Origin of the sequence: Sphingomonas pituitosa NBRC 102491 (genome assembly GCF_001598435.1) — a bacterium.
Taxonomy (GTDB): domain Bacteria; phylum Pseudomonadota; class Alphaproteobacteria; order Sphingomonadales; family Sphingomonadaceae; genus Sphingomonas; species Sphingomonas pituitosa.
Map to the genome: position 1 here is coordinate 283,447 of NZ_BCYY01000002.1, position 57,096 is coordinate 340,542.

Annotated in this window: 47 protein-coding genes and 1 tRNA gene (2 of these 48 cut by a window edge); 23 read left to right on the forward strand and 25 right to left on the reverse strand. The window is 68.2% G+C overall.

Translation table 11 applies throughout. The features are described 5' to 3' along the window. On the forward strand, positions 1-693 hold the end of the coding sequence (locus SPI01S_RS03850) for a L,D-transpeptidase family protein (RefSeq protein ID WP_174539068.1). The gene continues 969 nt to the left of window position 1, outside the view; the window shows 693 of its 1,662 coding nt (coding positions 970-1,662); the start codon falls outside the window, past its left edge; its stop codon occupies positions 691-693. 23 nt (positions 694-716) lie between these two features. Next, on the forward strand, positions 717-1,040 hold the full coding sequence (locus SPI01S_RS03855) for a hypothetical protein (RefSeq protein WP_066718386.1): 324 nt from the start codon (positions 717-719) through the stop codon (positions 1,038-1,040). A gap of 25 nt (positions 1,041-1,065) precedes the next feature. Here the strand turns inward: SPI01S_RS03855 and SPI01S_RS03860 are convergent, their stop codons facing one another. Further along, positions 1,066-1,452, reverse strand: a complete 387-nt coding sequence (locus SPI01S_RS03860; protein WP_066718388.1) for a hypothetical protein — start codon at positions 1,450-1,452, stop codon at positions 1,066-1,068. A gap of 309 nt (positions 1,453-1,761) precedes the next feature. On the opposite strand from SPI01S_RS03860, the gene SPI01S_RS03865 reads away from it, so the two are divergent. Together SPI01S_RS03865 and SPI01S_RS03870 are read left to right on the forward strand one after the other, a co-directional pair. Further along, positions 1,762-3,252, forward strand: a complete 1,491-nt coding sequence (locus SPI01S_RS03865) for a DUF885 family protein (protein ID WP_066718392.1) — start codon at positions 1,762-1,764, stop codon at positions 3,250-3,252. A 93-nt stretch (positions 3,253-3,345) separates the two neighbouring features. After that, the gene (locus SPI01S_RS03870; RefSeq protein ID WP_066718396.1) at positions 3,346-3,624 is read left to right on the forward strand and encodes a hypothetical protein; all 279 of its coding nucleotides are present in this window, start codon (positions 3,346-3,348) and stop codon (positions 3,622-3,624) included. A 4-nt stretch (positions 3,625-3,628) separates the two neighbouring features. Here SPI01S_RS03870 and SPI01S_RS03875 read toward each other — a convergent pair whose 3' ends face one another. The 5 genes from SPI01S_RS03875 to SPI01S_RS03895 are packed head-to-tail and all read right to left on the reverse strand — an operon-like array spanning position 3,629 to position 8,993. Beyond that, positions 3,629-5,056 (reverse strand): sensor histidine kinase, encoded by a 1,428-nt coding sequence (locus SPI01S_RS03875; RefSeq protein ID WP_066718946.1) that lies wholly within the window; start codon positions 5,054-5,056, stop codon positions 3,629-3,631. Further along, complete coding sequence (locus SPI01S_RS03880; RefSeq protein WP_084253240.1) at positions 5,053-6,129, reverse strand: DUF2336 domain-containing protein; 1,077 nt, start codon at positions 6,127-6,129, stop codon at positions 5,053-5,055. The genes SPI01S_RS03875 and SPI01S_RS03880 overlap by 4 nt, the downstream gene beginning before the upstream one ends. A gap of 23 nt (positions 6,130-6,152) precedes the next feature. Next, positions 6,153-7,349, reverse strand: a complete 1,197-nt coding sequence (locus SPI01S_RS03885; RefSeq protein ID WP_245653457.1) for a hypothetical protein — start codon at positions 7,347-7,349, stop codon at positions 6,153-6,155. Between the two features lie 8 nt (positions 7,350-7,357). Next, positions 7,358-8,554 carry an exo-beta-N-acetylmuramidase NamZ family protein gene (locus tag SPI01S_RS03890; protein ID WP_066718402.1) on the reverse strand — a complete coding sequence of 399 codons (1,197 nt, stop codon included), beginning with the start codon at positions 8,552-8,554 and terminating at the stop codon, positions 7,358-7,360. 1 nt (position 8,555) lies between these two features. After that, the gene (locus tag SPI01S_RS03895) at positions 8,556-8,993 is read right to left on the reverse strand and encodes a DOMON-like domain-containing protein (protein ID WP_245653458.1); all 438 of its coding nucleotides are present in this window, start codon (positions 8,991-8,993) and stop codon (positions 8,556-8,558) included. 195 nt (positions 8,994-9,188) lie between these two features. Here SPI01S_RS03895 and SPI01S_RS03900 point away from each other — a divergent pair, with 195 nt between their 5' ends. The 3 genes from SPI01S_RS03900 to SPI01S_RS03910 all read left to right on the forward strand — a co-directional run bounded on the left by SPI01S_RS03900 (position 9,189) and on the right by SPI01S_RS03910 (position 11,586). Then, a complete protein-coding gene (locus SPI01S_RS03900; RefSeq protein ID WP_066718405.1) occupies positions 9,189-9,905 on the forward strand; it encodes an MgtC/SapB family protein in 717 nt (238 codons plus the stop codon). Between the two features lie 49 nt (positions 9,906-9,954). Next, positions 9,955-11,181, forward strand: coding sequence for a tyrosine--tRNA ligase (gene tyrS, locus SPI01S_RS03905; protein WP_066718408.1), 1,227 nt, complete (start codon positions 9,955-9,957; stop codon positions 11,179-11,181). 84 nt (positions 11,182-11,265) lie between these two features. Then, positions 11,266-11,586: a PilZ domain-containing protein gene (locus tag SPI01S_RS03910; protein ID WP_066718956.1), complete on the forward strand. Its 321-nt coding sequence runs from the start codon at positions 11,266-11,268 to the stop codon at positions 11,584-11,586. Here SPI01S_RS03910 and recG read toward each other — a convergent pair whose 3' ends face one another. Together recG and SPI01S_RS03920 are read right to left on the reverse strand one after the other, a co-directional pair. Then, positions 11,587-13,650, reverse strand: coding sequence for an ATP-dependent DNA helicase RecG (recG, locus tag SPI01S_RS03915; RefSeq protein ID WP_066718409.1), 2,064 nt, complete (start codon positions 13,648-13,650; stop codon positions 11,587-11,589). Between the two features lie 71 nt (positions 13,651-13,721). Further along, a complete protein-coding gene (locus tag SPI01S_RS03920) occupies positions 13,722-13,964 on the reverse strand; it encodes a hypothetical protein (RefSeq protein ID WP_066718414.1) in 243 nt (80 codons plus the stop codon). A 191-nt stretch (positions 13,965-14,155) separates the two neighbouring features. Here SPI01S_RS03920 and SPI01S_RS03925 point away from each other — a divergent pair, with 191 nt between their 5' ends. Together SPI01S_RS03925 and mfd are read left to right on the forward strand one after the other, a co-directional pair. Next, entirely contained in the window at positions 14,156-14,422 is a 267-nt protein-coding gene (locus SPI01S_RS03925; RefSeq protein ID WP_066718416.1) for an FAD assembly factor SdhE, read from the forward strand. Between the two features lie 172 nt (positions 14,423-14,594). Beyond that, the gene (gene mfd, locus SPI01S_RS03930; protein ID WP_066718421.1) at positions 14,595-18,068 is read left to right on the forward strand and encodes a transcription-repair coupling factor; all 3,474 of its coding nucleotides are present in this window, start codon (positions 14,595-14,597) and stop codon (positions 18,066-18,068) included. A 21-nt stretch (positions 18,069-18,089) separates the two neighbouring features. Here the strand turns inward: mfd and SPI01S_RS03935 are convergent, their stop codons facing one another. Next, a complete protein-coding gene (locus SPI01S_RS03935; RefSeq protein WP_084253241.1) occupies positions 18,090-18,497 on the reverse strand; it encodes a YybH family protein in 408 nt (135 codons plus the stop codon). A gap of 278 nt (positions 18,498-18,775) precedes the next feature. Between SPI01S_RS03935 and SPI01S_RS03940 the strand changes: the two genes are divergently transcribed. Further along, positions 18,776-20,242, forward strand: a complete 1,467-nt coding sequence (locus SPI01S_RS03940) for a methyl-accepting chemotaxis protein (RefSeq protein ID WP_066718424.1) — start codon at positions 18,776-18,778, stop codon at positions 20,240-20,242. Positions 20,243-20,257: 15 nt separating this feature from the next. On the opposite strand, the gene SPI01S_RS03945 is transcribed toward SPI01S_RS03940, so the two are convergent. Beyond that, the gene (locus SPI01S_RS03945) at positions 20,258-22,243 is read right to left on the reverse strand and encodes a putative bifunctional diguanylate cyclase/phosphodiesterase (RefSeq protein ID WP_066718429.1); all 1,986 of its coding nucleotides are present in this window, start codon (positions 22,241-22,243) and stop codon (positions 20,258-20,260) included. 79 nt (positions 22,244-22,322) lie between these two features. Here SPI01S_RS03945 and moaA point away from each other — a divergent pair, with 79 nt between their 5' ends. The 3 genes from moaA (at position 22,323) to SPI01S_RS03960 (ending at position 24,271) form a co-directional block, all read left to right on the forward strand. Next, positions 22,323-23,339 carry a GTP 3',8-cyclase MoaA gene (moaA, locus tag SPI01S_RS03950; protein ID WP_066718432.1) on the forward strand — a complete coding sequence of 339 codons (1,017 nt, stop codon included), beginning with the start codon at positions 22,323-22,325 and terminating at the stop codon, positions 23,337-23,339. Beyond that, a complete protein-coding gene (locus SPI01S_RS03955; protein ID WP_066718435.1) occupies positions 23,336-24,112 on the forward strand; it encodes an NAD kinase in 777 nt (258 codons plus the stop codon). Before moaA ends, SPI01S_RS03955 begins: the two co-directional genes overlap by 4 nt. 84 nt (positions 24,113-24,196) lie before the next feature. Then, positions 24,197-24,271: transfer RNA gene (locus tag SPI01S_RS03960), tRNA-Asn, on the forward strand. Here SPI01S_RS03960 and SPI01S_RS03965 read toward each other — a convergent pair. Next, positions 24,257-24,460, reverse strand: coding sequence for a KTSC domain-containing protein (locus SPI01S_RS03965; RefSeq protein ID WP_245653459.1), 204 nt, complete (start codon positions 24,458-24,460; stop codon positions 24,257-24,259). The two genes, SPI01S_RS03960 and SPI01S_RS03965, sit on opposite strands and share 15 nt — an antisense overlap. An 83-nt stretch (positions 24,461-24,543) precedes the next feature. Here SPI01S_RS03965 and SPI01S_RS03970 point away from each other — a divergent pair, with 83 nt between their 5' ends. The 3 genes from SPI01S_RS03970 (at position 24,544) to SPI01S_RS03980 (ending at position 26,807) form a co-directional block, all read left to right on the forward strand. Next, positions 24,544-25,560 carry an adenosine deaminase gene (locus SPI01S_RS03970; RefSeq protein ID WP_066718439.1) on the forward strand — a complete coding sequence of 339 codons (1,017 nt, stop codon included), beginning with the start codon at positions 24,544-24,546 and terminating at the stop codon, positions 25,558-25,560. Then, positions 25,560-26,075, forward strand: coding sequence for a phosphoribosyltransferase (locus SPI01S_RS03975; RefSeq protein WP_066718443.1), 516 nt, complete (start codon positions 25,560-25,562; stop codon positions 26,073-26,075). Before SPI01S_RS03970 ends, SPI01S_RS03975 begins: the two co-directional genes overlap by 1 nt. Before the next feature lie 132 nt (positions 26,076-26,207). Further along, positions 26,208-26,807 (forward strand): CC0125/CC1285 family lipoprotein, encoded by a 600-nt coding sequence (locus SPI01S_RS03980; protein WP_066718445.1) that lies wholly within the window; start codon positions 26,208-26,210, stop codon positions 26,805-26,807. A 238-nt stretch (positions 26,808-27,045) separates the two neighbouring features. Here SPI01S_RS03980 and secA read toward each other — a convergent pair whose 3' ends face one another. The 3 genes from secA to SPI01S_RS21665 all read right to left on the reverse strand — a co-directional run bounded on the left by secA (position 27,046) and on the right by SPI01S_RS21665 (position 31,111). Then, on the reverse strand, positions 27,046-29,790 hold the full coding sequence (secA, locus tag SPI01S_RS03985) for a preprotein translocase subunit SecA (protein WP_066718447.1): 2,745 nt from the start codon (positions 29,788-29,790) through the stop codon (positions 27,046-27,048). A 125-nt stretch (positions 29,791-29,915) separates the two neighbouring features. Beyond that, positions 29,916-30,176, reverse strand: coding sequence for a hypothetical protein (locus SPI01S_RS03990; protein ID WP_066718450.1), 261 nt, complete (start codon positions 30,174-30,176; stop codon positions 29,916-29,918). 113 nt (positions 30,177-30,289) lie between these two features. Then, the gene (locus tag SPI01S_RS21665; protein WP_169804449.1) at positions 30,290-31,111 is read right to left on the reverse strand and encodes an energy transducer TonB; all 822 of its coding nucleotides are present in this window, start codon (positions 31,109-31,111) and stop codon (positions 30,290-30,292) included. Between the two features lie 69 nt (positions 31,112-31,180). Here SPI01S_RS21665 and argJ point away from each other — a divergent pair, with 69 nt between their 5' ends. Then, positions 31,181-32,407, forward strand: coding sequence for a bifunctional glutamate N-acetyltransferase/amino-acid acetyltransferase ArgJ (argJ, locus tag SPI01S_RS03995; protein ID WP_066718459.1), 1,227 nt, complete (start codon positions 31,181-31,183; stop codon positions 32,405-32,407). Positions 32,408-32,411: 4 nt separating this feature from the next. After that, the gene (locus SPI01S_RS04000) at positions 32,412-33,206 is read left to right on the forward strand and encodes an inositol monophosphatase family protein (protein ID WP_066718461.1); all 795 of its coding nucleotides are present in this window, start codon (positions 32,412-32,414) and stop codon (positions 33,204-33,206) included. A gap of 52 nt (positions 33,207-33,258) precedes the next feature. On the opposite strand, the gene trxA is transcribed toward SPI01S_RS04000, so the two are convergent. The 7 genes from trxA to SPI01S_RS04035 form a co-directional block, all read right to left on the reverse strand. Next, a complete protein-coding gene (trxA, locus tag SPI01S_RS04005; protein ID WP_066718465.1) occupies positions 33,259-33,579 on the reverse strand; it encodes a thioredoxin TrxA in 321 nt (106 codons plus the stop codon). Between the two features lie 84 nt (positions 33,580-33,663). Then, positions 33,664-37,065 carry a double-strand break repair helicase AddA gene (addA, locus tag SPI01S_RS04010; RefSeq protein WP_066718468.1) on the reverse strand — a complete coding sequence of 1,134 codons (3,402 nt, stop codon included), beginning with the start codon at positions 37,063-37,065 and terminating at the stop codon, positions 33,664-33,666. 4 nt (positions 37,066-37,069) lie between these two features. Continuing rightward, positions 37,070-40,009, reverse strand: a complete 2,940-nt coding sequence (gene addB / locus SPI01S_RS04015; RefSeq protein ID WP_066718471.1) for a double-strand break repair protein AddB — start codon at positions 40,007-40,009, stop codon at positions 37,070-37,072. A gap of 79 nt (positions 40,010-40,088) precedes the next feature. Then, on the reverse strand, positions 40,089-40,787 hold the full coding sequence (locus SPI01S_RS04020; RefSeq protein WP_245653479.1) for a nucleotidyltransferase family protein: 699 nt from the start codon (positions 40,785-40,787) through the stop codon (positions 40,089-40,091). A 50-nt stretch (positions 40,788-40,837) separates the two neighbouring features. Continuing rightward, the gene (locus SPI01S_RS04025) at positions 40,838-41,809 is read right to left on the reverse strand and encodes an aminoglycoside phosphotransferase family protein (RefSeq protein WP_174539070.1); all 972 of its coding nucleotides are present in this window, start codon (positions 41,807-41,809) and stop codon (positions 40,838-40,840) included. Beyond that, positions 41,806-42,264 (reverse strand): tRNA (adenosine(37)-N6)-threonylcarbamoyltransferase complex ATPase subunit type 1 TsaE, encoded by a 459-nt coding sequence (gene tsaE / locus SPI01S_RS04030; RefSeq protein ID WP_066718480.1) that lies wholly within the window; start codon positions 42,262-42,264, stop codon positions 41,806-41,808. The genes SPI01S_RS04025 and tsaE overlap by 4 nt, the downstream gene beginning before the upstream one ends. 175 nt (positions 42,265-42,439) lie before the next feature. After that, positions 42,440-44,779 (reverse strand): PAS domain-containing sensor histidine kinase, encoded by a 2,340-nt coding sequence (locus SPI01S_RS04035; RefSeq protein ID WP_066718483.1) that lies wholly within the window; start codon positions 44,777-44,779, stop codon positions 42,440-42,442. 381 nt (positions 44,780-45,160) lie between these two features. Here SPI01S_RS04035 and SPI01S_RS04040 point away from each other — a divergent pair, with 381 nt between their 5' ends. Then, a complete protein-coding gene (locus tag SPI01S_RS04040) occupies positions 45,161-48,019 on the forward strand; it encodes a TonB-dependent receptor plug domain-containing protein (RefSeq protein WP_066718485.1) in 2,859 nt (952 codons plus the stop codon). 171 nt (positions 48,020-48,190) lie between these two features. On the opposite strand, the gene ahcY is transcribed toward SPI01S_RS04040, so the two are convergent. Both ahcY and SPI01S_RS04050 read right to left on the reverse strand, forming a co-directional pair. Further along, positions 48,191-49,651, reverse strand: a complete 1,461-nt coding sequence (gene ahcY, locus SPI01S_RS04045; protein WP_373278298.1) for an adenosylhomocysteinase — start codon at positions 49,649-49,651, stop codon at positions 48,191-48,193. Between the two features lie 76 nt (positions 49,652-49,727). After that, complete coding sequence (locus SPI01S_RS04050; RefSeq protein ID WP_066718959.1) at positions 49,728-50,288, reverse strand: YqgE/AlgH family protein; 561 nt, start codon at positions 50,286-50,288, stop codon at positions 49,728-49,730. Between the two features lie 114 nt (positions 50,289-50,402). Here SPI01S_RS04050 and SPI01S_RS04055 point away from each other — a divergent pair, with 114 nt between their 5' ends. Together SPI01S_RS04055 and SPI01S_RS04060 are read left to right on the forward strand one after the other, a co-directional pair. Then, the gene (locus tag SPI01S_RS04055; protein ID WP_066718487.1) at positions 50,403-50,885 is read left to right on the forward strand and encodes a peroxiredoxin; all 483 of its coding nucleotides are present in this window, start codon (positions 50,403-50,405) and stop codon (positions 50,883-50,885) included. Between the two features lie 79 nt (positions 50,886-50,964). After that, positions 50,965-52,401, forward strand: coding sequence for an AMP nucleosidase (locus tag SPI01S_RS04060; RefSeq protein ID WP_066718491.1), 1,437 nt, complete (start codon positions 50,965-50,967; stop codon positions 52,399-52,401). A 33-nt stretch (positions 52,402-52,434) separates the two neighbouring features. Here SPI01S_RS04060 and SPI01S_RS04065 read toward each other — a convergent pair whose 3' ends face one another. Together SPI01S_RS04065 and SPI01S_RS04070 are read right to left on the reverse strand one after the other, a co-directional pair. After that, positions 52,435-52,956: a GNAT family N-acetyltransferase gene (locus SPI01S_RS04065; RefSeq protein WP_306305015.1), complete on the reverse strand. Its 522-nt coding sequence runs from the start codon at positions 52,954-52,956 to the stop codon at positions 52,435-52,437. Positions 52,957-53,042: 86 nt separating this feature from the next. Beyond that, positions 53,043-54,269: a GGDEF domain-containing protein gene (locus SPI01S_RS04070; RefSeq protein WP_066718493.1), complete on the reverse strand. Its 1,227-nt coding sequence runs from the start codon at positions 54,267-54,269 to the stop codon at positions 53,043-53,045. A gap of 222 nt (positions 54,270-54,491) precedes the next feature. Here SPI01S_RS04070 and rimO point away from each other — a divergent pair, with 222 nt between their 5' ends. Beyond that, positions 54,492-55,823 carry a 30S ribosomal protein S12 methylthiotransferase RimO gene (rimO, locus tag SPI01S_RS04075; RefSeq protein WP_066718494.1) on the forward strand — a complete coding sequence of 444 codons (1,332 nt, stop codon included), beginning with the start codon at positions 54,492-54,494 and terminating at the stop codon, positions 55,821-55,823. A 60-nt stretch (positions 55,824-55,883) separates the two neighbouring features. After that, positions 55,884-57,096: the 5' portion of a serine hydrolase domain-containing protein gene (locus tag SPI01S_RS04080; RefSeq protein WP_066718495.1), read on the forward strand. The gene runs 188 nt beyond the window's last position; only the first 1,213 of its 1,401 coding nucleotides appear in the window; it begins with the start codon at positions 55,884-55,886; its stop codon lies beyond the right edge, outside the window.

Below are 57,096 nucleotides of genomic sequence, written 5' to 3' on the forward strand. Positions count from 1 at the left end.
TGGCTGCCGCAGCAGCTGCCGGCCAAGCGCATCCAGGTGAACATCGCGGCGGCGGTGATGACCGTGTTCGAGGGCGACAGCCCGATCGCCTCGATGAAGGCCGTGACCGGCCGGCCAGGCAACGAGACGCCGATGCTGCAGTCGCGCATCCACTCGATCGTGCTCAATCCGCCGTGGAACGTGCCGAGCGGCATCGCGGCAAAGGAGCTGTGGCCCAAGGGCGAGGCCTATCTGAAGGCGCATGGCTACCGGGTGATCGGCACCGGGCCGGATCGCCGCCTGCAGCAGGAATCGGGGCCGCGCAGCGCGCTCGGCCGCTACAAGTTCGACTTCGACAATCCCTATGCCGTGTATCTGCACGACACGCCGGTGCAGTCGGGCTTCAACAGCTACAGCCGGCTCGACAGCCATGGCTGCGTGCGCCTGGAAAAGCCGGGTCCGCTCGCCGAACTGCTGCTGAAGAACAATCCCGAGTGGCAGCCCGAGGCGATCGCCGCCCAGCTGGAAGGCACCAAGACGGTACGGGTGCGCCTCGCCGATGCGGACCAGGTCGCGGTCTATCTGCTGTACTGGACCGCTTTCGCGAGCGCCGATGGCACGATGAACTTCCGCGACGATCCCTATAGCTGGGACAAGCTGCTGGCCGAGAAGATCGAATCGCGCGCGGCCGTCAGCGCCGGCACCGCCTCCTGAACCCGAACGCCAAGGAACCACCCATGAAGCTGCGCACTCTCGCAATCCTGGCCGGCGCCGGCCTCACCCTCGCCGCTTGCGGCAGCAAGGACGAAGGCCCTACCGCACCCGACGCCAACGTCACGGAAATCACCGTACCCGAAACGCCGACCGACGTGAACGTCTCCACCCAGGAGCCGGCGGCGGTCGAGCCCGCCAACGCCGCACCGGCGCCGGTGGCCACGCCGAGCGAGAAGCCGACGCCGTTCAGCGACCGCGAGCAGACCGAATCGGATGCCGCCGCGACCGGCATGACGTCGCGGATCGATCGCAACGCCGACAGCGAAAATCAGGAAAAGAAGCAGTAAACGAGAATATCGGGCGGGCCGCGCGTCAGCGCGCGCGCCCCTCGTTCAGGGCCGCACGGCCGTGGCTCACCCGGGCGAGCAGCAGCTCGAGATGGTCGAGCGAATAGCCCGACGCGTGGAAGGCGGCGATTTCCTGCTTCGGCAGCGCATAGCCCTTGTGCCAGGCCAGCACCGCCATGCGGCGGAGCGCTTCCAGCTTCGAGTCGGCGAGACGCGGGCTCGCCCGATCCCCACCGAAGAACAGCGCGAAGAAACGCGACCAGCGGCTCGGGGCTTCCAGCGAGGACAAGCGGTCGCGCTGCGCAATGGCAACGACCTGCCATTCCAAGGCGGTAAGCGTCGCAGATGCTTCCAGGGCACCGCTCGTCGCGAGGGGCTGGCCGTTGAAGCCGGTAAGATCGAGATACGCCATCGCCTGCACTCCCTGTACATGCGGATGCAGGCCACCCCCGGCGCGCTCGTCAAAAGCGCTGCCTTGGCCGTTCCGCCAATTCATTCCACCTTGCCCGCGCTCGGCTGCTCCGGGTTGCCCCTTCGTCCCGCCGCTGGACCACCGGTATATGCCGGTTCCCTGAACCCACGCTGTCCCTGCGCGTGGATCGTTTCGGTATGGTGCTCCATGTACGCCCGCGCGCCGTAACGTCAAGACGAAATCGTACTGCGGAGTACTGCTATTTTCGAAGGCTCGAACCGGCCGCGGGTTTGTCGCATAAAGCCAGCGATGATCGTGCTTTCCCGCCGCTTGCTGCTCGCCGGCACCGTCGCCACGCTGGCCCTTCCCGCACGTGCATCGCGCGCGCTCGGCCCCGACGGACAAGGGCTGCGCGCGGTGCTGGACCGCGCGGCCGCCAATCCCGCCGCAGCCCTGACCGCGCTTTCGGCATGGGACCCTGCGAGCCTGCCGCCTGGGCCACGCCTCGACCTGCGCGCCGCCCGATCGGGGCTGGCGATCGATCTCGAACTCGCCCGCCGCTTCCCGTTCGGAAGGCCGGGCCGCAGCCCCTATCGCGTCACTCCCGGCAGCGGCGCCTGGCTCCGCGCCGATGCGTCGGAGCAGGCGATCTCGAGCGAGACGCAGGCGCTGCTTGCCGATCGGGCATTGGGCGTTCGCCTGCCGCGGGGGCTGGCCGAACGCACCGCGACTGCCGTCGAGGCGGCGCAGCGCGCGGCGGCAGGGCCGCGCGCGGCTGCACTCGGCGAGCAGCTTGCGGTACTGCGGCGGCTCGCCCTCGATGCGCCCGCGCCGGGAATCGCCGCCCTGCCCGACGGCGATCGCTATTATGCGCTGCTGCTGCGCCGGACGAGCGGCGACGACGTGGATGCCGAGTCGCTGCGCCGCCGGCTGGTGCGCGAACACGCGGCGGTGCTTGCCCGGGCGGATCGCCTGTTCGTGCAGATCGGGCAGCGGGGCGGCAGCATCGGCGAGCGCTACCAAGTGCTGTGGCGCGATCCGCGCTGGCGCTACGCCGACGACGGCGCAGGCCGGGACCGGGCCGTGGCCGACATGAACCGCGCGCTCGCGACCGCAAGCGCATGGCTGCCCCGCTGGTTCGGGCCGCTGCCGCCGCAGGTTCGCGCCGTCCGCGCCGCCCGGATGCCGGCCGCGGAGGAGGCGGCCGGCAAGCAGGGCTATCGCATCCTGCCCGCGGGGGACCAGCCCGGTCGCTATGTCGTCGATCTCCGCGAGATCGGCCGGCGGCCTGCCTGGACATTGCCGGCCGTGGTCCATCATGAGCTGCTACCCGGCCATATGGTGCAGATGCCGCTGGAAGCGCTGGCCGCCCCGCATCCGCTACGGCTGGACTATGCCCAGTCCTTCGTCGAGGGCTGGGCGATCTATGCGGAGGGCCTCGCCGCGGCTGCCGGGCTGTATCGGGGCGACCCGCATGGCGCGCTCGGCTATTGCCATTGGCGGCTGTTCCGCCTGTGCCGCGCGCTCGCGGACCTGGGTATCCATCTCCACCGATGGACCACCGATCAGGCGCTTGCCTTTTGGCGCGAAAATCTGGGCGAACCCGCCTATTTCGCACCCTTTGCTTCCGATCTCGATCGCATCGTGCTGGAACCTGCGACGCGGGCGGCCGAGGCGGCAAGCTGGCTGGCGATCGAGGACCTCGCCCGCGGCCGCGCCTCCCGCCCCTTCCACCACGCGCTCCTCGTGAACGGCCGGATGCGCACCGACATGCTGCGTGCGAGCATCAGCACCGCATGATGCCAAGATGAACCCCGGCCTACGATCCGGTTCAGGCTCCGGATGCTTCGACTCGGTTAGTCCTGCGGCATCGAAACGACAGAGGATTGTCCGATGAAACTGGTTCAATGGATCGCCGCCGCTGGCTTCGTCGTCACGGGACTGGCGGGTGCCACTGCCGCCCAGGCGCAGGACTGGCGCTACCGCGACCATCACGAGCGCCGCTGGGATCGCCATGATCGCCATGACCGCTGGGAGCGTCACCGCGGCTGGGACCGCGGCCGTCATCATGGCCGGGACGGTTATGGCTATGGATATGGCTATCGCAGCCGGACCGTGTGCTGGGACGAATGGCGCCATGGCCGCCGCATCGAGGTCTGCCGCCGCCGCTAACGGCTTACGGAGCGCCCGCAGGAGGAGGCGGGCGCTCCGGTTCGCCGTGCAGCGGGAGCATCAGCACGAAGCGCGCGCCCATCCCGGGCGCGCTGTCGACGATCAGATCTCCGCCCATCGCCCGCGACAGGCGGCGCGCGATGTAGAGCCCCAGCCCGCTGCCGCCCGGCTCCGCCGGCTCAACCCGGGCGAACTTCTCGAAGATGCGCGACTGATCGGTCGCGGCGATGCCCTTGCCCTGATCGGCGACGATGACACAGCCCATCCCGCCTTCGCTTTCGAGGCGGATCCACACCACCGCATCCTTCGGGCTGTAGCGCACGGCGTTGCCGATCAGGTTCACCAGCACCTGCAGCGCGCGGCGGAATTCCCCGCGCACCCGGAGCACCTCGTCGGCCGCCGGCCGGTCGAGACGGACCCCTGCCTCGCCCGCCCGCACCGACAACAGGCTTGCCGCGCGCCGCGCGACGTCGGCGAGATCGATCGTCTCGCGCACGGTCGTGAAATCATCGCCTTCGATCGCCTGGAGGTCGACCAGATCCTCGACCAGACCCAGCAGGTGCCGGCCCGCGCTGGCGATGTCGCCGGCATAGCCTGCATAATCGCCCCGGATCGGGCCCTCCATCTGCGCGCTGATCGCATCGGCGTTGGCGATGATGCGGGCCAGCGGCCCCCGCAGCGCCCGCTCCAGCCGCATTCCAAAGGTGCGCGGGAAGCCGCCGCCGGGGTGGGACGCGGGCGCGATCGGCGGCCTGTCCGGCAACTCGGCGTCGAGCATCCGGGCCGCCCCGATAAAGCCAGCGAAACGGCCCAGCGGATCGCTGCGCGGCGTTGCATCCAGCCGCACCATCCGTCCGGTGCCGCGCAGCTCGGCACGCTGTCCGTCGAACCGCGCGCGGGCGGACAGCGCCGAGAGGATCGGCAACTGGCCGCCTTCATCCTGGGCGAGCGCGAAGAGGCGCGTCAGCGGCTGCCCCAGCATCTCGCGGACGTCGAAGCCATGGCCCACGCCGGCCTCCGGCGACAGGAAGGTCAGGCGCAGCGCACCGTCGGTCTCCCATAGCCAGTCGCCCGTGGCCCTGAGGAAATCGCCGTCGCGCTCGGGATCGGCAGCAGGGCGCCAGGCGGGCCGCGCGCGCCAACCGCTTACCTCCAGGCGCACACCGCCCCGGTCCGGACCGGCGCGCACCCACAGGTCGAGCTCCTCCTCGCCGTCGGCAGCCACCACGCCGCGCGAAATGGCAATGCCCAGCCGGTGCGCCAGCTGGGCGATCGCCGCGACGCCGGGCAGCGCAAGCGGTGCGCCGATGCCGCCCCCGGCCCGATCGTTCAGCGCACGCAGCCGCGGCTCGGCATCGATCAGCCGACCGGCGGCGTCCAGCCGCGCGACCGCCAGCGGCACCACCGGATCGAGCGACTTGATGGCGGTCATGGCGCGCATGCCCCGCGCAGGGCGGCACGCAGCGCGCGATATTCGGGGGGAAGCCGCAGCAGGACGAGCAGGTCGCGTGCCGCCTGCATGTCGACCGTCGCCAGCGTGTCGACCGCGTCGGCCAGCGCGCCGAGCTCCCGCGCGGGATCGGCGTTGCACAGGGCAAAGCAGAGCTCCGCGATGCTCTCGCGCGGCAGCTCCAGGGCATGCAGCACCAGCAGCAGGCGTTCGGCGCCCCGGTCCAGCAGCAGTGCCCGCGCTTCGGCGAATTCGATGTCCGCCGCGCGCGCCAGCAGGGCCAGGAACAGCGGCAGGTGGCGATCGCGCAGCGCCTGCAGCAACACGCGCGCCCACTCGCGCGGCGCGGGATCGATCGCGGCGGCGAGGCGCGCCGCTGCCGCCTCCACCTGGTCCTCGGCGCAGCGCTCGGCAAGCGCGCATTCCGCGCGGACCGCTGCGCAAAGCGCCGCGTCCAATGCCACGCCGGCCAGGGGTCCCGCTTGCTCGCGCATGGCGGCTGCAACCCACCAAAGCAGGCGGCGATGCAAGATGAACGGCAGCCGCCATCGTCCCGCTTCAGGACTCCGCGCCCGGCTTTCCGCGAGCAGCAGCCCGCGCGCCGCCTCGGAGAGCGCCGGCGCGGGGTGTTCGGCGAGGCGGTTGAGCAGGCTCGGCCTCGCAGGATCTTCCGGCGCATGGTGCGGAAGGCCGGCGGCGAGCTGGTCCAGCCGCACCGCCGCCAGCAGTTCCCCTGCGAGTGCGGGATCGACGGGCATGCCGGCGGCGTGGAGCAGCGGCAGCGTCGTGTGCAGGCCCGGGAAACCCTCCGGCGCCACCGCGCGCCGCAGGCTGGTCTCGATGGTCCCGACGATCTGTTCGAGCCGCGACCGCACCCCCGCACGCGTGCGCTCGTCCAGCCGCAACGTCTCTGGAACGGCGATGTCGCGCGCGGTGGCTTCCTGCAGCGCGCGGTCGTGCGTCTCCGCCGCCGCCGCGCGTGCCAGCAGATCCGGTGCGCCGATGACAAGGCCACCGCGCGGTTCGGGAGCGCCTTGCGCCATGTCCAAGGACATAGCGGCGCAAGCTTAATCGGAGGCTAAGACTTGTCGCGCAGGCTCTCGATCGCTGCCGTCAGCGTGGCGAGCGCGTACAGCGATACCGCGGCCAGGCCGATCGTGGCGTGTCCCAGCAGCGCGAACGGCGTGAGCACCAGCATCTGCGCGGCGGCATTCGCCCACCAGCGTCGGCGCTGCACCGGCACCCGCTCGGCAAGCAATTGCAGCACCACGCCGCTCGCCGCGAGCAGCAGCGAAGCGGGATTGCCGATCACCCGGAATTCGTGCCAGCCGGTCGCCGCCAGCAGCAGCACGAACAGCCCGAGGATAGCGAATTCGATCTGCCGCGCCCGCGGTTCCTCGCCCCGCAGGGCGGCATGCGAAGCGGCCGTGGCGAAGCCGAGCGTGGCGACAAGGGCGACCAGCGTACCGATCCCGCCCCAGCCCGCCAGCACCGTCAGCAGCGCCGCCACCGCTACCACGCCACCAAGGGCCAGCGGCGCCCAGTCGGGGATGTTACGCGCCATCATCTGCGGAAGGACGAAGCGAGACGCGCGGCTGAACACCCAGCGGTCCGCCCAGAGCGTCCGGCGGTCGCTCAGTGCGGCGAGCACCGCATCGTTGCGTGCCGCGAGTCCGTCGCCGCTGCGCTCCACCGCATGCCCCGCACGTGCCCAGCCGGGCGCCAGCGGCACCTGCAGCGCACCCGACTGCGCCGCCACGCGCAGCAGCGCCGACTGGAAGTCATAATCTTCGGGCATGGTGGCGATATGGGCGAGGTGCCGCGTCTCGATCCGCGCGATGCCTGCCCAGCAATGGCGCATGTCCAGCCGCTCGATCGCGGCGGGCGATTCCGAGTCGTCGGTCACGAGCAGCGCGGCATGGGGTTCGGCCGCCATCCGCTCCATGACCGGGTCGATCGTCACCAGACCGTCTGCCAGCACCAGCACGTCGGCGTCGCGCAGCACCTTTTCGGCGGCTTCCTCGGCCGAACGGACGATGTCGACTTTAAGCCGGCCGCGCCCCGCCCGCTCGATGGCGGCGAGGAACTGCGGCGTGACCTTGCCCACCGCCACCAGCACCTGCTCCGCGCCGATGCCGGCGAGCAGGCGGATCTGATATTCGAGCAGGGTCATGCCGCCGAACGGCAAGCTGGCGACCAGCGTGCCGGGGCGGTCCTGCGCCTCCTCCACCGCGAAGATCAGGCCGCAGAGCGCGCGCTCGGGTGCCACCATCATGCCCTCCATCAGTAGAGCAGATGCGGCCGGCGCGCCGCGATCCAGGCCGCTTCGTCGGGCAGGGTCAACGCGTCGAGGTCGGCGGGCGTGGCGGCCGGATCGTCGACCCATGTGCGCAGGCCAGGGCCGCCGTTGATCACGTCGATCGCCAGCTTGTCGAACACATATTCGTACGGGAAGTCGCGCCAGAGATCATAATGCGGGTACAGCGTACGGATCGCCTTGAACGCCAGCGCCTGTACTCGCCAGGGGCGGAACGCGGCATGGTCATAGGCCGGTCCTTCGGCATGCAGGAACACGCCCGCGCAGAGCTGGCCGACATGCTTGTGGAAGGTCGGTTGGAACCACATGTCGCGCAGGGTGCAGCCGGCGAGCCACGCCGGGGCAAGGCGCTGCATCTCCGCGATCACCGCCCGCGCGTCGATATCGGGCGCGCCGAACAGCTCGAGCGGACGGGTGGTGCCGCGACCCTCGGAAAGGTTCGTCCCCTCCAGCATCACCGTGCCGGCATAGGCGCGCGCCATGTTGACGTTGGCGGCATTCGGGCTCGGATTGATCCAGGGACGCTCGGCGGGCCAGCCGAACCCCGGCGCCGCCTCGGGCTGCCAGCCCTGCATCGCGACGACGCGATACTCCACCGCCAGGCCGTACTGCGCGATAAACCAGTGGCCGAGCTCACCCAGCGTCAGCCCGTGGCGCATCGGCATCGGCCCGGCGCCGACAAAGCTCTCCCAGCCCGGCAGCAGCGTCAGCCCCTCGACCGGCCGACCGGCGGGATTGGGGCGATCCAGCACCCACACCGCCTTGCCGTGCTTGGCGGCGGCTTCGAGCACGTAGAGCAGCGTCGTCACGAAGGTGTAGATGCGGCAGCCGACATCCTGCAGGTCGACCAGCATCACGTCGAACGTGTCCATCGACGCATCTGTCGGGCGGCGGACCTCGCCGTACAGGCTGAACACCGGCACGCCGGACTGCGGATCGGTGAAGTCCGGCGACTCCATCATATTGTCCTGCAGGTCGCCGCGCACGCCGTGCTGGGGCCCGAACACCGCCGAGATGTTGACGCCCGCCGCCACCAGCGCATCAAGGCTGTGGGTCAGGTCCGCCGTCACCGAGGCGGGATGCGCGAGCAGCGCCACGCGCTTGCCCTGAAGGCCAGCGCGCAGCTCGGGTTCGGCGAGGAGACGATCGATTCCGAAAAGCATGTCAGTCTGCTGGCGGCAGTTCGCCGACAAAGCAATCGGGATCGTGGAAATCGGGCGCATCTCCGCCATGGCGCAGCGCCCAATAGGATTTGGTGCCGTCCGTTTCCTCGATCACCGCGGTGATGCCGAGGCGCAGCGGCCCGGTGCCGACGCCGGGCAGAAGCACGTGGAGCAGGGTTTCGGCCTCCCTCTCGACCAAACGGATCCTGGGCGGCGCCGGCATCGGGAGCGGCTCCATGCCCTCGCGGCGGGCGGCAAAGCGATAAGCTGCCCATTGTCCGGACGGCGCGAAATTGAACTCCCGATAGGCGCCATCGTCGCCCGCCAGGAAGAGTTCCAGGCAGGTCGTCTTCCAAAGTCCGTCCGTGCGCTCCGGCGACGCGATCGGGGGAAGGCGCACCGCCCCCGGCTTGGCCGCGACCAGATAGGTCAGCGCCATTTCCGTCCTTTCCCGGCGCACCGCGCACTGTACGGCGGCAACGGATCGCGGCGGCATGGCCGGGTGCGGCAACAGGGAAAGCTCCATGGCGCCCGTCTATCGCGAAAGCGGCCCCTTCGTCAGCCACAACATGCCGGCCTTGCCCGCACGGAAAGGCCATGGCAGCGCAACAAATCCTGCGTAGAGCGAGCCGCCATGAAGTTCCTGCACACCTTTCACCTCGCCGCCTATCTCGATACGTTGATAAGCTACACGCTGGCGCTGATCCTCGGCGCCGCGATCGGGGCGGAGCGGCAGTTTCGCCAGCGCACCGCGGGCTTGCGCACCAACGCGCTGGTCGCGCTCGGCTCGGCGGCGTTCGTCGATCTCGCCCAGCGCATCGCCGGCGATCTCGAGGCGGTGCGGGTGATTGCCTATGTCGTCTCCGGCATCGGCTTTCTCGGTGCCGGCGTGATCATGAAGGAGGGGATGAACGTCCGCGGGCTCAACACCGCGGCGACCCTGTGGTGTTCGGCAGCCGTGGGCGCCTGCGCGGGCAGCGACATGGCGGCCGAGGCGGCGACGCTCGCGATGTTCGTGATCGCCGGCAACACGCTGCTGCGCCCGGTCGTCAACGCGATCAACCGCGTGCCGCTGTCGGGCGGCCAGGTCGAGGCAACCTATTTCGTCACGCTTACCACCATTCCCGCCGAGGTCGACCGGCTGCGCGACCTGCTGACCGATCATCTCGAACTGATGCGCTATCCCGTCGCCGAGATCGAGACGATCGAGCGCCCCGACGAGCGGATCGAGCTGCGCGCGCGGCTCGTCTCCACCGCCGCGCTCGACGCCGAACTCGACAGCATCATCGCGCATCTCGCCAAGCGCCACGACGTCCAGCATGCCAGCTGGGAGCTGCAGACCCAGGACTGAGCGCGCGGGGATGACGCGGGCGCCCGCTTTGGCTATGCGCCCTCCCATCATGACCGAATACAGCTCCGATCTGCTCCGCCTGCTCGCCTCGCGCGGGTATATCCACCAGGTGACCGACGCCGCGGGCCTCGACGCGCTCGCCGCCAAGCAGATCGTGCCCGGCTATATCGGCTTCGATCCCACCGCGCCGTCGCTCCATGTCGGCAGCCTGGTGCAGATCATGCTGCTGCGCCGCCTGCAGCAGGCGGGCCACAAGCCGATCGTGCTGATGGGCGGCGGCACCGGCAAGATCGGCGACCCGAGCTTCAAGGACGAAGCCCGCAAGATGCTGACGCTCGATACGATCGGCAGCAACATCGCCTCGATCAAGACCGTGTTCGAGAATTTCCTGACCTTCGGCGACGGCCCCACCGACGCGGTGATGGTCGACAATGCCGACTGGCTCGACAAGCTCGAATATATCCCCTTCCTGCGCGAGATCGGCCAGCATTTCTCGATCAATCGGATGCTCAGCTTCGATTCGGTCAAGCTGCGGCTCGATCGCGAACAGTCGCTGAGCTTCCTCGAATTCAACTACATGATCCTCCAGGCGTACGACTTCCTGGAGCTGTCGCGGCGATCCGCCTGCCGCCTGCAGATGGGCGGATCGGACCAGTGGGGCAACATCGTCAACGGCATCGAGCTGTCCCGCCGCGCCGACGGCACCGAGGTCTACGGCGTCACCACCCCGCTGATCACCACGGCGGACGGCGGCAAGATGGGCAAGACCATGTCCGGCGCGGTGTGGCTCAACCCCGAGCAGTTGCCGCATTATGATTACTGGCAGTTCTGGCGCAACACCGACGATCGCGACGTCGGCCGCTTCCTGCGGCTTTTCACCGATCTGCCGCTGGACGAGATCGCCCGGCTCGAAGCGCTGGAGGGCGCCGAGATCAACGAGGCGAAGAAGATCCTCGCCAACGAAGCCACCGCGATGTGTCGCGGCCGCGCCGCTGCCGAGGAAGCCGCCGAGACCGCGCGCAAGACCTTCGAGGAAGGTGCCGCCGGGGCTGCGCTGCCGACGCTGGCGGTCAGCGGCAGCATCAGCGTGGTCGATGCGCTGGTGGCCTTGGGCTTCTGCGCCTCTAAGGGCGAGGCGCGGCGGCTGATCAAGGGCGGCGGCGCCCGCGTCGAGGGCGAGAAGATCGACGATGAAGCGGCGACGATCGCGGTTTCGGGCGAGGTCCGGCTCTCCGCGGGCAAGAAGCATCACGGGCTGCTGACGCCGCAAGGCTAACGCCGCGTTCACCAGCTTCGTTCGGCACACGTTCACTGCCGTAGGTTACCCTGTCTGCGACCTCCAGTGTGTGAAGAGGCGCGTGTGAGTGTATCGGGTGCCAAGCTGGCGAGTGCCGACGATCGTCTGGTGCATCGCGACGAAGTCGAGCACCGCACCCGTGCGGTATGCCCCGATTCGAAGTCAGTTGCCTTCCTGATCGTCAATGTCTCGCCGCAAGGCCTGATGGCGCGCTGTGAAATACCGTTCGAAGCCGGGGACCTGCTCCGCCTCCAGCTACCGATCCTGGGAGAGACCGGCGCCGAGGTCCGCTGGGCCTTGGGCGGCCGGGTCGGCTGCCAGTTCCTGCGGCCGATCGCCGCTGGCGATTACGCGCCGCTGGTGGCGGTGATGCGCGCCCGCTGATCAGCCGGCGCGGAGCAGCCCCACCGCCGCATCGCGCTCGAACAGGTAGAGTGCTACCCGCGCCGCCTGTCCCCGCTCGCCCTTCAGGCCGCCGTCGCGATCAACCAGCAACCGCGCATCGCCATTGGCGGCAGGCAACAGCGCGCCGAGCATGTCCGGTTCGGCCAGTCGGAACTGCATGTCGCCCGATTGCCGGGTGCCGAGCAGCTCGCCCGCCCCGCGCAGCCGCAGGTCCTCCTCGGCGATGCGGAAGCCGTCATTGCTCTCGCGCATCAGCGCCAGCCGCGCGCGGGCGGTTTCGCTCAGATGGTTGCCGCGGAGCAGCACGCAGACCGAGCGCCCCCCGCCCCGCCCGACGCGCCCGCGCAGCTGGTGGAGCTGGGCGAGGCCGAAGCGATCGGCATGTTCGATCACGATCAGCGTCGCATTGGGCACGTCGACGCCGACTTCGATCACCGTCGTGGCGACCAGCACGCCAAGCTCGCCGGCGGAGAAGCGCGCCATCACTGCGTCCTTCTCCGGCCCCTTCATGCGGCCGTGGATCAGCCCGACCTTGTCGCCGAAATGCGCCTGCAACTCGGCCGCGCGGGCTTCGGCGGCGGCGAGATCGCTCTTCTCGCTCTCCTCGACCAGCGGGCACACCCAATAGGCCTGCCCGCCACCCGCCAGATGGCGCCCGAGCCCCCCGACCACTTCGCCCAGCCGCTCCTCCGAGATGACGCTGGTCTCGATCGGCTGGCGACCCGGCGGCATCTCGTCGAGCCGGCTGACGTCCATCTCGCCATATTGCGCGAGCGTCAGCGTGCGCGGGATGGGGGTCGCGGTCATGACGAGGAGGTGCGGCGGACGGCCCGCTTTCGCCTGGAGCATCATCCGCTGGGCGACACCGAAGCGGTGCTGCTCGTCGACCACCACCAGCCCCAGGTCGCGATAGGTCACGCCTTCCTGGAAGATCGCATGGGTGCCGATCAGGATGTCGATTTCGCCCGCGGCTAGCCCCATCAGCGTCGCCTCGCGGGCCTTGCCCTTGTCGCGGCCGGTCAGGATCGCGACGTTCACGCCGATGGCGCCCAGGGTGCGGCTGAGCGTCTCGTAATGCTGGCGCGCGAGGATCTCGGTCGGCGCCAGCAGCGCGCCCTGCGCGCCCGCCTCAGCGGCGATCAATAGCGCCATCGTCGCCACCAGCGTCTTGCCCGAGCCGACATCGCCCTGCAGCATCCGCAGCATTGGCTGGGTCTGCGCCATGTCGCCTTCGATCTCGGCAATGGTGCGGCTTTGCGCTCCCGTGGGGCTGTAGGGGAGCTTCAGCTTGTCGCGCAGGCGACCATCGCCGGCCAGCGCACGGCCGCGCTTGGCCCGCGCCTCGCCGCGCACCAGCAGCAGCGCGAGCTGGTTGGCGAATATCTCGTCATAGGCGAGCCGCTCGCGCGCCTTGGCATCGGCCGGATCGGCATGGATGCGGGCGATCGCCTCGCGCCAGTCGGGCCAGCCCTTCTGTGCCTTCAGGCTTGGTTCGATCCACTCGGGGAGGTCGGGCGCACGCTCGATGGCCTGTGCCGCCAGCGCGGCGATGCGCTTCGAGGTGATGCCTTCCGAACAGGGATAGATCGCCTCGCGCCCGCCGACGCTTTCCACCTGGTCTAGCGGAAGGACATGGTCGGGATGGACCATCTGCAGGTCCTGCCCATAATGTTCGAGCTTGCCGGACACCCAGCGCGGCTCGTTCAGCGGCAGCAGCTTCTTGGCCCAGCCGGAGCTGCCGCCGAAATAGACGAGGGAAACGTGGTTGCCCTTGGCGTCGACCGCCTGCACCCGCGCCGGCGAGCGAGGGCCGCCGCCGAAGCGATACTGCACGGGAGTGAGCGTGATCGCGATCACCTTGCCCGAATCGGCCATGTCGAGTTCGTCGCGCGGGATCCGGTCGACGAAACCGGTCGGCAGGTGGAACGCGACGTCCACCACGCGCGCAAGCCCCAGCTTCTCCATGGGCTTGGCCAGCGCGGGGCCGATGCCTTTCAGCGCAGTGACTTCGGCGAACAGCGGGTTGAGAAGCTCGGGGCGCATCGCGCCGCCCTATCGTGCGGCGGGGCGACTGACAAATGGCGCTGCGCCGGTCGCAGCGCCCTTGCCGCGGTTCAGGCGTTGAGGAAGATCGGGCTGTGGCTGGTGAGCGCGGCTTCAATCGCAAGCACGACTTCCGGCACCGACGAGCCGATCACGACTTCATGATCCTTGCCGAACGAGATGACGCCCACGTCCTCGCCCGCCATGTTGATCGTGCTGACCGTGCGAACTGCCGCGATGTTGACGAGCATCGGCTCGCCGTTGATCGACTTCAGCATCACGAAACGCAGCTTGTTGGTCACAGTCTCGCTCATCGTACCCTAGCCTTACTCACCCAAAGAGAAGGCAATCGTAGCTCGCTTCGGTTAACAAGCCTTCCACGCCTATACCCGGAAGTGCACGCTGGCCTTTCCGCATCGGCGTCCCTATCTGCGCTTTCGTGATCAACCGCGTATCGGCCGCGCTCAGGCGTGCAGCCGCGCGCCTGCCGTTGGGAAAGCCCGCCATGGACCGAGAAACCCGCCTCAAGCGCCTCCGCTTCCGCAGCTGGCACCGCGGCACCAAGGAAGCCGACTTGCTGATCGGCGGCTTCTTCGACCAGCATGGCGAGAAGTGGAACGACGCGGAGATCACGCTGTTCGAGACGCTGCTCGAAGAGCAGGACGTCGACATCATGGCCTGGGCGATGGGCACCGACATCGCACCGGCGCAGTATCGGGGCACCATCCTCGACGCGCTCAAGACCCTGAATTACGTACCTATTTCCGAGTAACTAGCGAAGCCCCTCACCCATCCCACCGCCTGCGGCGGCGGGCCCCTTCCCTCTCCCACAAGAGGAGAGGGAGTTTCGATCCCCGCTCCCTCGCCCCCTGTGGGAGAGGGAGGGAGCCGCGCAGCGGCGGAAGGGTGAGGGGGAATGATCCAAACGCTCGACGCGAGACCCCATGCCCGACCTGAAGACGATCCTCTCCGCCCAGCATCCGCTCACGCTCGCCGGCGTGCCGAGCGGCTTCCTGCCCTGGATGCTGGCCGATCTCGCCCGCGCGAGCCGGATGACGGTGTTCGTCGCCGCCGACGAAGCGGGCATGCGCGCGGTGGCGACCACCGCGACCTTCTTCGCGCCGGAGCTGGAGGTGCTCAGCTACCCGGCATGGGACTGCCTTCCCTATGATCGCGCCAGCCCGACGCTGCGGGTGATGGCGGAGCGGCTGGCGACGCTCCACGCGCTCCAGGGCAAGAGTGCGGCGCCGCGTCTGCTCGTCACCACGGTCAACGCGGCGACCCAGCGCACGCTCACCCCGTTCCGCATCCGCCAGCTGGTCGCGCGGCTCGCCCCCGGCGAGCGCATCGGGCTCGACAAGCTCGCATCGCAGCTCCAGGCGAACGGCTATGTCCGGGTCGATACGGTCAACGATCATGGCGAGTTCGCCGTGCGCGGCGGCCTGGTCGATCTGTTCCCCAGCGGCGCCGAGCAGGCGCTGCGACTCGATTTCTTCGGCGACGAGATCGAGAGTGTCCGCACCTTCGATCCGCAGGACCAGCGCACCACCGGCCGCGTCGACGGCTTCACCCTGCTGCCCGCCAGCGAGGCGCTGCTCGACGAGGAGAGCATCAAGCGCTTCCGCAGCGGCTATCGCGACCGCTTCGGCGCCACCGCCACCGGCGATCCGCTCTATCAGGCGATCAGCGACGGCCGTCGCCTTGCCGGCATGGAACATTGGCTGCCGCTGTTCGAGGAGCGGCTGGAGACGCTGTTCGACCATCTGCCCGATACCGCGGTGATCGTCCGCGACAGCGGCACCCCCGCCGCCGCCGAGCAGCGGTTCGAGGCGATCAAGGATTATCAGGACAACCGCATCCGCGCGCAATCGGCCGATCCGGGCAGCTATCGCCCGCTCAAGGCCGGCGACCTGTATCTGCTCGCCAAGGAATGGCAGGCGCAGGTCGACGCGCAGCCGATGCATCTGGCGACATCGTTCCACGAGCCCGAATCGGCGCACGTGGTCGAGTTCGGCGTCGAGGGCCCGCGCGACTTCGCCCCCGAGCGCGCAGCAGCCAGCAACGTCTACGAAGCGGTGGTCGATCACCTCAAGGCGCTGCGGGCGCAGGGCAAGAAGCCGGTGCTCGCCAGCTATTCGAACGGCGCGCGCGAGCGGCTGAAGGGCCTGCTGGAAGACCACGGCCTCACCGGTGCGGTGCCGGTCGATGGCTGGCAGCCCGCGCTCGGTGTCGCCAACCCCAATGGCAGCGGGTTGCAGGTCGCGCTGCTGGTGCTGCCGCTGGATCACGGCTTCACCACGCCCGACGTCGCGGTACTCACCGAGCAGGACATGCTCGGCGACCGCCTCGTCCGCCGTGCCAAGCGCCGCAAGAATACCGACGCGTTCCTCCAGGAACTGGCGACGCTGTCGCCTGGCGATCTCGTCGTCCATATCGATCACGGTATCGGCCGCTACGAAGGGCTGACCCAGATCCCGGTGCAGAAGGCGCCGCACGACTGCGTCGCGCTGGAATATGCCGGCGGCGACAAGCTCTACGTGCCGGTCGAGAATCTCGAAGTGCTGAGCCGCTACGGTTCGGGCGAGGAAGGCGCGACGCTCGATCGGCTGGGCGGCGAGGCCTGGCAGCGCCGCAAGGCGCGGATGAAGGAGCGGATCCGCGAGATCGCCGGCGAGCTGATCGCCACGGCCGCCTTGCGCGCCACGCGCGGCGCCGAGATCGCCGAGCCCGATCATGGCGGTTACCCCGCGTTTGTCGACCGCTTCCCGTTCGAGGAGACCGACGACCAGGATCGCGCGATCGGCGACGTGCTGGGCGATCTCGCCGCGGGTCGGCCGATGGACCGGCTGGTCGTCGGCGATGTCGGCTTCGGCAAGACCGAGGTCGCGCTGCGCGCCGCCTTCGTCGCGGCGATGGCCGGCATGCAGGTGGCGGTGGTGTGCCCCACCACGCTGCTCGCCCGCCAGCATTACAATAATTTCAAGACGCGCTTCGAAGGCTTCCCGCTGGAGATCGGCCGCCTCTCCCGCCTGGTCACCGCTGGCGAGACCAAGAAGGTGAAGGACGGGCTTGCGGCGGGGACGATCGACATCGTCGTCGGCACGCATGCGGTGCTGGCGAAGAATATCGACTTCAAGCGCCTGGGCCTCGTCATCGTCGACGAGGAGCAGCGCTTCGGCGTGACGCACAAGGAGCGGCTGAAGGCGCTGAAAACCGACGTCCACGTCCTCACCCTCACCGCCACGCCGATCCCGCGGACGCTGCAGATGGCGATGAGCGGCTTGCGCGAACTTTCGGTGATCCAGACCCCGCCGGTCGATCGCCTCGCGGTGCGCACCTATGTGATGCCCTGGGATCCCGTCGTGCTGCGCGAGGCGCTGCTGCGCGAACATTATCGCGGCGGCCAGAGCTATTTCGTCACCCCCCGCATCGCCGACCTGCCCGAGATCGAGGAATTCCTGCGGAACGAGGTGCCCGAGGTGCGCTACGTCGTTGCCCATGGCCAGATGTCCCCCACGGAAGTGGAGGAGCGGATTTCCGCCTTCTACGACCGCAAGTTCGAAGTGCTGGTCTCGACCACCATCGTCGAGAGCGGGCTCGACATCCCCAGCGCCAACACGCTGATCATCAACCGCGCGGACAAGTTCGGCCTGGCGCAGCTCTACCAGCTGCGCGGCCGCGTCGGCCGGGCCAAGACGCGCGCTTATGCCTACATGACCACCCCGCCCCAGCGGCAGATGACCGAGGCGGCGGAAAAGCGGTTGAAGGTGCTGTCCGACCTCGAGAGCCTCGGCGCGGGCTTCCAGCTCGCCAGCCACGATCTCGACATCCGCGGCGCGGGCAACCTGCTCGGCGACGAGCAGTCGGGCCACATCAAGGAAGTCGGCTACGAACTCTACCAATCGATGCTGGAAGAGGCGATCATGGAGGCCAAGGCCGGCGGCCTGCGCGACGAGAACCGGCCGAAGGACCTGTCGCCCCAGATCACCGTCGATGCGCCGATCATGATCCCCGAGGACTATGTCCCCGATCTCGACCTGCGCATGGGCCTGTATCGCCGCCTCAACGAAGTCGAGGATACCGACGGCATCGAGAGCTTCGCCGCCGAACTGATCGACCGCTTCGGCAAGCTGCCCGAGGCGACCGACAATCTGCTGCGCCTGATCGAAACCAAGCTCAACGCCAAGAAGGCATGCATCGCCAAGCTGGACCTGGGGCCGAAGGGCGCGCTGGTATCGTTCCACAACGACCATTTCCCCAACCCCGCGGCGCTGATCGCCTATGTCGAGAAACTGGGCGAGACGGCGCGGCTGCGGCCGGACATGAAGCTGGTGATCAACCGCGCCTGGGCCAACCCCGCGGCGCGGCTGCACGGCGCGCTCCAGCTCTCCCGCGGGCTCGCACGCGCCGCCGGCTGATCCGGCTCAGCTGCTAACGGCTCAGCTGCTGTGGTCGGCGACGATCTTCCACCCACCGGCTTCGTGGTGCAGCACGAGGCTGGTGGGGCCGGACGCGCTGTGCCCATCCGGGTAGCGCAGCGTGTAGCGGCCAATGTAGAGCGCATAGTCGCGGCCGAGCGGGCGATAGTCGAGCCGCTCGATGGTAAGCGTCCCGCGCTTTACCGGATCCGCAAAGTCGTATTTTTCGCGATACCGGGCGGTCATCGCCGCCTTTCCGCGCACCAGCCCGTCGCCGGCAATGAAGCTGGTATCGGCACCTTCTGAATAAACCTGCATAAAGCGTTCAACTTCGCCGGCATTCCAACCTGCAACGCTTTCAGCGATGGCCTTGTCGACGGCATTCTGATCAATGCCGCCCACTACCATCAACAATCCCAGCAACATCATTCCTTAACCCCCATTGCCAACTGCCTCGCCCAATAACTGCAGCAATATCAAAGCTCATCTTTTCGCATTTGCGAAACTCCATAATGCATATCGCAAAAGGAAATCGTTTTCCTCACACAACTAAGGACTTGTCGGGGTAAGGACACGCGCACACCGGAATTGTACTTAACCGCCCCACCTGTCCTTTCGACCGTACTATGATGCTTAAGAATGGTTTGCCGTACGGAGCGGATACCATATTCGTGAGACAGGAAAGGATCGGCCCCGTGCCCGAACAGATGACGTCGCGGCTCAGCTTCATGGAACTGGACGAGGCCCAGCGCAACACGCTGCGAGCCACCCAGCCATGGGTGGAAGCGACGATGGGCGAGGCGCTCGACCGCTTCTACGCGCGCGCCTCCGCCACGCCGGAAACCGCACGCTTCTTCCGCGATCAGGCGCATATCGGCCGCGCCAAGGCGGCCCAGGAAAAGCATTGGGCGCGGATCGCCGCCGGCGAGTTCAACGCGGACTATCACGCCAGCGCCCGCCGCATCGGCGCCACCCACGCCCGTATCGGGCTGGAGCCGCGTTGGTATGTCGGCAGCTATGCGATCGTGCTGCAGCACCTGATCGCGGGCGTGCACCGCCTGAACAATCCCTTCAGGCGCCTGCTGCGCCTGTTCCGCGGCCCGAGCGCCGAAAAGGCGACGATCGCGCTGGTGAAGGCAGCGCTGCTCGACATGGAAGTCTCGCTGTCGATCTATTTCGAAGAAGCGCAGGCAGAACGCGAAGCTGCGATCACTGCCTTCGAGACGGCGCTGAACGCCCTGTCGGACGGCGATCTCACCAACGAGCTGAGCGGCCTGCCGACAAGCTTCGCCGCGCTCGAGAAGAGCTACAACAGGACGCTGGACCGCATCCGCGAGATGATCGCTTCGGTCAGTGACGGCACGATGCGGATCCGTTCGGGCATCAACGAGATTTCGCAGGCCGCCGAGGATCTCTCGCGCCGCACCCAGGGCAATGCCGCGAGCCTGGAGCAAACCACCGCCGCCGTCTCGCAGATGGACGCGCGCTTCCGCTCCACGGCCGAGGCGGCGCGCCACACCGTCACCCGCGCCGATCAGGCGATCTCCACGGTGAGCCACGGCCGCGCCATCGCGGAGGAAGCATCGCAGGCGATGGGCCGCGTGTCCGAAGCCGCCAAGGGTACCGACAGCGTCATCGAGGGCCTCGACAAGATCGCTTTCCAGACGCGCGTTCTGGCGATGAACGCCGCCGTCGAGGCCGGTCGCGCCGGAGAAGCAGGCCGCGGCTTCGCAGTCGTTGCCGATCTCGTCTCGGCCCTGGCGATGCGTGCCGAGGAAGAGGCAGGCCGCGCCCGCGAACAGCTCACCATGACCCAGGCGGAAATCGTCGTCGCGGTGGACGCGGTGCAGAAGGTCGACGGCGCGCTCGCCAACATCTCGGGCGACGTCAGCCAGGTGCACGATCTGCTCGGCAGCATGGCAAGCGACAACGGTGCGCAGTCGACCGCGATCGGCGAGATATCGAACGCCGTGGGCGCGATGGACCGCGCCACGCAGCAGAATGCGGCGATGGTGGAAGAAACCTCGGCTGCGGCGCAGAACCTCGCGCAGGAAGTCAGCGACCTTGCCAACCTGGCCTCGCAGTTCCGCACCGAAAAGGCAGGGGCGCGCTTCGGCGGCTATCGCCCGCTGCCCGCCGCGGCGGTGCCGGCGCTCACGCGACCCGATCTCTGATCGGAGGGCCGGCGCTCACCAGTCGCGTACCAGCGCGGCGAGCGCCGGCACGTCGATCGGGGGCGAACACAGGAAGCCCTGGAAATACTGGCAGCCTTCCTTGGCCAGCAGGTCGAGCTGCGCCTCGGTCTCGACGCCTTCCGCCACCACGGCCAGGCCCAGCGACCGCGCCATGTCGATCACCCCGCGCACCACGATCCGGTCGCGCGGCGAGCCGGTGATGTCGTGTGACAGCTTCTTGTCGATCTTGAGATAGTCGAGCGGCAGCGCCTTGAGATAGGCGAGACTGGAATAGCCGGTGCCGAAATCGTCGATCGCCACACGGCAGCCGGCGGTGCGCAGATCGGAGAGCAGCGCCGCCGCTTCGCTGAGATCGGCCATGATGCCGCTCTCGGTGATCTCCAGCGTCAGCCGGCGGCGCGGAAAGCCCGTCGCGTCCACCCAGCGCAGCAGGCTTTCGCCGAAGCCCGGCCGACCGACATCGCCGGCCGTGACATTGATCGAAAGCCGCAGCGCCGCCAGCGAGCGCGGCCAGTGCGCCGCGATGGTCAGCGCCCGACGCTGGACATGCTCGCTCAGCACGCCCGACAATCCCGCGCGTTCCGCCGCCGCGAACAGGGGCTCCGCGCCGATCTCGCCATGCTGGGGATGCTGCCAGCGTGCCAGCGCCTCCACGCCGGTGATCTGGCCCGTTGCTACCGCGACCTGCGGCTGGAACAGCACGCCAATCTCCCCGCGCTCGATGCCGCGCCGCAAGTCACCGATCAGGGATTCGATCGAGGGACCGCTTCCCGGTCGCGTGGCGCCTTCCCCGAGCAGGGTTTCGCTCGCCCGGCGCAGCAGGCTGGCCGCGCCGTCGCCGGCGACGCTTTCCGTCAGCACCACCTTGGCGCCGAGATGGACGAGTTCGCCCGCGGCGACGAAGGGCCTGGCCAGCGCCTCCTCGATCCGCCCCGCGGCGTTGCGCAGCGCGACGGTGCCGGGATCGACGGCCGCCGCCAGGAAATCCGATCCGCCGATCCGTGCCACCACCACGTCCGAACCGAGCGTCTCGCGGGCAGCCTCGGCAACGCGGCGCGACACGCTGCGCAGCAGTTCGTCGCCGGCGGGCCGGCCATAGGCGGTGTTGATCGTGTCGAAACGGGTGAGGCCCACCAGCACCAGGCCGATCCGCTGCCCCTTCTCCATCGCCCGATCGATCCAGCGGCGCGCGCTGGGGGCATCGCGGGCGCCGGTCAGCACGTCGCGGACAGCCGCGCCAGCGTCGGGCGTCATGCCGAGCGGCTCCACCAGGGCATCGATCCGACCGCTTTCGGAATCATATTGGAGATGCTGCACGACGCGCCCCTTGCCCGGCAGGTCGTGGGCGAAGGCGGTCGATCCCGCCTCGCGCAGCCGTCGCAGGGCGGCCCAGGCAAGCCGTCGGTCGGAAAGCGCCAGGCGGGCGAACAGCGCACGCGGCCCGGGCGCTTCCGGCAGGTCGAGCAATTGGGCCAGCGCTGGCGTCAGTTCGATCGAGCCCGAGGCCGGATCGAACCGCCAGCCCAGCGGATTCGACGTGCTCGTCCCCTGCCCCGCCCAGCCCGACAGCCGCTCGACATAGCGCTCGGCGAATCGGATCGCATGGGCGATCGCGGCGGAGGACATCGGGCTGCCGAGGAAATGCGTCGCCCCGGCCTCGTAGAAGCGGCCCATATGGACGGTGTCGCTTTGCGAGACCAGGATCAGCAGCGCCGCGCCATAGGCCTTGATCGTCGGTCCCAGCAGCCGCGCGGCATCCAGCCCCTCGGTCATCGCGCCGCGCGCGTCGATCACCGCGACCGAGGCGCCGCTCGCGAGGAACCGGGTTTCCAGCCCCTCGCTGCGCCGGGCCGCCACGACCCGCCAGCCCCCCCCGGCCGCTGCCGCCGCGACTTCATCCCGCTGGCGGAATGAAAGCACGAAGACCGGAACTTCCGCCACGGGCGCTGTCGTCGGGACGATCGTGAAACCTTCTTCCATAAGGCTTCGATAGCGGCTCGATGCGCGCTCCGCCATCCAAGCCTTGTGCGTCGCCGTACAACGCCTTACCTCCCGGACCATGGCCAGCGCCCCCGCCCTTGCGACGCCGCCCTCGCTGGTCGATCGCCACGGTCGTGCGATCCGCTATCTGCGTATCTCCGTCACCGATCGCTGCGATCTGCGCTGCCGCTATTGCATGGCGGAGCACATGACGTTTCTGCCGCGCGAGGCGGTGCTCAGCCTGGAAGAGCTGGCAGCGATCGCCGGGCGCTTCGTCGATCGCGGTGTCACCAAGATCCGGCTGACCGGCGGCGAGCCGCTCGTCCGCCGCAACATGATGACGCTGGTCGAGCAGCTCGGCGCGCGGATCGGCGACGGCTTGCGCGAACTCACCCTCACCACCAATGCGACGCGCCTCGATCAATATGCCGCGCAGCTCGCCGCCGCGGGCGTCCGCCGCATCAACGTGAGCCTCGACAGCCGCGATCCGGACACCTTCCGCTACATCACCCGCCATGGCGACGTGGACCGGGTGCTGGGCGGCATCGCCGCGGCACAGGCCGCGGGCATGCGCGTGAAGATCAACATGGTTGCGCTGCGCGGCCTGAACGAGCACGAGATCGCGCCGATGCTCGCCTGGGTCGCGGCGAACGGCATGGACCTCTCGCTGATCGAGACGATGCCGATGGGCGTGATCGACGAGGATCGCGCCGATCGCTTCCTGCCGCTGCCGGAGGTGCTGGCACGGCTGAAGACCGAATTCGACCTCGCGGCCGATTCGCACGACAGCGGCGGACCGGCCCGCTACTGGCGCGTCGGCGGGAGCGACAGCCGGCTGGGGCTGATCTCGCCGCTCACCAACAATTTCTGCGCAAGCTGCAACCGCGTTCGGCTCTCGACCGACGGGCGGTTGCACATGTGCCTGGGGCATGAGGATTCGGTGGACCTGAAGGCAGCGATACGCAGCGGGGGCATGGACGCGGTGGACGAGGCAATCGATCGCGCCCTGGCCGCGAAACCGGAACGGCATGATTTCCGCATTGAGGCCGGTGCGGCGCCCGCGGTCTCGCGCCATATGAGCGTGACCGGCGGATGAGCGTCCCCAAGCTGCGCGCATTGCTGGCCTCCCCCACCGCCCCGGCGCAGACCGCGGCGGAAGAACTGCGCCAGACCTATGACTGGGTGCCGCTCGACGAGGCGGAGGAGGTCGTCGCGCTGGGCGGCGACGGCTTCATGCTGCAGACGCTGCACGCCATGCTGGAACGGCGCCGGCTGCTGCCGGTGTTCGGGATGAACCTGGGCACGGTCGGCTTCCTGATGAACGATTGGGGGCTCGACGGGCTCACCCAGCGGCTCGAGCGTGCGCGCCCCTTCCGCGTGGCGCCCCTGGCGATGACCGCGACGACCGTGGAGGGAGAGACTTGCGTCCTTCCCGCGATCAACGAGGCCTCGCTGCTCCGCGAGACGCGCCAGACCGCCAAGCTGGAAGTGACGATCAACGGCCGGATCGTGATTCCCGAGCTGGTGTGCGACGGCATTCTCGTCGCCACGCCCGCCGGCTCCACGGCCTACAACTTCTCGGCCCAGGGGCCGATTCTCCCGCTCGGCTCGGCGCTGCTCGCGCTCACGCCGATCAGCCCGTTCCGCCCGCGGCGCTGGCGCGGGGCGATCCTGCCGGAGAAGACCCGCATCGATATCCGCGTGCTGGAGGCCGACAAGCGCCCGGTAAGCGCGGTCGCCGACCAGCGTGAAATCCGCGAGGTTTGCAGCGTCCATGTCGAGATCGACCGCATGCGCGACCTCACGCTGCTGTTCGATCCGGAGCACGCATTGGACGATCGAATAACGATGGAACAATTTATTGCATAAAACCCCTTGCGCCTTTCGAAAACCCGGTGCTAAAGGCGCGCCTCCCGACGCGGTGACCCACCGCCGAGGGGTTGACCAGAGTGGTCCCCGATAGCTCAGCGGTAGAGCATTCGACTGTTAATCGAATGGTCGTAGGTTCGAATCCTACTCGGGGAGCCATCTCTCGTCTGCCGGTTCGAAGGCGAAGCGTTCCCGGATCTCCCGGTTGAAATAGCTTCCCTTCGATCCCGCTGCGGCAAGGTCCGCCACCACAGCCTCCGGCACATCGAAATAGCGATAGCCCCGTCCGCTCGTGAACACCACGTCGAGCCACTGCGCGTCCGCGTCATAGTGCCAGCTGCGAATCACGCTCGACGGCATGTGCACCAAACGCAACGCGTGCCGCCGGGGTTGCGCTTGCGACTCGCCGGGGCCACTGCGATGGTGAACCGATGGAAAATCTGGACGCTTTCATCGCCGGCCTGCCCAAGGCCGAACTCCATCTCCACATCGAGGGCAGCCTGGAGCCCGAGCAGATGTTCGAGTTCGCCCGCCGCAATGGCGTGGCAATCCCGTTCGACAGCGTGGAAGCGGTCCGCGCGGCCTATGAGTTCTCGAACCTGCAGGATTTTCTCGACATCTATTATGCCGGTGCCGACGTCCTGCGCACCGAAGCCGATTTCCGCGATCTCGCCATCGCCTATTTCGAGCGCGCCGCCGCCGACGGCGTGCGCCACGCCGAGATCTTCTTCGATCCCCAGACCCACACCGCGCGCGGCATCGCGATGGGTACGGTCGTGGAGGGGCTCCTGGCAGGCATGGCAGACGCCGAGGCGCGCCTGGGGGTCACCTCTCAGCTGATCCTCTGCTTCCTGCGCCATCTGGACGAGGAAGACGCCTTCCGCACGCTGGAGGCCGCCGAGCCGTGGCTCGACCGGATTGCCGGCGTCGGCCTGGATTCATCCGAACTCGGTCACCCACCCTCGAAGTTCGCCCGCGTCTTCGCCGCCGCCGCCGAGAAGGGCCTGAAGCGCGTCGCCCATGCGGGCGAGGAAGGTCCGGCGGCCTATGTCCACGAGGCGCTGGACCTGCTCCAGGTCGACCGGCTCGATCATGGCAATCGCAGCCTGGACGATCCCACCCTCGTCGCCCGGCTGGCGCGCTCCGGCATGACGCTCACCGTCTGCCCGCTGTCCAATGTGAAGCTGTGCAACGTCGAGACCATCGACGCGCATCCGATCGACCGGATGCTCGAGCTGGGTCTCCGCGCCACGGTGAACTCGGACGACCCCGCCTATTTCGGCGGCTATGTCGGCGAGAACTACCGCGCCGTGGCCCGCGGGAGGGGCCTGAGCAAGCAGCAGCTCGCCACGCTGGCGCGCAACAGCTTCCTGGGCTCGTTCCTGCCCGACGAGGTGGTGGCGGCGCACTGCGCGGCGATCGACGCCTGGGTGGCGGAGGCGGCGTGATGGGCGACATCGTCTTCACCCACTTTACCCACGACCAGCTCGTCGCCGGCGTCCACGCGATTGCCAGGGCGGTGGCGGACTGGTCCCCCACCCTGCTCGTCGGCGTCGGCCGCGGCGGACTGACCCCGGCAGTCTATCTCTCGCATCGGATCGGGCTGCCGCTCGTCTCGGTCGACCATTCGACGCGCATCGCGCCGTTCGGCGAGGCGCTGGTCGCGGTGCTTGCGCAGCGCACCCGCGACGGCGAGCGGCTGCTGTTCGTCGAGGATATCAACGACAGCGGCAAGACGATCGGCGAACTGCGCGCTGCCCTAGCCGCCGAGGGCGCGGTGGCGGAGCAGGTCCGCTTCGCCGTGCTGCTCGACAACGTCCGCTCCTCCCAGCGTGTCGAGTATGGCGCGCAGACGATCGACCGCGCGGTGCAGAAGGACTGGTTCGTCTTTCCCTGGGAGGCGATGGCGCCGCAGGCCAGGCTCGACGCCGATGCCCGTGAGGTACCCGATCGCCTGGCTTGACAGCCGCCGTTCAGCAACCGTCAATCGCTCGCATGCCACGTCTCATCGCGTGAATGCGCGGGAGAGTTTCGCCGGCTCGCGCGTTCGAGGGGCATGCGGCGACGTTTACTGTTTGGAAGTGTCGGAGGAACAATGCCAATTTCATCACAGAAGGGCCGGCGGCTGGCAGCACTCGGCCTGATGGTCGCGGGCAGCCTCTCGCTCGCATCGTGCATGACCGCCACGCCCTACCAGCCCGCCTCGGCGAGCGGTTCGGTGCGCAACGGCTATTCGGACGAGCAGATCGAAGAGAATCGGTTCCGGGTGAGCTTTTCGGGCAACAGCCTGACCTCGCGCGAGACGGTGGAGCGCTACCTGCTCTATCGCTCGGCCGAGCTGACGCTGCAGAGCGGCTATGACTATTTCCTGCTCGCCAATCGCGACACGGAAAAGAAGACCCAGACCTATGCGACGCCGGGCATCGGCGGTGCGGGCTTTGGCGGCCCCTGGGGCTATTGGAACCCGTACTGGCGCTATTACAGCCCGCGCTGGGGCTGGCGCAGCTGGGATCCGTTCTGGGGTGATCCGTTCTTCGACCGCAACGTCGATATCCGCACCGTCGACCGCTACGAGGCGATGGCCGAGATCGTGATGGGCAAGGGCCCGAAGCCCGCCGACAACATCCGCGCCTTCGATGCGCGCGAGGTGAAGGAACGGCTGGGGCCGAAGATCCAGATGCCGCAGACCCGCTGATCGCGGGGAGCGGAACGCAGAAAGGGCGGCGCCGGATATCCCGGCGCCGCCCTTTTCTTTTACCAGCAGAGGAAGTCCTCTCAGTCGTCATCCCGGCGAATGCCGGGATCCATTGGGGTCACCTGTTCGGCTCTTGCCGGAATCGAGAGGCGACTGGATCCCGGCTTTCGCCGGGATGACGCTTTGGGGAGGCGCGCTGCTCCCCCTGCCTCTCAAGGAAGGACGGGAACGGCCACCCTTACGCCACCTGGCCGTGGCAGTGCTTGTACTTCAGCCCCGAACCGCACGGGCACGGCGCGTTGCGGCTGACCACGCCCTCCCACTGCGCCGGATCGGTACCATAGTCGTCGCCCGCGGGCTGCGGGATGCCCAGCGGCGGCAGGCGCGTGGTCACCAGCCCTGCCGAGCCGCCGTCCCAGTCGTTGGTGTTGTCCTCGCCGGTCAGCGGATCGATGTGCGTGGTCAGGAATGCCGGCAGCTCCGGCAGCTCCGGCGGCGGCGCCATGCGGAACTGGGCGAAGGCCATGGTGCGCGTCACGTCCTCGCGGATCGTGTCGAGCATCCGCTGGAACATCGAGAACGCCTCGTGCTTGTACTCGTTGATCGGCGTCTTCTGCGCATAGGCGCGCAGGTGGACGACCTGGCGCAGCGCGTCGAGCATCGCGAGATGCTCCTTCCACTGATGGTCCAGGTTCTGGAGCAGGATCGACTTCTCGATCGAAGTCCAGGTCTCCGGCTCGAGGTCCGCCGCCTTCTCGGCGATGGCGGCATCGGCAGCCTCGCGGATGCGCTCCTCCAGGAGTTCCGGATCGATCGCTTCCTCGTCCTTCACCCACTGGTCGACCGGCAGGTCGAGGTTGAGCGTGTCGGCGAGGCGCTCCTTCAGGCCGGCGACGTTCCACTGCTCGGGGTAGCTGTTCGGCGGGCAGGCCTCGCCGACGATCGCGTTCACCGTCTCGTGGCGCATGTCTTCCACCACATGGCCCACCGTATCGGCGTCCATGATGTCGGCGCGCTGCTCGTAGATCACCTTGCGCTGATCGTTCATCACGTCGTCATATTCGACGACCTGCTTGCGCACGTCGTAGTTGCGCGCCTCGACCTTGCGCTGCGCGGTCTCGATCGCCTTGCTCAGCCAGCGCGACGGCGGCATCGCCTCGCCGTCCTCCAGGCTGGAGCGCATCATCCGCGAGAACAGGGTGTTCGAGCCGAAGATGCGCAGCAGATCGTCGTCGAGGCTGAGGTAGAAGCGGCTGAGCCCCGGATCGCCCTGGCGGCCCGAGCGGCCGCGCAGCTGGTTGTCGATGCGGCGGCTCTCATGGCGTTCGGTGCCGAGCACGAACAGACCGCCGGCGGCCTTCACCTTTTCCTTTTCCTCGGCAACCTCAGCCTTGATCCGCTCGATCGCGGCGTCGCGCTCGGGCCCGTCCGCCATGTCGCGCAGCTCGTCGGCGATGCGGAACTCGACATTGCCGCCCAGCTGAATGTCGGTGCCGCGGCCGGCCATGTTGGTCGATACGGTCACCACGCCCAGCCGGCCCGCCTGCGCGACGATATGCGCCTCGCTCTCGTGGAAGCGGGCGTTGAGCACCTCATGCTTCACGCCTTCGCGATGCAGGAACTCGGAGAGCAGTTCGGACTTCTCGATCGAGACCGTGCCGACCAGCACCGGCTGGCCGCGCTCGGCATGCGCCTTGATCGTCTTGGCGATGCCGGCGAACTTGTCCTCGGTCGACTTGTAGAACGTGTCTTCCTCGTCGATGCGCTGCACCGGCAGGTTGGTCGGGATGGTGACGACGTTCATCTTGTAGATGTCGTAGAACTCGGCCGCCTCGGTGGAGGCGGTGCCGGTCATGCCGCCCAGCTTGGGGTACATGCGGAAATAATTCTGGAAGGTGATCGAGGCGAGCGTCTGGTTCTCCGGCTCGATGGTCACGCCTTCCTTGGCTTCCACCGCCTGGTGGAGACCATCCGACCAGCGGCGGCCGTCCATCATGCGGCCGGTGAACTCGTCGATGATGACGATCTTGCCGTCCTTGACGATGTAATCGGTGTCGCGCTTGAACATCACGTTCGCGCGAAGCGCCTGGTTCAGATGGTGCACCACCTGGGTGTTCTCGAAGTCGTAGAGGTTGGCACCGACCAGCACGCCGGCATCCTCGAGCAGCCGCTCGACCGTCTCCGTGCCTTCCTCGGTCAGCACGATCGTGCGCTGCTTCTCGTCCTTCTCGTAGGTCGAAGCGTCGAGCTGCTTCACCACGGCGTCGACCTTCAGGTACAGCTCGGACCGGTCGTCGGTCGGGCCCGAGATGATCAGCGGGGTGCGTGCCTCGTCGATCAGGATCGAGTCGACCTCGTCGACGATCGCATAGGCGAACGGGCGCTGCACCATGCTCGCCCGATCATACTTCATGTTGTCGCGGAGGTAATCGAAGCCGAACTCGTTGTTCGTGCCGTAGGTGATGTCCGAGGCGTACGCGTCGCGGCGCTGCTGGTCGGACAGGTTGGGCACGATCACGCCGGTGGTGAGGCCCAGGAAGCCATAGACCTGCGCCATCCACTCCGCGTCGCGGCGGGCGAGATAGTCGTTGACGGTGATGACATGGACGCCGTCGCCCGGCAGCGCGTTGAGATAGGTGGCGAGCGTGGCGACCAGCGTCTTGCCTTCGCCGGTGCGCATCTCGGCGATCTCGCCGCGATGGAGCACGATGCCGCCGACCATCTGCACGTCATAGTGGCGCTGGCCGATCACGCGCCGCGCCGCCTCGCGCACCGTGGCGAACGCCTCGGGCAGCAGGTCGTCGAGCTTGGCGCCGTTGGCCAGCTGTTCGCGGAACTTGATCGTCTGCTGGGCGAGCGTGTCGTCGTCCATCGCCTGCAGCGCGGGCTCGAAGCTGGCGATCTTCTGGACGATCGGCTTGAGCGACTTGACGTAGCGATCGTTGGACGAACCGAAAAGCGACTTGGCAATACCGCCGAACATGCGAATTCCTGACCTGTTGAATGGGGATGCGCGACGGCTGCCGGACACGGCAGGGCCATCACGGGCGCACCGCGCGCGGGCGCGGCGACGAAAGGAAGAAGGGCCCGACGCGCGGGCCGGAAAGGCTATTCGCGCCGCTGCTCGAAGGCGAGGCGAAGCGCAGGCCGCGGCGTGGCGGCCAGATGGAACACCGGGATCGTGACGACCCGCACCAGTGCGGGGAGCGCCGCCGCAGCCGCGACGATGTGGCGCGACGGGGCGACCGCCGCCTGCGCCGCTTCGGCCACGCGCACCACCGCCACGCCCTGCATGGGGCGCAGGCCACGCTCGCCCGACACGCCGGTCAGGCTCGCGAAAAGCGCAGTGAGGAGCAGCAGTAGTTCCAAGCGAAACCCTGTGTTAGGCTGTCATTGTATCAAACCGAAACCCGGCAAGACCGACCCGACATAGGCATTGCCTAGCATTTCGTCGACAGAAAAGCTGCGCCCAGACGGGGACATTATTCGGCGGGACGGCGTGAAAACGACATCATGAATACACCTGCCACGCGACGCGGCTTACCGTTCTCGTCCTTGGCAGGTATGTAGGTATCGGCAAAACCCTGGCACGGGCTTGGAAGAGAGGCCATCCATCCCTCTTCACCCGTCGGCACGACCTTGCAATTCTCTGTTGTTCCGGACTCCGACACCTCGAACGTAAAGCGCATCCTCGCGCTGGGAAGCTGCCCGGGACCGGGATAGTCTCGAAAGGGCTCAGGCGCGCCGTCAAACGTCATGGCGAGGCGAACCGTGACGGTCTGTGCAGTCCCCGCACCGCCAACCCGCGCAAGCAAACCAGAAGGCACGGAATCGCAGTCATTTTCCCGACTGAATGGGACTGCGCCTTCGGCCTGCATATCGCAGGAAAGAACCTTTCCTTCGGCGGATTGTCGTACCGTGGCGGTTGCCTTCCAGTTTCCAATCGCGATCGGGGCTTGGGAGGGATGATCTTCAGGTAGTTTCCATCGAACGCGGCTCGTATAGGAAGCAGCGATTGATCGTCCTCTCGCATCTCGTGCCGGTCGGAACCGCGCGCGCTTCAACAAGAGAGCGCAGGTCTGTTGCTGGAGCTCGCCGGAGGCCGCCGCATCGACGATGCCGCAACTCGTGGGATTACCGTTCGAGTCGACCTCCAAGCGGAAAGCGACGATCCCTTGCTCCCCGGCACGCGCGGCGACAGGTGGGTAATCATCTTCCGACACCCAGCTTGCCGGGTCCGTCAACGGCTTGAGCGCTGTAGCCCCCTTCGCACTATCCTGCGCCTGCGCCGCCAGCAGCGCCATCACCAAAAGCATTGATCTTTGCCCCCCCATGCACGAAGCACGCGCCGCATTCTAACCGGAGGCATTTCCATGTCCACCAGCACCTCCCCGCTCGCGCTGCCCTTTCCCGCCCTGCCCGCGATCCCGGGCGTCACGCCCCGCGTCGCCCGTGCGCAGTACAAGAACTGGGATCGCTGCGACCTCACCTTCGTCACGCTCGATGAAGGCACCAGCGTTGCGGGCGTGCTGACGACCAGCAAATGCCCCTCGCCCGAAGTCGAGTGGTGCCGCAAGGCGCTGGTGCTCGGCAAGGCGCGCGCGCTGGTGGTAAATGCGGGCAATTCCAACGCCTTCACCGGCAATCGCGGCCGCGCGGCGGTCGAGGCGATCGCCGCCCGCACCGCGCAGCATCTCGGCTGCGATCCGTCCGACGTATTCGTCTCCTCCACCGGCGTGATCGGCGTGCCGCTGCCGATCGACAAGGCCGAGGCGGGGCTCGACGCCGCCTACACGGCCGAGCCCTGCACCTGGGAAGACGCCGCCGCGACGATCATGACCACCGACACCTTCGCCAAGGGCGCGGTGACGACGGCGGTCGTGGACGGCCGCACGGTGACGCTCGCGGGCATCATCAAGGGCTCGGGCATGATCGCGCCGGACATGGCGACGATGCTCGGCTTCATCTTCACCGATGCCGCGGTGGACCCGGTGTTCCTTCAGCGCGCACTGAGCGACGCGAACGGCAACAGCTTCTCGTGCATCACGGTGGACGGCGATACCTCGACCAGCGACACCGTCCTCGCCTTCGCCACCGGCAAGGCAGGCAATGCCCCCCTCACCAGCGACGAGGATGACGGCGCCGATGCCTTCCGTGCGGCGCTTGCCGATCTCTGCCGCCAGCTCGCCCTGCTCGTAGTGCGCGACGGCGAAGGCGCACAGAAGCTGATCGAAATCACCGTGGAGGGCGCCGAGAGCGACCACAGCGCACACCGCATCGCCCTGTCGATCGCCAATTCGCCGCTGGTGAAGACCGCGATCGCCGGCGAGGACGCCAATTGGGGCCGCATCGTGATGGCCGTCGGCAAGGCCGGTGAACCCGCCGAGCGCGACAAGCTCGCCATCCGCTTCGGCGCCACCCAGGTGGCGCGCGAGGGTCTCGCGGTGGAAGGCTATGACGAGGCACCCGTCGCCGCGCATCTCAAGGGGCAGGAAATCGAGATCGGCGTCGATCTCGGCCTAGGCGAGGGCCGCGCGACGGTTTGGACCTGCGACCTGACCCACGGCTATATCTCGATCAACGCCGACTATCGGAGCTGAGCGCATGCATCGCCACCATCTCGCCGTGTCCGCGCTGATGCGCACCGTCGCCGGAGCGGTGGTGATGCCCCGCTTCCGCAACCTCGCTGCGGAAGAGGTGCTGGAGAAGACGCCCGGCGAATTGGTGACGATCGCCGATCGCGAGGCCGAGGAGCGGCTGACCGAGGGATTGGCCGCGATCGATGGCGACGCCGTCATCGTCGGCGAGGAAGCCTGTGCGGCCGATCCGGCGCTGATAGACCACGCCACCGACGCGCGTGCCTGGATCATCGATCCCATCGACGGCACCGCCAATTTCGCCGCGGGGCAGCCGCCCTTCGGCATCATGATCGCGCTGGTCGAGGATGGCGTGACCCAGGCCGGCTGGCTCTACGACCCCGTGGCCCAGCGCATGTGCCATGCGGTACTGGGGGGCGGCGCGTTCATCGACGATGCGCCGGTGCGGGCCCGTGCGAGCGGTGCAGCCCGGCCGCTGGCGGCGGTGTCGAAGGTGGGCCAGTCCGAGGACGCCCATGCCGCTCGTGCCGCGCGCTTCGGCGGGGCATTCGCGCTTGTGCCGCTGCCCCGCTGCGCCGCAGAAAACTACCCGCGGCTGGTGCTGGGCCAGAACGACGTCGCGGTGCTCCGGCGGACGCTGGTATGGGATCACGCGCCGGGCGTGCTGTTCCTTACCGAAGCCGGCGGCTATGTCGGCCGCTGGGACGGCAGCCCCTATCGGATCGGCGACGGCGGGATCGGCATCGTCGCCGCCGCTACGCCCGAACTGGGCAAGCGCGCGACCGAGCTGCTGTTCGATTGAGCCGCGCATTCCCCTCCCGGGCCCGGGAGGGGAATGCGACGGCGACACGCGATCAGATCTCGCGTTCGATCCACTGCTTGATCGCGCTCTTCGGCAGCGCGCCGACCTGGGTCGCGGCCTGCTGGCCGTTCTTGAACAGGATCATCGTCGGAATGCCGCGCACGCCATACTTGGTCGGCGCATCGGGATTGTCGTCGATGTTGATCTTCACGATCTGCACCTGGCCCGCCAATTCCTCGGCGATTTCCTCGAGCGCCGGGGCGATCATGCGGCACGGGCCGCACCATTCCGCCCAGAAATCGACGAGGACGGGCTTGTCCGCCTGCAGCACGTCGGTTTCGAAAGTGGCGTCGGTGGTCGCCAGGGTTGCCATGTCGTAATCTCCTGAACTTCGTGTTGATCGGCTATCTATGGTCGCCGGGGCCGTCGCTCAAGCGCATGGGCCCAAGCTTTGCTCCTACCCCGCGTAGCCCGGCTTGTGCCGGTCGAGAAGGGTGTCGGGCAATCCGTACAGCACCGGACCGGCGGAATATAGCAGCGCCGCCTCCACGTCCCGATCCGGGAAGATCACCCGCAGCGCCGCGACATAGGCGGACATCTGCCGCAGGTGATAAGGCGGCACCTCGACCAAGGACGCCGGCGCGCGGCGACCGGTCTTGAAGTCGACCACGCGCACCCGATCCGGCGTGACCACCAGCCGGTCGACCGTGCCCGAGACGACCACCCCGTCCGCCACGACTGCGGCGATCGGTGCCTCACCCAGCGCATCGGCACCAAACAGCTCGGCGAAGCGGGGGTCCTCGGTCACCCCCAGCGCGGCCTCGATCAGCGCCGCCCGCTCGGCGGCGTCGGCAAGCCCGCCCGCCCCCGCCAGCCAGCGATCCGCAGCGGCCCGACGCTCGCCCGGTGCGACGCCCGGCAGGCGCTCGAACAGCGCATGCAGCAACCGCCCGCGCTCGGCGGCAGCGCGCATCGTGGGCCCCGGCGGCGGATCGGCAACCCGGTCGTCGCCCAGCGACGAGGGCGCGAGCGGCCGCGGCGGCCGCGCTTCCTGCGGCGCGGGCGCGTGGAGCCAGCCGGGCGGCACCGGCATCGGCGCCGCCGTCGCCGGCGGGGCTGGGACCATCGGTCGCACCGGCGCCTGCGGCACCACGCCGTGGAATTCCCGCACACCCGCCTCGTCTGCCGGAACGCCGAGCGCATCGAGCGCCGCGACGCTGGCCGCGTACCAGCTCGCCTTGGGCGGTTCGCCCCTGGCCTGGGGGCCGAGCGCACCGGCGATCACCAGCCGCTCCTCGGCGCGGGTGGCGGCGACGTAGAACAGCCGCCAATGCTCCTGCAGTTCGCGCGCATCGGTCTCGGCCAGCGCCTCGGCCAGCGCGCCGTCCCGCTCGGCGCTGCGCGGGCGGAAGATCGGGAACTTCTCCTCGCCCTCCGGCGCCCATTTGAGGAAGCTGCGCGGACTGCGCGTCGGGTCCACCGTCGCGTCCGCCAGGATCACCAATGGCGCCTGCAGGCCCTTGGAGCCGTGCGCCGTCATCACCCGCACCGCCGGCTGCGGCTGGGCTGCATCGCGCACGATCTCGACATCGCCGCGATCGAACCAGTCGAGGAAGCGCTGGAGCGAGGGCGTCGCCCGAGTCTCGAAGGTCAGCGCCGCGTTGAGCAGTTCCTCGATCGGATCCCGCGCTTCCTCGCCCAGCCGCGTGAGCAGCTTGCGCCGCCCCTGCATGGCGCCGGACAGGATCTCTTCCAGGAAGCGATACGGCGTCGCGAGGTCGGCGCGGCGCAGCAGATCGTAGAGCGGTGCCAGCTTTTCGGCGGGCTGGGTCTCGCGCAGGTGCCGCCACAGCCCCACCCGCTCGCGCACCGCCGCCGCCATCAGCTCGTCCTGGCTCCAGCCGATCAGCGGTGAGACCAGCAGCGCCGCCAGCGAAAGATCGTCCTCGGGCTGCAGCGCGAAGCGGATTGCGGCCAGCAGGTCCTGCACCGCCAGCGGCGCGTTGAGCCGCAGCCGGTCGACGCCCGCGACGGGCACCCCCTCCGCATAGAGCCGAGCGACGATCAGGGAGGCGAGCTCGCCGCGGCGCTTGACCAGCACCATCACGTCGCCGGGTGCGAGGACCCGCCCCTTGCTGGCGAGCGGCAGCGTGCCGACCCAGCCCTTGATCTGACGGGCGATCCGCGCGGCGAGCGCCCGCGTGGCGTCGCCGATCCATTCCTCCTCGTCGGCCTCGCTGCCGCCCTCGATCACCGGCGGCCACAGCGTCACCGTGCCGGGGCCGGGCACTTCGCTGGCATGCGGTTCGCTGTCGCTCATCGGCCCCATGCCCGGCGCGGGCAGCAGGCCGAGTGCGGTATCGACGAACTCGAGCACCGGGCGGGTCGAGCGGAAGCTGTGCGTGAGCGAGAGCGATTCCAGCTCGCGCACCTCCGCCTCATAGTCGCTGCTGATGTTGGCCAGCCGCTTGAATCGCTCGAACGCCGCCTGGAAGAAGATCGGGTCGGTGCCCTGGAAGCCGAAGATCGCCTGCTTGTAGTCGCCCACGGTGAACAGCGTGCGCAGCCGGTCGCCGCGCGCGCCCTCGCCCGCGAAAAACTCGTCGGCCATCGCCGAGACGATCGCCCATTGCCGCGGATTGGTGTCCTGCGCCTCGTCGATCAGCACATGTTCGGTCACCTGGTCGAGCTTGAAGCGGACCCATTCGCCCATGCCCTCCTGGCGGAGCAGCGCGATGGTGCGGCCGATCAGGTCATCGAAGTCCACGGCGCCCAGCCGGCGCTTGGCGGCGGCATAGGCGCGCGCATATTCCCGGCCCGCTTCCAGCCCCCGCGCAAGCAGATCGACATAGCCCGCGCGTACCTGCATCGCGAGCAGCTCGCCGCAGCGATCGTGCAGCCGCATCGCCGCCTCGGCATAGTCGGGATCCTGCGGCGCCTGCCCCTTGGCGAAGCTGCGCGGCTCCCCCTTGGCGGTCGCCCAGACAAGGTGAAGCTGGCCCAGCGTCGCCGCCCGTTCCTCGGCCGAACGGCCGAGCCAGCCGGCGATCACATCGGCGCGGTCCAGCCCCCGCGCAGTGCCCCAGGCCGTATTGGCAGAAGCGATATTGCGTAGCGTTCGCACATCGAAAACATCATCGCAGCAGCTTGTTGCGAGTGATTCTTGGATATCTCCGGCCGGCAGATCGAAGGCGCGACGGAGCCATGGCTGGATGCCGGCGGGCAATGCTTCCAGCGCCTCGCCCGCGCGCGCACATTCCTGCAGGAACCCTTCTGCGCCGCCTTCGCCCAGCCGCAGGCTCAGCGCGCCGATCGCTTCGATCACGCCTTCGCGTCCCTCGCGCCGCGCATCGACCAGCATCTCCGCCAGCGTCTCGCGGGCGAGCACCGCCTCCTCGCGGGCCTCCAGCGGACGGAAGCCGGGGACCAGCCCGGCCTCGATCGGGAAGGCGGCGAGCAGCGACTGGCAGAAACTGTGGATCGTCTGGATGCGGATGCCGCCGCCCGGCGCGTCGAGCACCTTGGCGAACAGCGTGCGGGCCCGCGCCCGGCTCTCCGGGCCGATGCTCTCCCCGAGCGCCGCGAGGTCGGCTGCCAGCTCCTCGTCCCTGGCGCGCACCCAATAGGCCAGTCGCCCGGTGATCCGCTCGGACATCTCCGCGGCGCCGGCCTTGGTGAACGTCAGGCAGAGAATCGCCGAGGGATCGGTACCGGCCAGCAGCAGCCGCCACACGCGCGCGGCAAGCACCTGCGTCTTGCCGGTGCCGGCCGAGGCGGACAGCCAGATATGCCGAGTGGGATCGCTGGCGCGCTTCTGGTTGCCCTTCAGCGGGTGGAGCTTGGCGGGGCTGCGGCTCATCGGCTCACTCCCGCCCGTACCATTCGTCGCGTCGCATCAACTGGTCATACTCTGCATAGGGCGCATATTCCGGCACCAGCTTCGCGGTGAACGGCCGGTCGCCGGTCAGCCACTCGCCGGCCGCCGCGGCAAAATGCTCGGCGGCGATCGAAACGAAATCCTCGGCCGGCACCGGTTCGCGCTTCTTCGGATCGACGGGCGAGTCGACATAGCCGAACCCGCCGCTCTTCGGATTGCGCGCCAGCGACCAATATTCGAAGGCGCGCGCCGCCCCCTCGATCCCCTTGAACCCGCCGCGCTCGGCGATCAGCCCGAGCAGACCCAGCTGCAGGCTGAACCCCGCCCGCACCGCCCGCGTGCTCGACGGCTGGCCGGTCTTGTAGTCGACGATCGCCAGCGCGCCGCCCTCCAGCCGATCGACGCGATCGAACTTGCCGCGTAGCGTCACGCCCGCGAACTCGATCGAACCGTCCTGCTCCACCGCCAGCACCGTGCGGCCCTTCAGGCCCTGTTCGGCCAGTTCTCCGGCGATCCAGTCGATCGCCTCGATCAGCCGCGGCTGCCACAAGGCCCGGATCAACGGGTGGGTGCGGGTATCGGCCAGCATCGCCTCGGCGCGCGCGCGGAGCAGATCGGGGCGGCAGTCGTCCTCCTCGAACCAGCGCTGCAGCACGTCGTGCACCGCCGTACCCCGCCACGCCGCGCTCGGATCCGCGTCGACGGGATCGAGCGGCATCAGCCGCAGCATCCGCCGCGCGTAGAAGGCATAGGGGTCGGCCTTGAGCCGATCGACTTCGGTGACCGAGATCACCTTCGGCCGCGCCGCGACCGGCGGCGCGGGCTCCGGCCGCGCGACCGGTACAAAGGCCTCCGGCGCGTCGATCGCCGCCATCCAGCGGGCAAGGTCGTCGGCGCGCTCCAGACCACCCGACAGCGCCTCCAGCCGCAGCCAGAAGCGCGAGGCGATGGTCGGCGCGCTCGCATCGCGGCGTGCACGGGTGAGCAGCACCGTACGCGCACCCAGCCCGATGGCGAGATCGTGCGCCGACACGCCGATCCGCCGCTCCAGCCCCGGCAGGCCCAGCTCGGCGCGGATGCGCGGCGCGAGCCAGGGATCGGGCGCGGGCAGGCCCGGCCACACGCCTTCATTCAGCCCGCCCAGGATCATCAGGTCGGCGCTGTGCAGCCGCGCCTCGATCAGGCCGAGGATCGCCAGCCGCGGATGCCCGCCCTGCGGCGGCCGCACCGCAACTTCGTCCATCAGCGTACGGAGCATCGGGGCGAGGCTTTCCGGCTCGGCCAGCGCCGGGCCATGCGCGGCTTCGCGTTCCAGATCGTCGAGCAGCAGTGCGGCGGCACGGCCGTCCTCGCGGCTCCACAGCATGTCACCGCCCAGTGCCTGCGCCGCTTCGCGCAGCGCGGCGACCAGCCGGGCGAGCGGCTGCGCGCCGCCCGCGAACACTGCCTCCAGCGGCGCGAGCAGCGGGCGGGCGATTTCCCACCAGCGCGCGGCGGTGCGGCGGAGCGGCGCTTCCCGGCCGGTCTGGTCGGCGAGATGCGCGTCGATCCCCGCCAGACCCGGTGCCGGACGGGGGCCCCGCAGCGCCAGGTCGAGCGCCCGCGCGCCATCCAGCCACGCGGCGCGATCGTTCGGCTGCACCAGCGGATGCTTCAGCAGCGTCAACAGCGGCATGGGCGCGAAGGCCTGTGCTGCCCCGTCCGCCAGCGCGAGCAGCAGCGTGCCGGGGGGGGTGAGCGACAGCGGCTGACCCGCCGAATCGTCCACCGCGATGCCCCAGCGCGCGCAATGGGCAGCAACGCGGCGGGCCAGGGCGCGATCGGGCGTGACCAGCGCGGCGGTGCGCGCCGGCGTCTCCAGCGCCTCGCGCAGCGCCAGTGCAATCGCCTGCGCCTCCTCGGCCGGCGTCGCCAGCTCCAGCGCGCGCACGCCGTCCAGCCGCCGCTCGCCGGCCGGCAGATCGGTCCAGCGGTGGGTGAGCTCGGGCGGCTGCATCGCCGATGCGATCGCCTTGCTGCGCGCGGGCGGTGCATCGAGTTCGCTGGCGACGCGCCATTGCTGGAACTCGCCGCGTGCCACGCCCATCCGGTCGAGCAGCAGCTTCAGGTGAAATTGCGGATGCGTCTCCAGGTTGCGCCGTCGGCGCCCGGTGATCGGATCGGGCGCGTGCGGCCCGAGCGACTCCCATTCGTCGTTGCCCATGGCGGTCGCCAGGGCCGGCAGCACCACCATCCCGTCGGGCAGTCCCGCCACGACGCGGAGCAGCCGCGCGATCGCCGGCGCCGCCGTGGTGATGCCCGCTGCGCAGACGAAACCGGCGGGCGCCGTGCCCTTCCACCGCGTCGAGACCCGGTCGAGCAGGCGTCGCCGCCGCTCGGGCAAATCCACCCGCCCCAGCGCCGCCAGTTCGGCAGGCCAGCGGGTCAGGACGATCTCGAACAGCGCCAGCGAGCGCTCCCAATGCGCCGATAGCTCGGGGGCCAGCTCCAGTTCCTTCAGCCGCCGAGGCGAGACTTCCTCGACCAGCAGCTGATCCAGCGTCGTGCCCAGGTCGCCGGCCAGCCGCACGGCCTCCGCCGCGTTCAGCCGGCCATCATGCCCCTGGAGCAGTCGGGCGAGCACCATGCGGCGCTGCAGCGGATCGACGGCGGGGGGCACCGGTTCGGCATCGTCGACCGTCTCGAACACCGCTTCATCGAGCTCGGGATCGCCGATCGCGACCAGTCGGGGCAACAGCAGGCCGCCACCGCTTTCGCGGACAAAAGCGTCCTGCATCGCCCGCTTGGCGCGGTTGTTCGGCAGCAGCACCACGCCGCGCGCCAGCCGCAGCGGGTCCGCGCCGAAGCGCCGGATCAGGCCGATCGCCAGCGCATCGGCAAAGGCGCGATGCGGCGGGATGGTGTAGAGGTGCAGGGCGTGCGACATGCGGCTCGGCAAAAGGGAACGGAGCGCGAACCTTAGCGCCCTCCGCCCCCAACGCAACCGGCGGCGGCCGCGCCGCCGATCAAAGCTCGGCCAGCGCCACTTCCGTCTCGCGGATCGCCTTGGGCGAGCCGACGTCGAACCACAGCCCCTGGTGCACCGCACCCCACAGGCGCCCGGCTTCCATCGCGCGGTTCCAGAACAGGTTGGTCGAGAACGGCCCCTCCGGCCAGTCGCGGATCACGCGCGGCGAGAGGATCTGGACGCCGGTGTACACGAAGGGCGCCAGCCGGCCGGGCTTGCGTCGTTCGGTGATCCGCCCGAAGGCGTCGAGCCGGAAGTCGCCCTGCCCGCGATGGCAGGTCGCGCGCGCGAGCGGCACCAGCAGCAGCAGCGCGTCCATCCTGGCATCGTCCCACTGCGCCGCGAGCAGCCGGATCGCGTCGCTGGGGCCATCCACCCACAGATTGTCGCTATTGACGCAGAGGAATGGCTCGTCGCCCAGCATGTCGCGTGCCTGGACGAGGCCGCCGCCGGTTTCCAGCAGCTGCCTGCGCTCGTCGGAGATCAGCAGCTCCATGCCCTTCACCCGCGCGCGCAGATGCGCCTCGAGCTGGTCGGCGAGGTAATGGACGTTGACCACCGCGCGCTCGACACCCGCGGCGCTCAGGCGATCGAAGACATGGTCGATCAGCGGCTTTCCGGCCACGTCGATCAATGGCTTGGGCCGGGTGACGGTGAGCGGACGCATCCGCTTGCCGAGGCCGGCCGCCATCACCATTGCGGTCCTGGGCGCAGGCGCGAGCGGCTGCGGGCGGAGCGAGTAGATCGTCACGCCGCCACCTGCATCGGATCGCCGCGCTTCTCGGCCGGCACGTTGGCGGCGAACCATTCCGCCACCGGCATCAGCGCCGGATGGGCGAGGTCGCGCTCCAGATAGGCCCATACGCGCGGGCAGAGCGAGGGGTAGCGCGGCTTGCCGTCGCGCTTCCACAGCCGGGTGAAGATGCCGAGGATCTTGGCGTTCCGCTGCGCGCCGAGCACGTGGTAGGCGACATCGAACGCCTCCCCCTCGCTGGTCGCCGCACGGTAGCGCTCCAGCATCGCCGTCTCGGTCGCCTCCGGCACGTCGCGCCGCGCATCCTGGAGCAGCGAGACGAGGTCGTAGGCGGGATGGCCGGCGAGCGCGTCCTGGAAGTCCAGCAGTCCCAAGCCGTCGCCACCTTCGATCAGCATCAGATTCTCGGCATGGTAATCGCGCAGCACCGTGACGGGGCGATGACCCTCCAGCAGCGGCGCAAGCGCGGCATCCCAGGCATCGCGATACCCCGCGGCATCGACTTCGAGGCCGACGGCGGGGCAATACCATTCGACGAACAGCGCCGCCTCGCGCTGGTAGACGGCAAGGTCATAGGGCGCTTCGACGCCCGCGTCCTTTTGGTGCAGCCGAACCAGCAGGTCGACGGCCGAGCCATAGAGACCCAGTTCGCGCACGGGTTCGGCATCCACCGTCTCGCGCAGCCGCACGTCGCCGAAATCCTCGAGCAGCACCAGTCCCTGCGACAGATCCTCGTGCAGGATCGCGGGCGCGGCGAAACCCTGGTCGGTCAGCCAGCGCGCCACCGCCAGGAACGGCCGCGGATCCTCATGCGGCGGCGGCGCGTCCATCAGGATCGCGCTGCGGCCGCCATCGACCACACGGAAGTAGCGACGGAAGGAGGCATCGCCGGCGACGGGCAGGATCGCTGCCCCTTCCCAACCGGCGGATACGAGAAATGCGGGCGCCGCGGGCGGCGGAGTCATGTCAACGGCCATCGGCTTTCCCATGCCGAGGGCACGCGCGCTGTCAAGCTGCGGGTGCCGTCCGCGGCGACCGCCAGGGTCAGCCACAAGGCGTCGTGCCACGCTGCCGCGCCCAGCCGCTCCGGCCACTCGACCAGCAGCAGCGCGTCATAGCGCGCATCGTCGAGGCCCAGTTCCTCGGCTTCGTCCGGGTCCTCGATCCGATAGAGATCGACATGGAGCACCGGCAGCCGCACTTCCGGCGGATCATAGGGCTGGACGATCGCGAAGCTCGGCGACGGCGCCTCCCCTTCCAGCCCCAGCGCGGCAAGCAGCCCGCGCGCGATGCTGGTCTTGCCCGCGCCGAGCGGGCCGGACAGCGCGATCACGTCGCCGGGACCGGCCACGGCCGCCAACTTCGCGCCCAGCGCCAGCGCCTCGTCCAGAGAGCGTAGCAGGATGGTTTCGGCAGTCATGGGTTGGCGATGCACTTGTTCCAGAACACGCCGTCATCCCCGCGAAGGCGGGGATCCATTGGCGCTGATGCCGCGGTTCTTTCCCCAACCGCACGGGCGAATGGATCCCCGCCTTCGCTGGGATGACGTTGGATGCGGGGGGAGCGCCGTATCCAGACGGGCGTCGTGCTGCCACTCATCCGCGCGGCAACTCCACCGTGACGAGCGTCCCCTGCCCCGGTTCGGAGATCAGCTCGATCCGCCCGCCATGCGCCTCGACGAACTGCTTGGCGAGCGGCAGCCCCAGGCCCAGCGCGCGATCGCCGCCGCGCGAGGTGCCGACCTGCGCGAACCGGTCGAACGCCCGCGCCACCGCCTCGGGCGGCATGCCCGGCCCGTCGTCGCTCACGATCACCCGCGCCACCCGCGCATTGCCGTCGAGGTGGAGCAGCACGCGCCCGCCCTCCGGCGTGTGCGACACGGCATGGCGCAGCAGATGCTCCACCGTCTGGCGGATGCGGCGGGCATCGCCCTGCACCACGCCGGCGGTGCCGGCATCCTCGATCACCAGTTCGATCGCCTTGCCCTTGGCGAGCGGCGCGATCACGTCTGCCGCACTGGTCGCGGCGAGTTCGACATCGACCGTCTCGCGCTCGATCGGCTGGCCCTCGCTCTGGGTGAGGTCGAGCACATCGTCGATCAGCCCGCCGAGCCGGTCGACCGACATCAGGATGGCTTCGACATATTCCTTGCCGTCGGCGCTCAGCTTGCCGGCGAACCCGCCCTGCAGCATCTCGCCGAAGCCCTTGATCGAGGTGAGCGGCGTGCGCAGCTCGTAGCTCATATTGGCGACGAAGGCGGTGCGGACGCGGTCCGCCGCCTCCAGCGCCTCGTTGCGGTCGCGCAGCGCCCGCTCCACCCGCTGGCGATCGGTGGTGTCGAGCATCGTCACCAGCGCATTGCCGTCCGGCAGCGGCACCGCGGCGATATCGAAATGCCGACCATTGGCGAAGGTGATGCTCGATCCGCGCTGCTGGCGGTCCTTGGCGGCGAGCCGGATCAGGTCGCCGATGATCTCGGCGCGCGCCGGGTTAACCAGCTTGCCCCCCGCCGACTTGACGATCGTGGCGATCTGCGGATGCCCGTCGAGGAAGCCGTCCTCGAAGCCCCAGACCTGGCGGAACTTGCGGTTCCACAGTTGCAGCCGCCCCTTGCCGAACACGGCCACCGCCTCGGCCAGGCTGTCGAGCGTGGCGGTGCGCACCTGCTGCATCTCGCCATGTTCGCGCTGCAGCTCCAGCTGCTGCGTCTGGTCCTCGAAGATCAGCAGCAGCCCGCCTTCGGGCAGCGGCTGGGCGACGACGCGGAGATGGGTGGTGCCGATGCTCCAGCTTTCCTCCACCGCTTCCGGCGCGGTGAACCATTCGCGGCGCTCGGCCTTCCAATGGGGGAAGTCGCGCACGTCGGGCAGCTTGCGCGCCTCGCGCATCCGCTCCAGCACGCGGTCGAATTCGGGCCGATCCGCCAGCCACTCGTTCTTCATCGCGAACAGGCGGCGGAACGGCTGGTTGCAGAACACCAGGCTGCGATCCGATCCGAACTGGGCGACGCCGGCGGACATGCGGTCGAGCATCGCCCGCTGCGCCTCGCCGAAGCGCTTGAGGCCGCCGCGGGCGCGCTCCAGCTCCTCGATGTCGACCGCGAAGCCGGCGATGCCGCCGGTCGGCAGCGGCACGTCGTGGAGGCGGAGCATGCGCCGGGCGCCAGCAATGGTGGCGGGCATCGCCGCCGATTGCGGTTCCTGCGTGTCGCGGGCGATCGCGGCGTTGGCGAGCGGCCCGCCCAGCCCGGCCCCGTCGACCAGTTCCACCCCGCGCGACACCACGTCCTCCGCATCGCGGCCTTCGACCGCGCGGACATAGGCGGTGTTGACCATCAGCAGCCGCAGGTCGGGGCCGCGATACCACATCGGCATCGGCGCTGCCTCGATCAGGGCCGTCAGCGCGTCAAAGGCGGCGCGCAGCCGATCGGCCTCGCGCTCGAGCGCCCCCACTTCCGCCTGGCTGTCGGTCGCGTCGAGCACCCAGATCAGCACGCTGCCCGGCGTCTCCACCGCTTCGGAGGCGCGCTCGCCCAGCACCAGCAGCATCCGCTCCGAGCCGCGCACCGGCAGCGAGAGCCGGAAGGACTGGCCGGCACGCTGCGCCGCCTCCACCTGCTCGCCGAGCAGCGCGACATCCTCCGGATCGAGGCCGGAGTCCTTCTGGGAAAGGCGGGAGAGCGATTCGGCAGGCCCGTCCAGACCGAGCCAGGCGGCGAGGCGGGGCGACATCTCGACCCGCCCGTCGGCGCGGACCAGCATCGGCAGCGCCGGCGAGGTTCGCGAAAAGCGCAGGAGGCGCCGGTTCTGCTCATAGGCAGTCCGGGCGGCGGCACGCGCGGCCAGGCCGGCATAGAGCGCCCAGATCGCGGCGATGAGCACGAAGGCGAGCACCGCGCCGACAATGGCCGCGCCACTCTGCGAGAGAACGATCATCGGAAGTTGCCCAAGCCTGCCACGCTCCGTCCTTAAGCCAATGCGGCCTGCCGCGAAAAGCATTTTGGGAGGCATCCCGTTCAGAGCCCCTCCCGAAGATCCAAATCCATCCCGGACACGCTCAAGACATTTTACAGAAAGATTCATCGAAAACCGGCAATAATTCACAATTTAGAAGTTGTTGCGATTTTGCTACACAGATTTGGAGAATGACATGAATGCCTAACAAGCCGTAGCGCACGACATCTTCAGACCTTACTCCGCTGCGGCGCAAGCCAGCGCAGCGCCGCTGGCTCAAGTATTTTCAGTACGAGTAGGACGTTTTCCATGTATCTTTTGCGTCGCCATCATCTATTGGCCAGCACACTGCTTGGGAGCGCGTTGATCGCGATCCCGGTAGCGTCGGCACAGACCGCCGCGGATCAGACGGCGGGCACTCAGGACCAGCCCTCGGAAATCGTCGTGACCGGTTCGCGCATCGCGTCGCCGGCCGCCGCCTCGGCTTCGCCGCTGCAGGTGATCAGCGCCGAACAGATCGAGCAGCAGGGCGCGATCAACGTCCAGGAAGTGCTGCTGCAGAACCCGGCGTTCGGCACCCCCGGCATCAGCCGCACCAATTCCAGCTTCGCCACCCAGGGTGCTGGCGCGGCAACGGTGAACCTGCGCAACCTGGGCGAAGACCGCACGCTGGTGCTGGTCAACGGCCGCCGCTTCGTATCGGGCCAGCCGGGCAGCCAGGCCGTCGACCTGAACGTCATCCCCACCGGTTTCGTCCAGAGCATCGACACGCTGACCGGCGGCGCCTCGGCCGTCTATGGTTCGGACGCCGTCGCCGGCGTGGTGAACATCGTCTACAAGAAGAACTTCGAAGGCCTGCAGGCCGACGCGCAGCTGGGCATCACCCAGCGCGGCGACGGCTTCGATCAGCAGTACAGCCTGCTTGGCGGCAAGAACTTCGCCGATGGCCGCGGCAACGTCATGCTGTTCGGCAGCTACTCGAAGCAGGGCACGGTGCTGAAGCGCGACCGCTCGACCGAAGCCGGTTCGAGCGCGGTCGATTCGACGAGCAACGACATCTACCCGAATGACCCTGCGCGCCCGTTCCTGTCCGGCTACACGCCGGGCGGCCGCATCTACGCGGGTGACCAGATCTTCAGCTACAACACCGGTTCGCTGGTCAACTGCACCGACATCAGCTGCGGTGGCTTCAACCGTTCGGACTTTCGCTACCTTGCGGTGCCGGTGGAGCGCTACGTCGCGGCCGGTCGCGGCAACTTCGAGTTCTCGTCGGCCGCCAACCTCTGGATCGAAGGCAACTACGCCAAGACCAAGGTAAGCACGGTTATCGAGCCCTTCCCGCTCAGCTCGGATCTGGTGAACATCGCCAGCGGCGGCCAGGTTCCGATTGAAACGATCGTCGGCGGCACCCGCTACAGCAACCCGTTCGTCCCGACCGCGATCTTCAACGCCGCGACCGACACGGACGGCGACGGCCTGCGCGACATCTACTTCGATCGTCGCCTCGCCGACTTCGGCAATCGCACATCGTCGGCTGACCGTGACCTGTTCCGCATTGCCGGCGGCCTGAACGGCTCGTTCGGCGGCGATCGCTTCAGCTACGAAGTGTACGGCATCTACGGCCAGAGCAAGGAGCACCAGACCGGCTCGGGCCAGTTCGACAGCACCAAGTTCTCCCAGGCGCTGAACGCCTATACCGATCCGGCGACCGGGCAGATCGTCTGCGCCGACCCGGCCGCGCGGGCGGCGGGCTGCATCCCCGCCAACATCTACGGCGTCGGCACGCTGGCCTCGGCGGCTTCCTACATCGAGGCCCCGACCACGCTGGACGCGAAGGTCACCCAGACGGTGTTTGGTGGCAACGTCACCGGCAAGCTGTTCTCGATCTTCGACGCCGATCCGGTCGCGATCAACATCGGCACCGAGTATCGCCGTGAGACCAGCAGCAACACGTTCGACCTGCTCACCCAGCAGGGCCTGAACGGCAACAACGCGCTGCCGTCGACCTCGGGCAGCTTCCATGTCTGGGAAGGCTTTGGTGAAGCGATCGTGCCGCTGCTGCAGGATCGTCCGTTCTTCCACAGCCTCAACGTCCGCGGCGCGATCCGCGTGTCCGACTATTCGACGGTCGGCACCACGGTCAGCTATAACTATGGTGGCGACTGGGCGCCGGTGGAGGACATCCGCTTCCGCGTGATCGCCGCGCGTTCGGTGCGCGCGCCGAACATCAACGAGCTGTTCCAGCCGGCGCAGCAGGACTTCCCGAGCGGCCTGCAGGATCCCTGCCTGGGCGTGACGGCAACCACCGGCGGCACGCTGGGCACCCAGTGCCGTGCAGCGGCCGGTGTCGCCGCGAACATCGCCGCCAACGGCGCGTTCGCGGTCAGCCAGGCGGACAAGCAGGGCATCACCAGCTTCGGTGGCGGCAACCTGGGTCTGCAGGAAGAAAGGGGCGACTCGTTCACCGCCGGCGTGGTGATCAACCCGCGCTCGGTGCGTGCGCTGCGCAACCTGGTCGTGACGGTCGACTACTTCAACATCCGCATCAAGGATGCGATCATCTTCACGCCGCTCCAGTACACCCTGTCGCAATGCTACAATGGCGGCGTGCAGGCCTATTGCTCGCAGATCGTCCGCCGTGCGGCCGCGGTCGGCGCGAACAGCGTGGGCTCGATCGACGAGGTCAACACCACCTTCCGCAACAGCGGTGGCCAGAAGACCTCGGGCATCGACACGACCGTGACGTGGAACCAGAACCTGTCCAATTGGGGCCTCGCGGGCGATTTCGGCCTTCGCGGCTCGTACACCCACCTGTTCACCGGCTACACCGTTCCGGTGCCGGGCGCCGAGCGCGACTATTTCGCCGGCGAGATCGGCGCGCCGCGTGACAAGTTCACGATCAACGGCACGTACAGCGTGAAGGGCATTGGTCTGGCCGTCACGGGCACGTGGCTCAGCCAGTCGAGCATCGACGACCAGCTGACCGGCGAACGTCCGGGTTCGGATCCGGCGGTGCGCGTGCGTCCGCAGTTCTACCTGGATTCGCAGCTGCGCTTCCGGGTGAACCGCCAGTACGAGTTCTTCGTCGGCGGCGACAACCTGCTCGACAACAAGCCGCCCTACATCGCCGACATCGGCGCGTCGGCCGGTCAGGACACCGATGCGGGCACCTATGACGCAATCGGCCGCCGCTTCTATGCGGGCGTCCGTCTCGCCTTCTGAGCCGCAAATTTCGATCGACCTGCGAAGGGGGCCGGCAACGGCCCCCTTTTTTTGTCCCCGTCGGGCGGACCGCCGCGCCCGCGCCAGACGCTGACGCACGCACCCTTCGCCATACGAAAAGGGCCGCGCTCCCTTCGGAGCGCGGCCCTTGTTGCTTCGATCCGGAGAGGATCAGTAGCGATAGTGATCCGGCTTGAACGGCCCTGCGACCGGCACGCCGATGTACGACGCCTGCTTCTCGCTCAGCTGCGACAGGTGCACGCCCAGCTTCTCGAGGTGGAGCGCGGCGACCTTCTCGTCGAGGTGCTTCGGGAGCACGTAGACTTCGTTCTTGTAGTTCTCGCCCTTGGTCCACAGCTCGATCTGCGCCAGCGTCTGGTTGGTGAAGCTGGCCGACATCACGAAGCTCGGGTGGCCGGTGGCGCAGCCCAGGTTCACCAGGCGACCCTTGGCGAGCACGATGATCTGCTTGCCGTCCGGGAATTCGACGAGGTCGGTGCCCGGCTTCACTTCGGTCCACTTGTAGTTCGACAGCGCGGCGATCTGGATCTCGCTGTCGAAGTGGCCGATGTTGCAGACGATCGACATCGGCTTCATCGCCTTCATGTGATCGGCGGTGATCACATCGGCATTGCCGGTCGCGGTCACGAAGATGTCGGCGCGCTGCACGGCCTCGTCCATCGTGACGACCTCGAAGCCCTCCATCGCCGCCTGCAGCGCGCAGATCGGATCGATTTCGGTGACCATCACGCGCGCGCCGCCGTTGCGCAGCGACTGGGCCGAGCCCTTGCCCACGTCACCGAAGCCGGCGACCACGGCGACCTTGCCGGCGAGCATCACGTCGGTGGCGCGACGGATCGCGTCGACCAGCGATTCCTTGCAGCCATAGAGGTTGTCGAACTTCGACTTGGTGACGCTGTCGTTGACGTTGATCGCCGGGAACGGCAGCTCGCCCTTCTTGGCGATCTCGTACAGGCGGTGCACGCCGGTGGTGGTCTCTTCCGAGACGCCCTTCAGGTTCTTGACCGTCTCGGTCAGGTAACCCGGATACTTGGCGATGAACGCCTTCAGCGCGCGCTGGAACTCGACTTCCTCGTCGTTCTCCGGCTCGCCCAGCGTCGCGCCGGCTTCGAGCTTGGCGCCCCACAGCGCGAACATGGTCGCGTCGCCGCCGTCGTCGAGGATGATGTTGGCGGTGGTGCCGTCACCATCGGCGCCCCAGTTGAAGATGTCGCCGACATAGTCCCAATATTCGGCCAGGCTCTCGCCCTTCACGGCGAACACGGGCACGCCGGTCGCGGCGATCGCGGCGGCGGCGTGGTCCTGCGTCGAGAAGATGTTGCAGGTCGCCCAGCGAACCTGCGCGCCGAGCGCGGTCAGCGTCTCGATCAGCACGGCGGTCTGGATCGTCATGTGCAGCGAACCGGTGATGCGCGCGCCCTTCAGCGGCTGCGATGCACCGAATTCCTTGCGAAGCGCCATCAGGCCGGGCATCTCGGTCTCGGCGATGTTGATTTCGGCGCGGCCGAAATCGGCGAGGGCGATGTCCTTGATGACATAGTCGTTGGTAGCCACAGGCTGCTTCTCCAGTTCAAGCAAAATGCAGGCGCACCGGGAATCCACCGGCCGCATGGTTGCGCCCCTAGCCGCTTCGGATCAGGCGCGCAATGTTAATATAAAGATATCTTTATATGCCACTCCGGCAGATTCAAGCGGTGCCGGTACTGTTTGCCAACAGCCGCGGGTCGATGCCTGCGCCGACGAACCCCTCGGCCCAGCGCTCATAGACGTCGGTGTCGTAGAGCAGCCCGATATCGGCCGGCGTATTGAACCAGCCGTGGCAGGTCAGTTCCGTTTCCAGCTGCCCCTCGCCCCAGCCGGCATAGCCGAGCGCGACCAGCCAGCGGCTTGGCCCCCGCCCTTCGGCGATGGCCCGCAGCACGTCCATCGTGCCGGAGAGCTGCCATCGCCCCGCTACGTCGATCGTGTCCTGCCCGCTCCAGTCTGCGGAGTGCAGCACGAAGCCGCGGCGCGGCTCGACAGGTCCGCCGAAATGCACGGGCACGTCAGGGACGTCGCCCGGATCGATCTCGAACTGCTCCAGCAGATCGTGAAGCCCGAGCCCCTCGATCGTGGCGCCGATGCCGATGCCGAGCGCGCCCTCCGTGTCGTGGGCACAGATAGCGATCACCGCGCGTTCGAAGCGCGGGTCGCCGATCCCCGGCATGGCCAGCAGGAACTGGCCAGTAAGTGAAGGCGCCGAATCCATGATCCCCACCATATCGTTCGCACCCTCTACGGGCCACGCTTGAATTTGTTGCGTGGGATGCGATGGAAGCCGCGCGGCCATGCGGCCGCGGGATTCGTACAAGGAGAGAGCAGCATGACGATCCAGACCGGCGATCGCATCCCCGACGCCACGCTCGTCAAGGTCACCGCCGAGGGCCCGGACCAGATCGACGCCCCCGCCTATTTCGCCGGCCGCAAGGTTGCGCTGTTCTCGGTGCCGGGTGCCTTTACCCCCACCTGCTCGGCCAAGCACCTGCCGGGGTTCGTGCAGAAGGCCGACGAGATCAAGGCCAAGGGCGTCGACGAGATCGCCTGCACCGCGGTCAACGACTTCTTCGTCATGAAGGCCTGGGGCGACGCCAACGGCGTTTCGGACAAGGTGACGATGCTCGCCGACGGCAATGGCGGCTTTGTCGAGGCACTGGGCCTCACCCTGGACGGCTCGGCCTTCGGCCTAGGCACGCGCGGCCAGCGCTTCGCGATGATCGTCAATGACGGCGTCGTCGAGCAGCTGTTCGTCGAGGCGCCGGGTGCATTCGAAGTCAGCTCGGCGGAATATGTGCTGAGCAAGCTCTGATTCGAGTGCCCCCGCTGCATGCGGGGGCATTTCGATCCACCGACTTGCCAGAGTCATCTTCCGCGCTTAGCGATGGAAGATGACTCAAGCCTCCGATATCGTCGCCGATCTGGATCGGCTCTATCGCGCCTCGGTCGAACGACTCCAGCAGGCGCTCAACCGCTACATCACCGATGGCACCACGCCGGATCCCGAGACACGGACCGACGGCAGCTTCGCCTATCCGGAGCTGCGCGTCACCTATCGTGGCGGCGTGAACAAGCCCATCCCGCGCCGCTCGTTCGGCCGCCTTGTGGAAGCGGGCGACTACCGCATCACCGTCACGCGCCCGGCGATGTTTGCCGACTATCTTACCGAGCAGCTGACCTTCCTGATCGAGGATTACGACGTCGAGGTGCACGCGGTCACCGGGCGTCAGGAAATCCCCTTCCCCTATGTGCTCGATCCCAACACGATCCTGAGCCTGGATGACATTTCCGCGACCGAGCTCGGCCGGCACTTCCCGGCGACCGAGCTGTCGCACATCGGCGACGAGATTGCCGACGGCATCTGGCTGAGCCAGGACGAGACGCGACCGCTGGCGCTGTTCGATGCGCTGCGCACCGATTTCTCGCTGGCGCGGCTGAAGCACTATACCGGCACGCCGGTGGAGCATTTCCAGCAGTACATCCTGTTCACCAACTATCACCGCTATGTCGACGAGTTCGTTCGCTGGGCCTGCGCGCAGCTGGGGCCGGACAGCCGCTTCACCGGCGTCTCGGGCGCGGGCGGGATCGTGATCGAGGATGCGGCGGACGCCGACCGGCTGGTCAGCGACGGTGCGTGGCGACGGCACCAGATGCCGGCCTATCACCTGATGGCCGAGGGCCGCACCGGCATCACGCTGGTCAATATCGGCGTCGGCCCGTCCAACGCGAAGACGATCACCGATCACCTCGCGGTCATTCGCCCCGAGGCATGGTTGATGATCGGCCATTGCGGCGGCCTGCGCCCGAGCCAGCGGATCGGCGACTATGTGCTTGCCCATGCCTATCTGCGTGACGACCATATCATGGACGACGTGCTGCCGCCGGAGATCCCCATCCCCGCCATCGCCGAGGTCCAGCAGGCGCTCGCCCGCGCGGCGGAGACCGTGTCCGGCCAGTCGGGCGACGAGCTCAAGCAGCGCCTGCGCACCGGCACAATCGTCACCACCGACGATCGCAACTGGGAGCTGCGCTACTCGCAGTCGGCGCTGCGCTTCTCGCTGAGCCGCGCGGTGGGCGTCGACATGGAATCGGCGACGCTGGCGGCGCAGGGCTATCGCTTCCGCGTGCCCTATGGGACGCTGCTCTGCGTTTCGGACAAGCCGCTCCACGGCGAGCTCAAGCTGCCCGGCCAGGCCAACCGCTTCTATGAGCGCGCCATCGCCGAGCATCTGAAGATCGGCATCGAAGCCTGCGAGGAGCTGCGCCGCGAGGGCGCCAAGCTCCACAGCCGCAAGCTGCGGGCGTTCAACGAACCGCCGTTCCGGTGATCGAGGGGCGGCCCCGGGCCGGGGCCGCCCTCCTCAGAACTGTACTTCGAGCAGCACGACGCTCGGATCGCCCTCGACCTCGCGGGCGACGAAACCCATCTCGCGCTCCAGCTCGATCGCCAGATGGTTCTCGCGGCTCTCGATCGACTGCAGCCGCTTCACGCCGCGGGCCTTGGCCTCGGCGGTGAGGTAGTTGAGCAGGCTCCAGCCCACCCCCTGCCCCTTGCGGTCGGCGCGGATCGAGATTGCCACTTCGGCCGTCTCCATCGCGTCGTCGCACGCCAGCATTGCCGAGCCGACCAGCTGACCGCCCTCGGCCGTGAAGGCAAGATAGCTCTCGGTCTGCTGGTGATCGACGTCGATCAGCGCCGCCGCCTGGTGCGGCTGGAGATGCGGGCTGGCGGTGAAGAAGCGGAAGCGACGATCCTCGTTCGAGACATGGTCGAAAAAGTCCTTGAGCAGCGCCTCGTCGTCCGGACGCACGGTGCGCACGTCGATGATGAGCCCGGAGCGGGTCGGCAGCTGGACAGGCTCTGCGGTGGTCGCGGTCATCATGGTATCTCCCGGGATTTGCTGGCGGCGCGATACGCCGATCAGAGTTGGTGACGTATCCGTAAACGTCGCAGGGATCACGGCCGGAGTCAGGCCGGAGCGATCGCTGCCGTGGCGCCGCGGCCCTCACCACGCCGCGACTCGCGTGAAACGACGCGGTTCCGCCCGCCTTGCTTCGCCGCATATAACGCAGTGTCGGCCTCCGTCACCAGCCGATGCCAGTCGGCCTCCGCGCCCGTCGCCTCGGCATGCCCGATGCTGATCGTGCAGCGCAGGACCGTATCGCCGTCGATCGCCACCTGCAGGTCCGCCACCGCTGCCCGCAGCTTTTCTGCAAGCGCCGCGGCGGTAGCAGCGCGGGCGGGAACGACCAGAAATTCCTCCCCGCCGATCCGCCCCACCAGATCGCTATCGGACGCCGCCCCGGCCAGGGCGTGCGCGACCGCGGCCAGCACGGCGTCCCCCGCCGCGTGTCCCCAGCTGTCGTTGACCTTCTTGAAGTGGTCGACGTCGATCATCAGCACGGCCAGCGCACGGTGCTGCCGCGCTGCCTGGGCGAGCCGCGCCTCCCCCTGCTCCCACACGACGCGGCGATTGGCGAGCCCGGTCAGCGCATCGCGCGAGGCATAGCGCAGCAGTTCGGCATCGAGCTGGCGGGCGAGCATCCACAGGAAGCAGGGCGTTATCGCGCAGGTGAGGACGAGCCTGGTGGTGAGCCCGAACGCCGTCGTGGGATCGAACGTGACCTCGGCAGCGGGGTTGAACAGCCACCACAATATTCGGCTCAGCAGCATCAATGCCCAGAGGGCGTGGATGACCGCGGCCAGCCGCGCGACCGGGCGCCGGGACTCGTCGGCGCACCGCCACAGCGCCATGGCGGCCGCCATGGTCAGAATCCCCCGCACCGCGCAGCCCAGCCCCACCATCACGCGCATGTTCTCGAAATGCGAAAGGACATAGCCGGCCTCGATCAGCGCCAGCAGCGCCGCGGGAATCAGCACCCAAAGGTCGGAACGCGGCCGCTTGAGGTAGAGGACAATCGCGACGAAGTTCAGGGCAGCACCGGCATCGATCAGGAGATTGCCGAAAAGGCCCAGGCCCGGCACCTGGATATCGAAGGCCGGCAGCATCAACACCGCGAACCCGGCAGCAAAGCTCAGATAGGCGGCGCACCAGCACAACAAGCTGCGCGGCGGCACCAGGCGCGGCTGGATCCAATAAGCGAGAAGAAAGGCAAAGCTGGAAAGAAGCGATAGCAACGCATTGATGAAAATGAGTGTTCCGCCGTGCAAGAGTATTCCGATCAACTGCATCATCAATGACATCCATACGCGACACCGTCACGCTTTAGCGCGCACATATGGAAACGGAATTAAGCAGGCGAGCCGATTCAACGTTGCGAAAAGCAACCGATGAAGTTTCCAACTCCGAAACATCGCGGGTGATTTCCGGAAGACACCAAATTCGGCGTCGTTCTGCGACGGGACAGCGGCAGCGCTGGTAATTCGGGCCGGGGCCCCCTATGTGCGCGACCAATCATGGCAACGCGACTCCCCGAAGCCCCCAAGGTGGGCATGGTGTCGCTCGGCTGTCCCAAGAATCTGGTCGACTCCGAGCGTATCCTCACGAAGCTCCGTTCGGACGGCTATGCGCTGTCCCCGGATTATGCCGGCGCGGACGTCGTGCTGGTGAATACCTGCGGCTTCCTCGACAGCGCCAAGGAAGAATCGCTCGAGGCGATCGGCGAGGCGATCGCCGAGAATGGCCGCGTGATCGTCACCGGCTGCATGGGCAAGGAAGCCGAGGTCATCCGCGCCCGCTTCCCGAACGTGCTCGCGGTCACCGGCGCGCATCAATATGAGGAAGTGGTCGGCGCGGTGCACAAGGCGGCGCCGATGCCGCCCTCGCCCTTCGTCAACCTGGTGCCGGACAGCGGGCTGAAGCTCACCCCGCGCCACTACAGCTATCTGAAGATCTCGGAAGGCTGCAACCATCGCTGCAGCTTCTGCATCATCCCGTCGCTGCGCGGTGACCTGGTCAGCCGCCGGCCGGACGCGATCCTGCGCGAGGCGGAGAAGCTGGTCGCCGCGGGCACCAAGGAACTGCTGGTCATCAGCCAGGATACCTCGGCCTACGGCATCGACATCCGCAAGGAGCCGCGCGCCTGGAAGGGCCGCGAGGTCGTGCCGCACATGACCGATCTCGCCCGCGAGCTCGGCCAGATCGCGCCCTGGGTGCGGCTGCACTATGTCTACCCCTACCCGCATGTCGACCAGGTGATCCCGCTGATGGCGGAGGGGCTCGTGCTCCCCTATCTCGACATCCCGTTCCAGCACGCCGCGCCCAATGTGCTGCGCGCGATGAAGCGCCCGGCCAACGAAGCCAAGGTGCTGGAGCGGCTGCGCGGCTGGCGCGAAATCGCCCCGGACATCACGATCCGCTCAACCTTCGTCGTCGGCTTCCCCGGCGAGACCGAGGAAGACTTCCAGTATCTGCTCGACTGGCTCGACGAAGCCCAGCTCGACCGGGTCGGCGCGTTCCGCTTCGAGCCGGTCGAAGGCGCTTCGGCCAACACCCTGCCCGGCGCGGTGCCGGAGGAAGTCAAGGAAGAGCGCTACGCCCGGATCATGGAGAAGACCGCCGCGATCAGCGCCGCCAAGCTCCAGGCAAAGGTCGGCCGCAAGCTCGAGGTGATCATCGATGCAGTGGATGCCGAAGGCGGCGCCACCGGCCGCAGCCAAGCCGATGCGCCCGAGATCGACGGCGAAGTCTTCCTGCGCGACGCCGGGCATCTGGAGCAGGGCGACATCGTGCCGGTGCTGATCGAGGATGCGGACGAGCACGATCTCTACGGCGTACCGATGGGCTGATCGTCGTTGGCAGGGTGCGCGGGCGGCGCTAAGCGTCGGGCACCATCTCCTGGAGGCCCGATGTTCCGTTCCGCCCTTGCCGCCACCCTGCTGATCGCCACCCCCGCCGCCGCGCAGCAGTTGACGGCGGAACAGACTGCCAAGGTCGATGCCATCGTCGCCGAGGCGCTGAAGAGCAGCGGCGTGCCCTCCGCCTCGGTGGCGATCGTTCGCGACGGCAAGATCGTCTTCACCAAGGCGTATGGCGACCAGGGCCCCGGCATCGCCAAGGGCCCGGACGCGGCCGCCAAATACCAGATCGCCTCGGTCTCGAAGCAGTTCACGGCGGCAGCGATCCTGCTGCTGGAGAACGAAGGCAAGCTGAGCCTCGACGACAAGGTCTCGAAATGGGTGCCGGACGTCACCGATGCCGACAAGATCACCATCCGCCAGCTGCTGAGCCACACCGCCGGCCTGCAGGACTATTGGCCGCAGGACTATAGCTTCAAGGCGATGGAGACGGCGGTGACGCCGCAGCAGATCGTCGATCGCTGGGCGAAGAAGCCGCTCGATTTCGCCCCCGGCACCGCCTGGCAATATTCGAACACCGGCTATGTCGTCGCCGGCATGATCATCGAGAAGGCATCGGGCAGGAAGCTGCTCGATTATCTGGAAGCAAAGATCTTCAAGCCGTTGGGCATGAAGGCGATCGACCAGGACAAGGCGATCGGCAAGGGCTTCCCGCAGGGCACACACCGCTATGCGCTCGGACCTGTCCGCCCTGCCAAGCCCGCCGCCGATGGCTGGCTGTGGGCAGCCGGCGAGCTGGCGATGAGCGCCGCCGATCTCGCCAAGTGGGATATCGCCCGTATCGACCGCAAGGTGCTGACGCCAGACGACTGGGCGGTGCAGGAAACCGAGGTGAAGCTCGCCGACGGTTCCCCCACCCATTACGGCCTTGGCGTTTCGCTGGGCGAGCATGGCGGCAAGAAGGAAGTCTCGCATGGCGGCGAGGCGGTCGGCTTCCTGTCGAGCAACGTCGTCATCCCCGACGAGCGCTTCGCCGTCGTCTCGCTAGTCAGCGCCGATTTCGGCGGCGCACATGACGCAATCGCGCAGAGCATCACCGATCTGCTGCTGCCAGCGCCCAAACAGGCGGCCGCCCTCACCCTCGACCAGCAGCGCGACGCGCTCGCGCGGAAGCTGTTCGACCAGCTCCGCGCCGGTACGCCCGATCGCAGCCTGATGACCGAGGACGCCAATTATTTCTTCGATGCCACCGCGCTGGGCGATT

Bases quoted from the DNA above. Each gene is read 5' to 3' on its own strand.
- SPI01S_RS03875 (WP_066718946.1), bottom strand. From the start codon at position 5,056: ATGACCGCCATCAAGTCGCTCGATCCGGTGGTGCCGCTGGCGGTCGCG.
- SPI01S_RS03940 (WP_066718424.1), top strand. From the start codon at position 18,776: ATGACGTCGCGGCTCAGCTTCATGGAACTGGACGAGGCCCAGCGCAAC.
- mfd (WP_066718421.1), top strand. From the start codon at position 14,595: ATGCCCGACCTGAAGACGATCCTCTCCGCCCAGCATCCGCTCACGCTC.
- argJ (WP_066718459.1), top strand. From the start codon at position 31,181: ATGTCCACCAGCACCTCCCCGCTCGCGCTGCCCTTTCCCGCCCTGCCC.
- SPI01S_RS04000 (WP_066718461.1), top strand. From the start codon at position 32,412: ATGCATCGCCACCATCTCGCCGTGTCCGCGCTGATGCGCACCGTCGCC.
- moaA (WP_066718432.1), top strand. From the start codon at position 22,323: ATGGCCAGCGCCCCCGCCCTTGCGACGCCGCCCTCGCTGGTCGATCGC.
- SPI01S_RS03920 (WP_066718414.1), bottom strand. From the start codon at position 13,964: ATGAGCGAGACTGTGACCAACAAGCTGCGTTTCGTGATGCTGAAGTCG.
- secA (WP_066718447.1), bottom strand. From the start codon at position 29,790: ATGTTCGGCGGTATTGCCAAGTCGCTTTTCGGTTCGTCCAACGATCGC.
- SPI01S_RS03895 (WP_245653458.1), bottom strand. From the start codon at position 8,993: ATGGCGCTGACCTATCTGGTCGCGGCCAAGCCGGGGGCGGTGCGCCTT.
- trxA (WP_066718465.1), bottom strand. From the start codon at position 33,579: ATGGCAACCCTGGCGACCACCGACGCCACTTTCGAAACCGACGTGCTG.
- rimO (WP_066718494.1), top strand. From the start codon at position 54,492: ATGGCAACGCGACTCCCCGAAGCCCCCAAGGTGGGCATGGTGTCGCTC.
- SPI01S_RS03945 (WP_066718429.1), bottom strand. From the start codon at position 22,243: ATGGAAGAAGGTTTCACGATCGTCCCGACGACAGCGCCCGTGGCGGAA.
- tsaE (WP_066718480.1), bottom strand. From the start codon at position 42,264: ATGACTGCCGAAACCATCCTGCTACGCTCTCTGGACGAGGCGCTGGCG.
- SPI01S_RS04020 (WP_245653479.1), bottom strand. From the start codon at position 40,787: ATGGTGATGGCGGCCGGCCTCGGCAAGCGGATGCGTCCGCTCACCGTC.
- ahcY (WP_373278298.1), bottom strand. From the start codon at position 49,651: ATGCGGCCGGTGGATTCCCGGTGCGCCTGCATTTTGCTTGAACTGGAG.
- SPI01S_RS03900 (WP_066718405.1), top strand. From the start codon at position 9,189: ATGAAGTTCCTGCACACCTTTCACCTCGCCGCCTATCTCGATACGTTG.
- SPI01S_RS03855 (WP_066718386.1), top strand. From the start codon at position 717: ATGAAGCTGCGCACTCTCGCAATCCTGGCCGGCGCCGGCCTCACCCTC.
- SPI01S_RS03860 (WP_066718388.1), bottom strand. From the start codon at position 1,452: ATGGCGTATCTCGATCTTACCGGCTTCAACGGCCAGCCCCTCGCGACG.
- addB (WP_066718471.1), bottom strand. From the start codon at position 40,009: ATGTCGCACGCCCTGCACCTCTACACCATCCCGCCGCATCGCGCCTTT.
- SPI01S_RS04060 (WP_066718491.1), top strand. From the start codon at position 50,965: ATGACTCAAGCCTCCGATATCGTCGCCGATCTGGATCGGCTCTATCGC.
- SPI01S_RS03935 (WP_084253241.1), bottom strand. From the start codon at position 18,497: ATGATGTTGCTGGGATTGTTGATGGTAGTGGGCGGCATTGATCAGAAT.
- SPI01S_RS03885 (WP_245653457.1), bottom strand. From the start codon at position 7,349: ATGATGGTGGCACCCGAGCGCGCGCTCTGCGGCCTGATCTTCGCGGTG.
- SPI01S_RS03955 (WP_066718435.1), top strand. From the start codon at position 23,336: ATGAGCGTCCCCAAGCTGCGCGCATTGCTGGCCTCCCCCACCGCCCCG.
- SPI01S_RS04050 (WP_066718959.1), bottom strand. From the start codon at position 50,288: ATGGATTCGGCGCCTTCACTTACTGGCCAGTTCCTGCTGGCCATGCCG.
- SPI01S_RS04065 (WP_306305015.1), bottom strand. From the start codon at position 52,956: ATGATGACCGCGACCACCGCAGAGCCTGTCCAGCTGCCGACCCGCTCC.
- SPI01S_RS04055 (WP_066718487.1), top strand. From the start codon at position 50,403: ATGACGATCCAGACCGGCGATCGCATCCCCGACGCCACGCTCGTCAAG.
- SPI01S_RS03970 (WP_066718439.1), top strand. From the start codon at position 24,544: ATGGAAAATCTGGACGCTTTCATCGCCGGCCTGCCCAAGGCCGAACTC.
- SPI01S_RS04070 (WP_066718493.1), bottom strand. From the start codon at position 54,269: ATGATGCAGTTGATCGGAATACTCTTGCACGGCGGAACACTCATTTTC.
- SPI01S_RS03925 (WP_066718416.1), top strand. From the start codon at position 14,156: ATGGACCGAGAAACCCGCCTCAAGCGCCTCCGCTTCCGCAGCTGGCAC.
- SPI01S_RS04035 (WP_066718483.1), bottom strand. From the start codon at position 44,779: ATGATCGTTCTCTCGCAGAGTGGCGCGGCCATTGTCGGCGCGGTGCTC.
- SPI01S_RS03890 (WP_066718402.1), bottom strand. From the start codon at position 8,554: ATGCTTTTCGGAATCGATCGTCTCCTCGCCGAACCCGAGCTGCGCGCT.
- SPI01S_RS03870 (WP_066718396.1), top strand. From the start codon at position 3,346: ATGAAACTGGTTCAATGGATCGCCGCCGCTGGCTTCGTCGTCACGGGA.
- SPI01S_RS03880 (WP_084253240.1), bottom strand. From the start codon at position 6,129: ATGTCCTTGGACATGGCGCAAGGCGCTCCCGAACCGCGCGGTGGCCTT.
- SPI01S_RS03865 (WP_066718392.1), top strand. From the start codon at position 1,762: ATGATCGTGCTTTCCCGCCGCTTGCTGCTCGCCGGCACCGTCGCCACG.
- SPI01S_RS04025 (WP_174539070.1), bottom strand. From the start codon at position 41,809: ATGACTCCGCCGCCCGCGGCGCCCGCATTTCTCGTATCCGCCGGTTGG.
- SPI01S_RS03975 (WP_066718443.1), top strand. From the start codon at position 25,560: ATGGGCGACATCGTCTTCACCCACTTTACCCACGACCAGCTCGTCGCC.
- addA (WP_066718468.1), bottom strand. From the start codon at position 37,065: ATGAGCCGCAGCCCCGCCAAGCTCCACCCGCTGAAGGGCAACCAGAAG.
- SPI01S_RS21665 (WP_169804449.1), bottom strand. From the start codon at position 31,111: ATGGCGCTGCTGGCGGCGCAGGCGCAGGATAGTGCGAAGGGGGCTACA.
- tyrS (WP_066718408.1), top strand. From the start codon at position 9,955: ATGACCGAATACAGCTCCGATCTGCTCCGCCTGCTCGCCTCGCGCGGG.
- recG (WP_066718409.1), bottom strand. From the start codon at position 13,650: ATGCGCCCCGAGCTTCTCAACCCGCTGTTCGCCGAAGTCACTGCGCTG.
- SPI01S_RS03980 (WP_066718445.1), top strand. From the start codon at position 26,208: ATGCCAATTTCATCACAGAAGGGCCGGCGGCTGGCAGCACTCGGCCTG.